Annotated in this window: 46 protein-coding genes and 5 tRNA genes (1 of these 51 running past the window's edge); 24 read left to right on the top strand and 27 right to left on the bottom strand. The window is 70.7% G+C overall.

The features are described 5' to 3' along the window. Both KBX50_RS22970 and KBX50_RS22965 read left to right on the top strand, forming a co-directional pair. A protein-coding gene (locus KBX50_RS22970; protein ID WP_210939686.1) for a polymorphic toxin-type HINT domain-containing protein crosses the window boundary here: on the top strand, positions 1-5,925 show its 3' portion. 249 nt of this gene lie to the left of the window's left edge; only the last 5,925 of its 6,174 coding nucleotides appear in the window; its start codon lies beyond the left edge, outside the window; the stop codon is at positions 5,923-5,925. A gap of 138 nt (positions 5,926-6,063) precedes the next feature. Then, a complete protein-coding gene (locus KBX50_RS22965; protein WP_247674266.1) occupies positions 6,064-6,369 on the top strand; it encodes a hypothetical protein in 306 nt (101 codons plus the stop codon). 369 nt (positions 6,370-6,738) lie between these two features. Here the strand turns inward: KBX50_RS22965 and KBX50_RS22960 are convergent, their stop codons facing one another. Both KBX50_RS22960 and KBX50_RS22955 read right to left on the bottom strand, forming a co-directional pair. Then, positions 6,739-8,322: an alpha/beta hydrolase gene (locus tag KBX50_RS22960; protein ID WP_210939682.1), complete on the bottom strand. Its 1,584-nt coding sequence runs from the start codon at positions 8,320-8,322 to the stop codon at positions 6,739-6,741. Between the two features lie 33 nt (positions 8,323-8,355). After that, positions 8,356-9,456 (bottom strand): ATP-dependent DNA ligase, encoded by a 1,101-nt coding sequence (locus tag KBX50_RS22955; RefSeq protein ID WP_210939680.1) that lies wholly within the window; start codon positions 9,454-9,456, stop codon positions 8,356-8,358. Positions 9,457-9,592: 136 nt separating this feature from the next. On the opposite strand from KBX50_RS22955, the gene KBX50_RS22950 reads away from it, so the two are divergent. Next, entirely contained in the window at positions 9,593-9,805 is a 213-nt protein-coding gene (locus KBX50_RS22950; RefSeq protein ID WP_210939679.1) for a hypothetical protein, read from the top strand. A 9-nt stretch (positions 9,806-9,814) separates the two neighbouring features. On the opposite strand, the gene KBX50_RS22945 is transcribed toward KBX50_RS22950, so the two are convergent. From KBX50_RS22945 to KBX50_RS22895, 11 genes are all read right to left on the bottom strand, one after another. After that, on the bottom strand, positions 9,815-10,732 hold the full coding sequence (locus KBX50_RS22945) for a DNA-3-methyladenine glycosylase (protein ID WP_210939677.1): 918 nt from the start codon (positions 10,730-10,732) through the stop codon (positions 9,815-9,817). Between the two features lie 121 nt (positions 10,733-10,853). Beyond that, on the bottom strand, positions 10,854-11,513 hold the full coding sequence (locus KBX50_RS22940) for a hypothetical protein (RefSeq protein WP_210939723.1): 660 nt from the start codon (positions 11,511-11,513) through the stop codon (positions 10,854-10,856). A 229-nt stretch (positions 11,514-11,742) separates the two neighbouring features. Beyond that, a complete protein-coding gene (locus KBX50_RS22935) occupies positions 11,743-12,519 on the bottom strand; it encodes an anti-sigma factor (protein WP_210939676.1) in 777 nt (258 codons plus the stop codon). Continuing rightward, positions 12,516-13,208 (bottom strand): sigma-70 family RNA polymerase sigma factor, encoded by a 693-nt coding sequence (locus KBX50_RS22930; RefSeq protein WP_093402862.1) that lies wholly within the window; start codon positions 13,206-13,208, stop codon positions 12,516-12,518. The genes KBX50_RS22935 and KBX50_RS22930 overlap by 4 nt, the downstream gene beginning before the upstream one ends. 83 nt (positions 13,209-13,291) lie before the next feature. After that, a complete protein-coding gene (locus KBX50_RS22925) occupies positions 13,292-14,149 on the bottom strand; it encodes a spermidine synthase (protein ID WP_210939674.1) in 858 nt (285 codons plus the stop codon). Further along, positions 14,149-15,117: a hypothetical protein gene (locus KBX50_RS22920; RefSeq protein ID WP_210939672.1), complete on the bottom strand. Its 969-nt coding sequence runs from the start codon at positions 15,115-15,117 to the stop codon at positions 14,149-14,151. The genes KBX50_RS22925 and KBX50_RS22920 overlap by 1 nt, the downstream gene beginning before the upstream one ends. A 7-nt stretch (positions 15,118-15,124) precedes the next feature. Continuing rightward, on the bottom strand, positions 15,125-17,599 hold the full coding sequence (locus KBX50_RS22915; RefSeq protein WP_210939670.1) for an AAA family ATPase: 2,475 nt from the start codon (positions 17,597-17,599) through the stop codon (positions 15,125-15,127). Then, positions 17,599-18,747: an exonuclease SbcCD subunit D gene (locus KBX50_RS22910; RefSeq protein ID WP_210939669.1), complete on the bottom strand. Its 1,149-nt coding sequence runs from the start codon at positions 18,745-18,747 to the stop codon at positions 17,599-17,601. The genes KBX50_RS22915 and KBX50_RS22910 overlap by 1 nt, the downstream gene beginning before the upstream one ends. A gap of 16 nt (positions 18,748-18,763) precedes the next feature. Then, positions 18,764-20,515 carry an ATP-binding protein gene (locus KBX50_RS22905; RefSeq protein WP_210939668.1) on the bottom strand — a complete coding sequence of 584 codons (1,752 nt, stop codon included), beginning with the start codon at positions 20,513-20,515 and terminating at the stop codon, positions 18,764-18,766. Positions 20,516-20,745: 230 nt separating this feature from the next. Further along, complete coding sequence (locus tag KBX50_RS22900) at positions 20,746-23,052, bottom strand: hypothetical protein (RefSeq protein WP_210939667.1); 2,307 nt, start codon at positions 23,050-23,052, stop codon at positions 20,746-20,748. A gap of 82 nt (positions 23,053-23,134) precedes the next feature. Beyond that, the gene (locus KBX50_RS22895) at positions 23,135-23,881 is read right to left on the bottom strand and encodes a pyrimidine reductase family protein (protein ID WP_210939666.1); all 747 of its coding nucleotides are present in this window, start codon (positions 23,879-23,881) and stop codon (positions 23,135-23,137) included. 151 nt (positions 23,882-24,032) lie between these two features. Between KBX50_RS22895 and KBX50_RS22890 the strand changes: the two genes are divergently transcribed. The 6 genes from KBX50_RS22890 (at position 24,033) to KBX50_RS22865 (ending at position 30,704) form a co-directional block, all read left to right on the top strand. After that, positions 24,033-24,578, top strand: a complete 546-nt coding sequence (locus KBX50_RS22890) for a plasmid pRiA4b ORF-3 family protein (RefSeq protein ID WP_210939665.1) — start codon at positions 24,033-24,035, stop codon at positions 24,576-24,578. 266 nt (positions 24,579-24,844) lie between these two features. After that, positions 24,845-26,134 (top strand): ABC transporter substrate-binding protein, encoded by a 1,290-nt coding sequence (locus KBX50_RS22885; protein WP_210939664.1) that lies wholly within the window; start codon positions 24,845-24,847, stop codon positions 26,132-26,134. A gap of 189 nt (positions 26,135-26,323) precedes the next feature. Then, a complete protein-coding gene (locus KBX50_RS22880) occupies positions 26,324-27,292 on the top strand; it encodes a carbohydrate ABC transporter permease (protein WP_210939663.1) in 969 nt (322 codons plus the stop codon). A 10-nt stretch (positions 27,293-27,302) separates the two neighbouring features. Next, complete coding sequence (locus tag KBX50_RS22875; RefSeq protein WP_093402872.1) at positions 27,303-28,145, top strand: carbohydrate ABC transporter permease; 843 nt, start codon at positions 27,303-27,305, stop codon at positions 28,143-28,145. Then, positions 28,142-29,575 carry a GH1 family beta-glucosidase gene (locus KBX50_RS22870; RefSeq protein ID WP_210939662.1) on the top strand — a complete coding sequence of 478 codons (1,434 nt, stop codon included), beginning with the start codon at positions 28,142-28,144 and terminating at the stop codon, positions 29,573-29,575. The genes KBX50_RS22875 and KBX50_RS22870 overlap by 4 nt, the downstream gene beginning before the upstream one ends. 82 nt (positions 29,576-29,657) lie before the next feature. Beyond that, complete coding sequence (locus KBX50_RS22865; protein ID WP_093402874.1) at positions 29,658-30,704, top strand: LacI family DNA-binding transcriptional regulator; 1,047 nt, start codon at positions 29,658-29,660, stop codon at positions 30,702-30,704. A 384-nt stretch (positions 30,705-31,088) separates the two neighbouring features. On the opposite strand, the gene KBX50_RS22860 is transcribed toward KBX50_RS22865, so the two are convergent. Further along, positions 31,089-32,309 (bottom strand): acyl-CoA dehydrogenase family protein, encoded by a 1,221-nt coding sequence (locus tag KBX50_RS22860; protein WP_093402875.1) that lies wholly within the window; start codon positions 32,307-32,309, stop codon positions 31,089-31,091. Next, the gene (locus KBX50_RS22855) at positions 32,309-33,361 is read right to left on the bottom strand and encodes a phosphotransferase family protein (protein WP_210939661.1); all 1,053 of its coding nucleotides are present in this window, start codon (positions 33,359-33,361) and stop codon (positions 32,309-32,311) included. The genes KBX50_RS22860 and KBX50_RS22855 overlap by 1 nt, the downstream gene beginning before the upstream one ends. A gap of 148 nt (positions 33,362-33,509) precedes the next feature. On the opposite strand from KBX50_RS22855, the gene KBX50_RS22850 reads away from it, so the two are divergent. Beyond that, positions 33,510-34,211 carry an amino acid-binding protein gene (locus KBX50_RS22850; protein WP_093403185.1) on the top strand — a complete coding sequence of 234 codons (702 nt, stop codon included), beginning with the start codon at positions 33,510-33,512 and terminating at the stop codon, positions 34,209-34,211. A gap of 101 nt (positions 34,212-34,312) precedes the next feature. Next, positions 34,313-35,374: a GNAT family N-acetyltransferase gene (locus tag KBX50_RS22845; RefSeq protein WP_210939660.1), complete on the top strand. Its 1,062-nt coding sequence runs from the start codon at positions 34,313-34,315 to the stop codon at positions 35,372-35,374. Between the two features lie 98 nt (positions 35,375-35,472). On the opposite strand, the gene KBX50_RS22840 is transcribed toward KBX50_RS22845, so the two are convergent. Then, positions 35,473-37,041 (bottom strand): aldehyde dehydrogenase family protein, encoded by a 1,569-nt coding sequence (locus KBX50_RS22840; protein WP_210939659.1) that lies wholly within the window; start codon positions 37,039-37,041, stop codon positions 35,473-35,475. A gap of 349 nt (positions 37,042-37,390) precedes the next feature. Next, complete coding sequence (locus tag KBX50_RS22835; RefSeq protein WP_210939657.1) at positions 37,391-38,134, bottom strand: LPXTG cell wall anchor domain-containing protein; 744 nt, start codon at positions 38,132-38,134, stop codon at positions 37,391-37,393. Between the two features lie 361 nt (positions 38,135-38,495). On the opposite strand from KBX50_RS22835, the gene KBX50_RS22830 reads away from it, so the two are divergent. Next, complete coding sequence (locus tag KBX50_RS22830) at positions 38,496-41,441, top strand: glycoside hydrolase family 9 protein (RefSeq protein ID WP_374224706.1); 2,946 nt, start codon at positions 38,496-38,498, stop codon at positions 41,439-41,441. Positions 41,442-41,949: 508 nt separating this feature from the next. Here the strand turns inward: KBX50_RS22830 and KBX50_RS22825 are convergent. From KBX50_RS22825 to bioB, 3 genes are read right to left on the bottom strand one after another with little or no spacing between them, the layout of a single operon-like run. After that, on the bottom strand, positions 41,950-42,453 hold the full coding sequence (locus KBX50_RS22825) for a GNAT family N-acetyltransferase (protein WP_210939655.1): 504 nt from the start codon (positions 42,451-42,453) through the stop codon (positions 41,950-41,952). Positions 42,454-42,457: 4 nt separating this feature from the next. Then, positions 42,458-42,658, bottom strand: a complete 201-nt coding sequence (locus tag KBX50_RS32940) for a hypothetical protein (RefSeq protein WP_307871045.1) — start codon at positions 42,656-42,658, stop codon at positions 42,458-42,460. After that, positions 42,655-43,650 (bottom strand): biotin synthase BioB, encoded by a 996-nt coding sequence (bioB, locus tag KBX50_RS22820; RefSeq protein WP_093402884.1) that lies wholly within the window; start codon positions 43,648-43,650, stop codon positions 42,655-42,657. The genes KBX50_RS32940 and bioB overlap by 4 nt, the downstream gene beginning before the upstream one ends. 164 nt (positions 43,651-43,814) lie before the next feature. Here bioB and KBX50_RS22815 point away from each other — a divergent pair, with 164 nt between their 5' ends. Genes KBX50_RS22815 through KBX50_RS22800 form a run of 4 tightly spaced genes read left to right on the top strand, consistent with a single transcriptional unit; the run spans position 43,815 to position 48,032 of the window. Then, positions 43,815-44,951, top strand: a complete 1,137-nt coding sequence (locus tag KBX50_RS22815) for an 8-amino-7-oxononanoate synthase (protein ID WP_210939653.1) — start codon at positions 43,815-43,817, stop codon at positions 44,949-44,951. Then, the gene (gene bioD, locus KBX50_RS22810; protein ID WP_210939650.1) at positions 44,939-45,676 is read left to right on the top strand and encodes a dethiobiotin synthase; all 738 of its coding nucleotides are present in this window, start codon (positions 44,939-44,941) and stop codon (positions 45,674-45,676) included. The genes KBX50_RS22815 and bioD overlap by 13 nt, the downstream gene beginning before the upstream one ends. 59 nt (positions 45,677-45,735) lie before the next feature. After that, positions 45,736-47,358 (top strand): sensor histidine kinase, encoded by a 1,623-nt coding sequence (locus tag KBX50_RS22805; protein ID WP_210939648.1) that lies wholly within the window; start codon positions 45,736-45,738, stop codon positions 47,356-47,358. Further along, positions 47,355-48,032 carry a response regulator transcription factor gene (locus KBX50_RS22800; protein WP_210939646.1) on the top strand — a complete coding sequence of 226 codons (678 nt, stop codon included), beginning with the start codon at positions 47,355-47,357 and terminating at the stop codon, positions 48,030-48,032. The genes KBX50_RS22805 and KBX50_RS22800 overlap by 4 nt, the downstream gene beginning before the upstream one ends. 21 nt (positions 48,033-48,053) lie before the next feature. Here KBX50_RS22800 and KBX50_RS22795 read toward each other — a convergent pair whose 3' ends face one another. The 4 genes from KBX50_RS22795 to KBX50_RS22780 all read right to left on the bottom strand — a co-directional run bounded on the left by KBX50_RS22795 (position 48,054) and on the right by KBX50_RS22780 (position 51,687). Then, on the bottom strand, positions 48,054-48,806 hold the full coding sequence (locus tag KBX50_RS22795; protein WP_210939644.1) for an ABC transporter permease subunit: 753 nt from the start codon (positions 48,804-48,806) through the stop codon (positions 48,054-48,056). Continuing rightward, a complete protein-coding gene (locus KBX50_RS22790; protein ID WP_210939643.1) occupies positions 48,803-49,732 on the bottom strand; it encodes an ATP-binding cassette domain-containing protein in 930 nt (309 codons plus the stop codon). Before KBX50_RS22790 ends, KBX50_RS22795 begins: the two co-directional genes overlap by 4 nt. Before the next feature lie 98 nt (positions 49,733-49,830). Next, positions 49,831-51,009, bottom strand: coding sequence for a cytochrome P450 (locus KBX50_RS22785; protein ID WP_210939640.1), 1,179 nt, complete (start codon positions 51,007-51,009; stop codon positions 49,831-49,833). Positions 51,010-51,018: 9 nt separating this feature from the next. Further along, complete coding sequence (locus KBX50_RS22780) at positions 51,019-51,687, bottom strand: methyltransferase (protein ID WP_210939639.1); 669 nt, start codon at positions 51,685-51,687, stop codon at positions 51,019-51,021. 176 nt (positions 51,688-51,863) lie between these two features. Between KBX50_RS22780 and KBX50_RS22775 the strand changes: the two genes are divergently transcribed. Next, positions 51,864-52,766, top strand: coding sequence for a hypothetical protein (locus KBX50_RS22775; RefSeq protein WP_210939637.1), 903 nt, complete (start codon positions 51,864-51,866; stop codon positions 52,764-52,766). 59 nt (positions 52,767-52,825) lie between these two features. Here the strand turns inward: KBX50_RS22775 and KBX50_RS22770 are convergent, their stop codons facing one another. Continuing rightward, the gene (locus tag KBX50_RS22770; RefSeq protein ID WP_210939635.1) at positions 52,826-53,401 is read right to left on the bottom strand and encodes a TIGR03086 family metal-binding protein; all 576 of its coding nucleotides are present in this window, start codon (positions 53,399-53,401) and stop codon (positions 52,826-52,828) included. 61 nt (positions 53,402-53,462) lie between these two features. After that, positions 53,463-54,065: a TetR/AcrR family transcriptional regulator gene (locus KBX50_RS22765; RefSeq protein ID WP_210939633.1), complete on the bottom strand. Its 603-nt coding sequence runs from the start codon at positions 54,063-54,065 to the stop codon at positions 53,463-53,465. A gap of 175 nt (positions 54,066-54,240) precedes the next feature. Between KBX50_RS22765 and KBX50_RS22760 the strand changes: the two genes are divergently transcribed. The 5 genes from KBX50_RS22760 to KBX50_RS22740 all read left to right on the top strand — a co-directional run bounded on the left by KBX50_RS22760 (position 54,241) and on the right by KBX50_RS22740 (position 56,459). Then, positions 54,241-54,313: transfer RNA gene (locus KBX50_RS22760), tRNA-Gly, on the top strand. Positions 54,314-54,347: 34 nt separating this feature from the next. Next, positions 54,348-54,418 (top strand) — tRNA-Cys (locus tag KBX50_RS22755). A 15-nt stretch (positions 54,419-54,433) separates the two neighbouring features. After that, positions 54,434-54,508, top strand: a tRNA-Val gene (locus KBX50_RS22750). Between the two features lie 137 nt (positions 54,509-54,645). Then, the gene (locus tag KBX50_RS22745; protein ID WP_210939631.1) at positions 54,646-55,242 is read left to right on the top strand and encodes a PadR family transcriptional regulator; all 597 of its coding nucleotides are present in this window, start codon (positions 54,646-54,648) and stop codon (positions 55,240-55,242) included. Next, complete coding sequence (locus tag KBX50_RS22740) at positions 55,239-56,459, top strand: FAD-dependent monooxygenase (protein WP_210939629.1); 1,221 nt, start codon at positions 55,239-55,241, stop codon at positions 56,457-56,459. The genes KBX50_RS22745 and KBX50_RS22740 overlap by 4 nt, the downstream gene beginning before the upstream one ends. A gap of 82 nt (positions 56,460-56,541) precedes the next feature. Here the strand turns inward: KBX50_RS22740 and KBX50_RS22735 are convergent, their stop codons facing one another. Then, on the bottom strand, positions 56,542-56,787 hold the full coding sequence (locus KBX50_RS22735; protein ID WP_093402891.1) for a DUF6458 family protein: 246 nt from the start codon (positions 56,785-56,787) through the stop codon (positions 56,542-56,544). Positions 56,788-56,941: 154 nt separating this feature from the next. Between KBX50_RS22735 and KBX50_RS22730 the strand changes: the two genes are divergently transcribed. Continuing rightward, positions 56,942-57,014, top strand: a tRNA-Gly gene (locus KBX50_RS22730). A gap of 40 nt (positions 57,015-57,054) precedes the next feature. Beyond that, positions 57,055-57,126: transfer RNA gene (locus tag KBX50_RS22725), tRNA-Val, on the top strand. Positions 57,127-57,671 lie beyond the last annotated feature (545 nt).

The following is a 57,671-nucleotide window of genomic DNA, read 5'->3' as shown; positions in this document are numbered from 1 at the left end:
ACTCAGGTCACGCTCTCCGGTGCGGCACCTGTGGTGTTCGCCATCACGGCCGACGAGTCCTCGGATGAGGGCGACTACAAGGCCACCGACCTGAAGGCGTCGGGTTCGTGGACGGCCGGAGACAGCTCCGGCGCGTTCTCGTACTCGAACCCGCTGCGGCTGCCGCCGGCGGAGGGTCCGCTGCCAGAGGTGTCGTTGGACTACTCGTCGCAGGTGGTGGACGGCCGGATGGCCGGTGCCAACAACCAGGCGTCGTGGGTCGGGGACGGGTGGGAGTACGCGCCGGGATTCATCGAGCGCTCCTACGTCACCTGCACCGACGACCGCGACGCGGTCGACAGCACGGACCCGAACAACAAGGACAAGAAGACCTACGATCAGTGCTGGAAGGGTGACTCCCACAACGTCACCGTCTCGCTGAACGGCACCAATGCCTCGCTGATCAGGGACGACACCACCGGCACCTGGCGGGTTCAGAACGACAGCAACTGGCGGATCCGCCTGGAGGGCGCCGCAGCGACGTCGGGCAACGCAACGACCGAGCGGTGGACGATCACCACGCCGGACGGCACCAGGTACTTCTTTGCCAGCGAGGTCACCTCGGCGAACTCCCGATGGACCATCCCCGTCTTCGGCAACCACGCCGGCGAGAAGTGCCACGCCACCGCCTTCAAGGACTCGTCGTGCAAGCAGGCATGGCGGTGGTTGCTGGACAAGGCCGTGGACGTGCACGGCAACACGGTCCGCTACTACTACGAAAGCGAGACCGGTTACTACGGTGCGGCCGATGACAAGGACAACCGGCAGTCGTTTCACCGCGGCGGCCACCTGAGGCGGATCGAGTACGGCCTGCACGCGGATCACGCGAGCGTCGCCGCCACCGGACGAGTGGTGTTCGACGTCGCCGACCGGTGCCTGGCCACCGAGTGCCACAAGGACGGCAAGCCCGTCAAGGCGAACTGGCCGGACGTGCCGTGGGACAAGTACTGCGACGCGGCGCCCTGCACCGACAAGCTGGCTCCGGTCTTCTTCACCACCAAGCGGCTCACGAAGATCACCACTCAGGTACGCAGCGGCAGCAGCTTTTCGGACGTCGAGTCGTGGGCGCTGACCCACGAGTTCAAGGCACCGAAGGTGGCCGGGTCGGCGTCGCTGTGGCTGAAGGAGATCGTGCACGCCGGGCACGTCGGCGGCACCGTCACCGAGCCGGCGGTGCAGTTCACCGGAGTGGAGTTGTCCAACCGGGCCAACGTGCTCGCCGGGGCACCTCTGTTCTCCAGGTGGCGGATCCAGAACATCCGCACCGAGTCTGGCGCCGACATTCACGTCACGTACTCCGAGGCGGACTGCGACTACAACGACGTCCCGGCGTCGCCGGAGAACAACTCCCGGCTCTGCTTCCCGGTGTACTGGACGCCGGACGGCTACGCCTCGCCGAAGTTGGACTGGTTCCGCAAGTACGTGGTCACCGAGATCTCCGAGATCGACCGCACCGCCGACCAGCCTGCCATCACCACCAGCTACGAGTACTCCACCACCGGTGGCGGCACGTCGACGCTGTGGGGTTACGACGACAGCGAGTTCACCAAGAAGAAGCACCGTACGTACGGACAGTGGCGCGGCTACTCCCAGGTGGTCACCAAGGTCGGTGAGCCCGGCCAAGGCGTGCCACTGACCACCCGGAAGCGGTTCTACCGTGGCATGCACGACCAGCCGCTGCCCGGCGGAGGTCGGCGTGACGTGCAGGTCGCCGACTCCGAGGGCAACACCTTCGCCGACCACCCGGCGCTGGCCGGTATGCCTCTGGAGGAGGCGACCCTCGACAACTCGACAGTGGTCGAGGCGTCCACCACGCAGTACTGGACCCGCCAGACCGCCGAGCGTGACCACGACGGGGGTACCGCCCGCGCGTACCTCAGTGGTCCGTCCGTGCAGAAGACCCGCAAGCTTCTCGCGGCGAACACGTGGGCGCGCACCGAGTCCCGGACGACGTACACCTCGGAGGGTCTGCCGGAGACGGTGTCCGACCTGGGAGACACCGCGAGCACCGGCGACGAGACCTGCACCCGTACCACGTATGTCAGCAACGACACCGCATGGATCCGGGCGGCCGTGTCCCGGGTGGAGACCGTCGCCAAGGCGTGCGGCGCGACGATCTCCCGCCCGGACGACGTCGTCTCCGACGTCCGGACTTTCCACGACGGCTCGGACATCCACGGTGCCATCCCGAGCGAAGGGTTGGTCACCCGCGAGGACACCCTCGACACCTGGACCGGTGGACCGGTCTACGCCACCACCTCCCGTACCAGCTACGACGATCTGGGTCGGGTCGAGAGCGTGACGGACGCCCGCGGCGGTGTCACCACCACCGCGTACACCCCGGCGGGACCGGGTCCGGTGACCCAGACGGTCACCCTCAACCCCCTTCAGCACAAGGTCATCACCTATCAGCAGCCGGCCTGGGCCGAGCCGACCGCAGTGGTCGACGCGAACAACAAGCGCACCGACCTGACGCACGACCCGATGGGCCGGCTCACCAAGGTGTGGCTGCCCGGCCGGGCCAAGGCGACCCAGACGCCGAACCTGGAGTTCGGCTACCTGGTACGCGCCGACGGGCCGCTGGCCGTCACCACGAAGCGACTCGGGCCCAACGGCAACTACATCACCGAGATCGGGCTCTTCGACTCCCTCTACCGCCCGGTGCAGACCCAGGAGGACGCCCTCGACGGTCGACGCCTGGTGTCCTCGACCGGCTACAACGACCGAGGTCTGGAGGCGTACCAGGCAGGTCCGGCATACGTCACAGGCCAACCCGGCCCCGGGCTGCTGGAGCTGAACCCGGGCGCCGACCGGGTGCGGACGGTGTTCAGCCACGACGCGGTCGGCCGGGTGATCAACGAAGGGCTGTGGTCGGGGGACAGTCAGCTCTGGGCAACTGTCACCAGTTACGGCGGTAACCCGGATGGCTGGCAGGTGACCGTCACCCCGCCGCTCGGCGGCACCGCGACTGCCACTCTGAGCGATGTCCACGACCGGACGTTCGAGCTGCGTCAGTTCCACGGACGGACCCCCACCGGCGGGTTCGACACCACCACGTACACCTACACTCCGCGCGACGACCTGAAGACCGTGACCGGCCCGACCGGCAAGGTGTGGCAGTACGAGTACGACCTGCGGGGACGGGAGCGACGCACCACCGACCCGGATAAGGGCGTCACCACCCTGACGTACGACAACAGCGACGACGTGACCTCCTCGACCGACGCTCGGGGCGAGGTGGTTTCCACCGAGTACGACCTGCTCGGGCGGCAATACAAGCGTCGGGTCAACGGACAACTCGCCGCCGAGTGGACCTACGACACCGTCGCCAAGGGCCATCTGACCAAACAGCTGTCGATCGTCGACGGCTATCACTTCACCCGTCAGATCTTCGACTACAACGACGCCTACCAGGTCCGCGACGAGGAGTCGGTCGTGCCGGCCATGCCCGGCCTGGCCGGTGCCGCCGGCACCTACGTCTCCACCTTCACGTTCAAGGTCGACGGCTCGCCCGAACGGGTCAATATGCCGAGGGTGGGTGGTCTTGAGCGGGAAATGCTCAACCACACCTACGACGACCTGGGCAACGTCAAACGGCTGGTCGGCACGTCTTCGCCCTCCGGAGCGGCCACCGTCTACGTCGACGACGCCACATACTCGCCCTACGGCGAGCTGCTGCAACGCAAGCTCGGCGTCAACAACAAGCCGCAGGCGTATCAGACCTACGTCTATGACGACGTGACCCGGCGGCTGGCCGAGTTCTACTTCGACCGCGACGCCAGCATCACAAACGTCGCCGCGCTGAACTACGAGTACGACCCGGCGGGCAACGTGCTGTCGATGGCCAACCGGCCGCAGGACAACGACGGCAACGCCCGGCCCGGCGACAGCGACGTCCAGTGCTTCCAGTACGACCAGTTGCGCCGGCTGACCCAGGCATGGTCGCAGAGCACGAGCACGTGTGCCGGTACCCCGCAGTCGAGCGACGTGGGTGGAGTGTCGCCGTACTGGAAGTCGTACGCCTACGACAAGGCCGGCTCCCGCGAGTCGGTGACCGACGAGCGCGCCGGCGTGACCTCGACCTACGGGTACGCCGCCACCGGCGGCCAGCCGCACGCGGTGCGAACGGTCACCACCGGCGAGCGGGTCGACCACTACGACTGGGATGCAATCGGCAACCTGACCTACCGGCGGGTCGGCGGGGTCACCGAAACCCTCGACTGGAACGCCCAGGGCAAGCTCAGCGAGATCACCGGTCCCGGCGGCACCACCCGGATGCACTACGACGTGGACGGCAACCGGATCGCCCGGATCGACCCGAACGGCGACGCCACCGTCTTCGTGGCCGGGCACGAACTGACCGTTTCCGGCCAGAACAAGACGGCGACCCGCTACTACGAGCACGCCGGAGGCGTGATCGCGTCTCGCAGCGGATCCTCGGCTTCAGGCTCGGGTGACGTCTTCTGGCTGGGTTCGGATCATCAAGGGTCGACACGGTGGGTCGTCAATGCTGTTACCCGCGTCGACACAATCAAGTACGCCGACCCCCACGGCAACGTTAGGGGCCCTGCTGGTGGTCCTTGGCCGTCAGGGCAACGTGGCTTCGTGGGCGGCACCGATGATCCGACTGGCCTGACCCTTCTGGGTGCCCGATTCTACGACCCCACTTTGGGTGCGTTTATCTCAGTGGACCCTCTGCAGGATCTCGCCGACCCGCAGCAATGGAACGGATACTCCTACTCAAACAATAACCCGGTCACATGGTCAGACCCATCAGGACTTATTTACTCAGACTTCATCGATGCGGTAAATCAAGACGCAGCGCGAGGTAACGGCAAGGCGAGCCAGCGCGGACTTTGCCTGGACGGAAGTGCCTGGGCATGCTCGCAGAAGTACCAGCAGAACCGCAGCTATGCGAAATCCCGCATTGCTAAGGGCCCTGGCCCCTCTGCAAAAAAGCAGATGGCAGGAGCTCTGCTTTGCACGGCGATCGTGCTTTGTCGTATCGCCGAAACCGCCTACACTGCCACCCGCGCATACAAGTCATGTATTGCCGGAGCCAGTGCCGAGTGTGGCGGATATGCGATGGACCTCGCGTCGATGGGTCATGGGAGGAGCCTCAGGCGTCTCCTGAAGAACACTTGCCGGCACAGCTTTGACCCCGAAACCCTCGTACTTATGTCCGACGGCAGTAAAAAGCCGATCGGACTGATCGAGGAGGGTGACGAGGTCGTCGCTCGCGATCCTGAAACGGGCGTTACGGCAGTCGCTTCGATTGAAGTCATACACGTCAACCAAGACAGCGATCTGACCGATCTCACTATCCGGACTGCTGATGGCCGTTCGATCGTTCTCGAAACCACACAACATCATCCCTTCTGGAGCGAAAGCCGACAGGGGTGGGTAGACGCGGCCTACCTGTGGCCGGGCGAGCAGCTGGGAACCCGGCATGGTCACGCCGAGGTCGTCAAGGTTCTCAACTACTCCGGCAACGAAGCCATGAGAGACCTGACCGTTGCCAACATCCACACGTACTATGTGCTCGCCGGCAACACGCCCGTTTTGGTCCACAATACGGGGCCGGGCGGTTGTATTCCCGGCTATGAGAACCCCGGGCATCATGATCCACGCGGTGGACCGAATCCGTACAATCCCAATAAGGGGGTCTTGCCGGCCGACGCGGAAGCGCAGTTCCAGAATAGCGTTCTTGTTGAAGGAACGCGTTGGACTAAAATCGGTTCCGGCAAGAAGGCCATCTATTATAGATATTCCAACGATGAACATGGAAATTGGCACTGGAGTGGTAGCTCCAATGGTGTAGACAACCGGGGTAATCCAGTACAGATTCCCTTGAATCATATTCCTATTCAGGTCCGGCGGAGGTGAGGGTTGAGATTCCTAGACGATGATGGCCGATTCGGGTTGCTGGTGAGCCCTCTCCCTGGTCGCCGAATGTTTCGCTTTCAAATCATTGTGGATGGCGAGCTGGTGGGCGATAGCGAGGGTTGCATCCTAGGCTCGGTGATGACGCAGCTCAAAAATCGGCCACATATCGACGACAGAAGGCTCGATTTGCTCGACACTGACCCAACCGGATTTATGGAACTGCTGGCTTGGGATGAGTTCCTACATGACTCGACGATGATGTCGGGCGTCGAGTCGCTGGATCGATGGACGGTATATAGCTATGTACGTGCAGGGCGGTTCACCATCGTCGCGCAAGAAGTATCAACGCAGGCGTCTAGTCCCATTCTCGTCGCAAGAATTGATGAAGACACCTTCAACTCCATAGTTGATGCGACCCGAGCCTATTGGTTGAATTATCAATGACGAGGTAAGGGTTTTGTTTAGCCGTGGCGTATCGGGCACCACTTTTTTCGGGCTGCTGGGAGTTAGGACTTCGGATGTCGCAAAGTGCTCGTGCGGCTGAACCACGCGCTGAACGTCGTTGACGTCCGCTGGGGTTGCGGTCAGGGTGGATGTCAGACGCATATTAGGTATGTAGGTACCCCGACCTAATGTACTCGGCCGCGGCCAGCTCCGTGTGGGTCATTTGGAGAGCGTGTTGAGGCACTCGGATCTTGGTCTAGGGCCTTGGTCCGGCTGTCTTACTGCATCGGCTTGCGCTGCCGGCGATGAGTTCTGATCGCCGTAGCTGGCCCGGTGGAGGTGTTCGGGCTGCTGGGCGACCGCCGCCGGTCAACGGGCTGGGCAGCGCTTGCCGTCGGGTGGGACGGTCAGGTCGATCAGGTACGCGTTGACGGCCTCGGTGATGCAGGTGGTCTGCGGGTAGGCGGTGTGGCCTTCGCCCTCCCAGGTGAGCACCCGGCCGACACCCAGCATCTCGGCCAGCGCCGGGGTCTGCTCGTACGGGGTGGCGGGGTCGCCGGTGGTGCCGACGACAAGGATCGGCGGGGCACCCTCCGCGCGGCCGGTGGGGTAGGAGTCGCTGCCGCCGGGCCACTCGGTGCAGGAGACCAGGCCGGCGGCGAGCGGTGCGCCGAAGAGCGGGTACTGCGTGCGCCACTGGGACTGGAGCTGGCGGATCCGCTCCAGGTCGGGGCGTTGCTCCTCGTCGGCGCAGTTGATGGCCAGGTTGGCGTCGAAGAGGTTGCTGTAGTTGCCGTCGGAGTCACGGTCGGTGTAGTTGTCGGCGAGCCGGAACACGTCCGTCGGGTTGCCCTCGTTCAGCCGGTCGATGGCCTGGGCGAGCTGCTCCCAGCCGGGCTCGGAGTACAGCGACGAGACGATGGCGTAGAAGATCCAGCCGGCGGTGGCCTCCCGCCCTTCGGCGGAGCGGACGGGGGAGACCTCGGCCTTGTCGATCGCCGAGGTGACCGCCGCCCGGGCGTCGGGGGCGATGGGACAGCGGGCCGCGTTGGCCGCACACCAGCGGGTGAAGTTGTCGAAGGCGCGTTCGAAGCCCCTCGCCTGGCTCTCCGAACCCTCGATCAGATCTTGCCGGGGGTCGACCGCGCCGTCGAGCACCAGCGCCCGTACCCGCTGCGGGAACAGCTGGGCGTACGTGGCCCCCAGCAGGGTGCCGTAGGAGTAGCCGAGGTAGGTCAACTTCTCGTCGCCGACAGCGGCCCGGATCGCGTCGATGTCGCGGGCCGCCTGCTCGGTGCCGTACAGCGGTAGCTGGTCGCCGTACTTGGCGCCGCAGCCTTGACCGATCTGCTGGTTGAGCGCGACGAAGTCGTCGAACGACGCCTGGCTCTCCGGGTCGGGGTTGTAGCCGAAGACGGCGTCGAGGTCGGCGTCCGGGATGCACTCGACCGGGCTGGACCGGGCCACCCCGCGCGGGTCGAAGCCTATGATGTCGAAGCGTTCGAGGATGGCGTCGGGCAGGCCGCCGTACTGTTCACCGAAGGTGAGGTAGACGGCGGTGTCGACGCCCGAGCCGCCGGGACCGCCCGGATTGACCAGCAGGGAGCCGATCCGGTCGCGCTGGTTTGTGGAACGGGCCCGGAGCAGCGCGATCTCGAAGGTCTCACCGGCGCCGGGACCGGTCGTGGCGGCGCTGCCGCCCGCCCAGTCACGCGGCACCTGGATGCGGGTGCATTCGTACCGGATGTCCGGAGCACGCCGCCCGACCACCTCGTCGGCCACCTCCGGGCAGGACCGCCAGGTCGGCGCGGCCCCCGGTGCCGCGGCCTCGCCGTCGACGTCGGTGCGTGGCGCGAACGCCGGCAGCGTGCAGCCGGCGGTGACCACGACGGCGGCGGTCAGGCCGGCCACGGTGAGCCGGAAACGGCGGGTCCGATCGGGCGTACGGGTCACGAACGAGCCTCCGTGATCAGGTTGCCGGCCAAGCTATGCGGGCCCGGCCGGCACCGCCGGGTCACCCCGCAGCACCTGGTCCACGTCGAACCGGACCGGCCGGTCGAGTTGATCGTATCGGCAGGAGAGCGGGTCGCGGTCTGGTCGCCAGCGAACGAAGCGCGCCGTGTGCCGGAACCGGTCACCCTCCATCGCGTCGTACGCCACCTCGACCACCAGTTGCGGGCGCAGCGGCTCCCATTCCAGGTTCTTCGTGCCGGTCCAGCGGCTGACCCCGCCGGGGATGCGCTGCCCGCGTTCGTGGTCGCCGTGCACCCACGGGTGCTCCGGCCCGGCGTCGCGGTAGGGGGCCAGCTCCTCCAGCAGTTCGGCGCGGCGGGCCATGGTGAACGAGGCGCTCACCCCGACGTGGTGCAGCACCCCGGCGTCGTCGTAGAGGCCGAGCAGCAGCGACCCGACCACCGGACCGGACTTGTGCCAGCGGAACCCGGCGACCACCGCGTCGGCGGTGCGGGCGTGCTTGACCTTGGACATGAGCCGCTTGCCCGGCTCGTACGGCAGGTCGGCGGGCTTGGCGATCAGCCCGTCCAGGCCGGCGCCCTCGAAGACGTCGAACCAGCGGCGCGCCACCTCGGCGTCGGTGGTGATCTGGGTGACGTGCACCGGGGGTCGCACCCCGGCCAGCGCCTGCTCCAGCCGGGCCCGGCGGGTCGGGTAGGGGGCGTCGAGCAGGCTCTCGTCGTCGAGCGCGAGCAGGTCGAAGGCGACGAAGTCGGCGGGAGTCGTCTCGGCGAGCAGTTTCACCCGGGAGGCCGCCGGGTGGATGCGCTGGGCCAGCAGCTCGAAGTCGAGCCGGGGTTTCCCGTCCGGGCCGTCGCGGCGGATCACGATCAGCTCGCCGTCGACCGCGCAGCGCGCCGGCAGTTGCCGGCGGGCCTGCTCGACCACTTCGGGGAAGTAGCGGGTCATCATCTTGCCGCCCCGGCTGGCCAGCTCCACCTCGTCACCGTCCCGGAGGACGATGCAGCGGAAGCCGTCCCACTTGGGCTCGTAGGTCATCCCCGGGGCGGTGGGGATCGAATTGACGCTGCGGGCGAGCATCGGCTCCACCGGCGAATTGATCGGCAGGTCCACGGCGATCAGTCAACCAGACGGCACCGACAGTGGTGAGCCGGATCACGGTCGCCCGGTGGGTGGCCTGTCCGCCTCTGACCCGTCACGTCCCACCCGGGCGAATCGCAAAACAGCAGGTCAGAGCTACTTTCGCGAGGTGGCGGAGTGGGTGTGCGGGTGCTGTGGACGGTGGCGGGTGAGCGTCGAGCTGATCGACGGCCGGTACCTGTACCGGTTGGTGCACACCTATCCCCGGCGCTTCGGCGGCGGCAAGAACGTGCTCGGCGAGGTGGGGTCGGTCGACGAGCTGGCCGAGCTGCTCCGCCGGCGTACCCCGGTCGACCTGGCCGACCTGCGCGAGGCCGCCTGATACTGGCGCTCAGTAGTGGGCGAAGGAACGGATCGGGGCGCGCGGGCCGAACTTCGGTGCCTGCACGGCGGCGGCCTCCAGCAGCCAGCAGACCCGGCCCCGGTGGCCCCGGAACGGCTCCAGCAGCTCCAGCATCCGGGCGTCGTCGCCGCGCGGCTCGCCGGCCAGGGCCCAGGCGACCGTGTTGGGTACGTGGTAGTCACCGACGCTCACCGCGTCCGCGTCGCCGTACGCCACCCGGACCACCTCGGCGGCGGTCCACGGCCCGATGCCCGGGATCGACCGCAGCAACCGGGTGGCCTCGGTCGAGTCGGCGCATCGTTGCAGGCGGTCGGCCACCCGCGCGGCCCGCGTCAACGTCTCGGCCCGTCGCTGTTCCACCCCGAACGGATGGAAGACCCAGTACGGCGCGGCCGCGACAGCCGCCGGGTCGGGTGGCAGCAGCAGCGGTACCGGACCCGGGGCCGGCTCGGCGAAGTGGCGCACGGTCGCCGCGTACCCCCGGTAGGCCTCCTTGCCGGTGACCTTCTGCTCCAACACGGCCCGCAGCACCCGGGGAAAGATCAGTCCGGTGGCCGGCATCCGTAGCCCCGCCTGCTGGCTGGCCAGCCGCGCCACCACGGGATGGCTCGCGGCCAGCTCCGCGAACCCGGTCAGGTCGTCGCGGAGTCCGGCCACCGCGTCGGCCTGCTCGACCATCCAGCCGCCGCCCGGTCCGTGACCCTCGGCGATCAGATCGCCGCCCTCGGGCCGCAGGGCCAGGGCGGCAGGTCCGTCGGGCGTGCGCGCCGCCCACCAGAAGACGCCCGCGATCATCCGAGCGCACGGGTCGTACGGGCTGAAGGTGAGCGGACGCACCGAGGCGGCAAAGCGGTAGCCGGGTGGCACTTGCAACACCCGTTTCGTGGTTGGTGCCGTCCAGTTCACCGGCTCACTCTGCCACGCGAGCCACCCGGGTCAACGAGGCGCACCCGCTGGTTCCGGACAGGAACGTCGGTGGCCGGCGGCGCCATTGCTGGCTGGGGCCGGCCACCGACGTGCTGATGGATCAGTAGTCGTAGTCGGAGTCCGAGTCGTTGGACTCGGACTTCGACGGCGGGGCGACCGCCTTCGGGGTGCCCTTGGGCAGGCACTCCAGGTTCTTGCTGCCGTCCGGGTTGACCACGAACCAGGTGCCGCCGACGCCCTGGCCCTTCCATGCGCCCGGCTTCTTGTCCCCGATGTAGGTGTAGAGCGGCCAGCCGTCGAGGGTGATCTGGCGGGTGCCGTCCTCGCGGGTGATGGTGCCGACCGCGTCGTCGGAGACGCCCTTCAGCTCCGGGGCGCCGTCGGTCAGCGCCGGCGGCCACACCTCGGCGCACTGGCCGTCGCAGTTGGACGAGGGCGGGTCGTTGGTGTCGCGGTCAAAGCGGTACAGGATGAATCCGTCCTGGTTGACCACGGCGCTACCCATCCGGGGGAACTTCTTGCCGGTCAGGCTTTCGGTCAGTTCGACACCGTCGGGCAGGGGAGCGTCGGTCTCGGCCTCCGCGCCCGGTGACGCCGAGGCGCCCGGGTCCGCGCTGGCCTCGGGGTCGGCGGTCACGCTGGGCTCGGCCGCGGCGACGGCGACCGGCTCGGCCGCGCCCGCGTCCGCCCCGTTGTAGCCTGCGGGAGCGCAGGCCGTAAGTGCGAACATGGCGCCCACGGCGATGACGGTTCGCTTCATCTGTGCCACGTGCCCTCCTCATACTTGGCAAGTTCACCGGGAGATACGGGGCGAGCGCTGTCAAGGTTGAATCCGAAAGGGTGGGCAAGTTCACAGGAATCCATTGAACCGTGTGGGTTCTCTGTCCGTGTGAGTCCGTATCCCCAGGTCGCCGCGCCGCGCCTGACCGGGGTGAGGCTGCAACGACGAAGGCCCGCCTCGATCGAGGCGGGCCTTTCGAACACGTGGATCAGGCCGCGGGGACGGTCACCAGAGTGTCCGTGGCGCCCCGCGAGTCGATCTCCTGCACCTCGAAGTGCTTGATGTCATCGAGCTTCGTCGACGTGGCCGCCGACAGGGCCAGCAACTGCGGGTTGGCGTTCGTGCCATAGCCACCGTCCGGCACCGACCAGGTGGAGACGACCTCGGTGGAGCCGTCGTCGCGTACCACCACCAGGCGGCAGGTGCGCGGCCCCGGCAGCTTGCTCAGGCTGAAGTCCATCTTGGTGCCGAAGTCCTTCGAGATCAGGAAGAACGTCGCGCTGACGCCGGTGGTCGAGTCGGTGACGTTCACCTTGTCGCCCTCCTGCTCGTTGCCGCCGAAACCCGGGTCACCGGGGTTGCCAGGGCGGTCGCTCGGTGGGCCCACCGGAGCCGTGGTCGGTCCGGCGAACGGCGGTGCGGTGCTGCTGTCGGTGAGATTGCTGAACACGACACCGGTCAGCCCACCGAAGACCACCACGGCCGCCGCGGTCGCGAGGACCTGCCGGAACCGGGCCCGCCGACGATGCGTACGCAGCGCCACGAGCGTCCGGTCCAACAGGACCGGATCCGAGTGGGTCTGCTCCAGCGCCGTGATCGACTCCTCGTCGATGTCGGAGAGCAGCCCGACCACCGGCACCATCGTCTCCAGTTCGGCGGCACAGGCCCAGCAGGTCGCGAGGTGTTCCTCGAACCGCTCCATGTCCTGTTCGTCAAGCACGCCGAGCGCGTACGCGGCGACGTCCATGTGGTCAACCCGGCTCATTCCGTCACCCCCCTCTCCTGCAGAGCTGTGCGCAGCGCGCGCAGCGCGTAGTAGACCCGCGACTTCGCGGTGCCCAGTGGCAGACCGAGCTCCTCGGCCGCCTCCGGCACCGTCCGGCCCCGGAAGTACGTCGCCACCAGGATCTCCCGGTGCGACTGACTCAACGTTCGCAGCGCGTCCGCCACCGTCATCGACCGGAGCACCCGGTCGGTGCTGTCGGCCTCGGCGAACGCGGTCAGGTCCCGGTCGTACGTCTCGGCCGGGCGGGCCTGCTCGCTGCGGTGCTCGTCGATGGCGATCCGTCGCGCCACCGTCACCAGCCACGGCCGTAGCGACCCCTGTCCCTGCGTGCCCAGCCGATGCGCGTTGCGCCAGGCCCGCAGCAGGGTCTCCTGGACGATGTCCTCGGCCCGCTGCCGGTCACCGCCGGTCAACCGCATCACGAACATCAGCAGCGGTCCGGCGTGTTCCGCGTAGAGCGTGCGGACCAACTGGTCGGAGTGGGCGGCTTCGGTGGTGGAAGCCTGGTGGCGGCCAGGGGTGGGTCGCGGCGTCACCGGGCTATTCTGGCGAGCCGCCGCACGAGAGTCGACCCCACGGGTGGACGTGGTCGGCCGCGACTGGGACCGGGCGGACATCCAGTCCACCCGCACCCGGTCGCCCTGCCAACCGACCGCCAGTGCGTGCATGCAGACCTCCGACGTCCATGGACAGAAAGCCGTCCCCCCACGGGCATGGCTGCTGACTGGTACGGGAGGCAGCACCGAACGGATCAACGTTCGACGGAAAAAATCCCCGGCGGAGGTGGCGTCGAGTCGACGGCATCGGCGTCGTGCACCACCGTGGCGCCTCCGGTGAAGCGATCGAGTTCCGCCCCGACCAGCACCCGGCCGGGAAACCAGTCACCGGCGGCCCGGCGGGTCAGCGCGGCCACCGGCGGGTCCTGACGGCCGGCGAGGAGCACCAGATTGCCGTAGCGCCGGCCCCGCAGCACAGCGGCGTCGGCGACCAGACACGCCCGGGGCAGCACCTCCCGCACGGTGGCCACCTGCCCCCGGACGTGGCGCAGCGGCGGCCCGTCGGCGACGTTGGCCAGATACCAGCCCGCCGGGTGCAGCACCCGGGCCGCCTCGGCCGCGTACTCCACCGAGGTCAGCCGGGCCGGTGTCCGGGCACCCGCGAAGACGTCGGCGACCACCACGTCGTAACTGGCCTCCCGACACGAGGCGAGTACCGCCCGCGCGTCACCCACGCGTACCTTCAGGCGCGGATCGGCCCGCCACGGCAACACCCGCCGCACCAGGTCGACGAGCGCCCCGTCCACCTCGACCACCCGCTGCGTCGAGCCCGGGCGGGTGGCGGCGACGTACCGGGGCAGGGTCAGCGCACCACCGCCCAGATGCAGCACCCGCAGCGGGGCACCCGCCGGTGCCACCAGGTCGATCGCGGCGGCCAGTCGACGGACGTACTCGAACTCCAGGTGCGTGGGATCGGTCAGGTCCACATGCGACTGCGGTGCGCCATCGAGCAGCAGCGTCCACGAGCCGGACCGGTCCCGGTCCGGCACCAGCTCGGCGAGCCCCGTGCCGACCGGCTCGGTGATCCGGTCGGCGGCGCGACGCCGACCCATCAGCGGCCGGTCCGGGCGGCGGCGGTGCGGGCGGCGACGGCCAGCGCGCGGTGCAGCAGGCGCGCGTCGCCCAGCCGGGAGCGCAGCAGCCGCTCCAGCCCGGCGATCGGCACGAGGTTCTGCGGGGCCCGGGGATCCTTGTACGGGCTGGACGCGAACCGGGGCAGGGTGACCGCCGACAGGTCGGCCAACCACACCGCCTCGGCGATCTCCAGGTCGGCGGAGCACTCCAGCCGGACGATTCCCGCCCACGGCGCGCCCGCGGCCACCGGCAGCCGCAGATACCACGACCAGCCGCCCCAGGCGGTGCCGAGCCGGAACACCGGCGAGCGGTGGCCCGGTGGCAGACCGGTGACCACGGCGGTGAGCCGGGCGTCGAGGTACTGGCTGTGTTGGGTCTTGATGTAGCCGAGCGTGCGGGGTAGCTGCCGCCGGTTGCGCAACGGCCCGTCCACCACCAGCAGGTCGTCGTCGGTACGCGCGGCGGCCGAGACCTGCACCTCAAGAGCGGTCAACGGCCCCTGCACCGCCGCCGGCAGCTTGGCCAGCTCACCGCTGCCGCTGACCCGGTGCACCGGGTAGCGGACGTTGCCGGCCACCACGTCGGTCGCCGACGGGCTGGCGGTGAACAGGCCACGTTCCACCGTGGCACCGGCCAGTTGCGCGGCACCGCGATCCAGGTCGCACCGCACCACCCCGGCCGCGTACGAGGCGGCCAGCCCGGGAAACGAGCCGCCGTCATCCTCGGCCGTCCAGATGCTGGCGTCGATCCGGCGTACCCCGTCGACCAGCAGCACCACGTCCGGTGCCCGGACCTCCGGACGGGGGCCGATCGCCCGCCAGTCCACCGCCGGCAGCTCGTGCTCCGCCTCGACCTGGGCGCTGCTCGGCGCGGCCGGACCGGCCGGCGCGGCCTCGAACGACGCCCCGTAGCCCGGATCCCAGGCATCGACGAAGAAGCGGTTCACGTCCGCATCACCGGCCGGTCCGTTCCACCCGGGCCGAGCGGGCGTCCTTGTGCACCTCGAAGCGGACCGGGATCCGCTCGGCCAGCGCCGGCACGTGGGTGACCACCCCGACCATCCGGTCACCCCGGGCGGCGAGATTTTCCAACGTGGCGGCGACCGTGTCGAGGGTGGCCGCGTCGAGGGTGCCGAAACCCTCGTCCAACACGATCGACTCCAGGCTGGCCGCGGTGGTGGACATCCCGGCCAGCTGCTCGGACAACGCCAGCGCCAGCGCCAGCGACGCCTGGAACGTCTCACCGCCGGAGAGTGTCCGCACCCCGCGACGCAGCCCGGCGTCGTGGTGGTCGACCACGAAGAACTCGCCCTTGTCGTGGACCAGGTCGTACTGACCGCCGGAGAGTTCCCGCAGGATCCCCGACGCACCGTCGACCAGCAGATCCAGCGCCTCGGCCAGCAACCACCGCTCGAAGTTGTTCGCCCGCAGGTGCCCCGCCAACGCCCGAGCCACCTGCGCCGCGCGCTCGTGCCCGGCCCGCTGCTCCCGCAGCGCCCCGGCCTGCTCGCGCCGCTCGGTCAGCCGGCGTAGCTCGGCCTCGGCCCGCTCCACCGCGACGGTGGCGGCGCGCACCGGGTCGTCCGGGGCGGGCAGCCCGGCGTCGGCGAAGATGCCGGCGATGCGGTCCGCCGCCACGCCGGCCGCCGTCTCGGCCTCGACCACGGCTCTGGCCAGCCCGTCCCGCTCCGACCGGCGGTGCTGCGCCTGGTCCCGCGCCCACTCGGCCAACGTGGTCCAGGCAGCGGCGACATCGTCGCGGTCGGTGGCCGGTGGCCCGAAGCGGGCCACCGCGTCACGGGCGCCGTCGAAGCGGCGCCACGCCGTCCGCAGCCGATCCTGCGCCGCCTCCACCGCCGCCCGAGCCCGCCTGGCGGCGTCCCGGCCGGCACGGACCGCCGTGGTCGCCTCGTCCAGCCCCTGCCGCAGCCGGGCCAGCTCCGTCAACCGCGCCCGCAGCGCCTCGGCGGTGGCCGCCCCGGCCAGCCGCTCATCCAGCTCGGCGAGTCGGGCCCGCAGCCCGTCATGTTCGGTACGGGCGCGCAGCAGCACCCGCTCCAGGTCACGCGCGGCAGGGTCCCGCTCGGCGACGACCTTCCTGGCCGCCTCGCTCGCCGCCCGGGCCGCCTTGCCGGCCGCCACCGCCCTGGCCACCGCCGAGCCGGCCGGAATCGCCGGCACCCGGGCCACCGTCTGCTCGCAGACCGGGCAGGCGTCCCCGTCGGTCAGGTGGGCCCGCAACGCCGTCGCCTGATCGGCGGTCTTCGCCTCCTCGTGCGCCTGGAACGCCGCCGCCAGTTCCGCCTCGGCACGCTCCGCCGCCGCCTGCGCCCCGGTGAGTGCCCGCACCGCCGCGTCGTGCTCGACGCCGGCCGCCTCCAGCCCGGCTTGCACCTGCTCCGCCTGAGCGGACAACTGCTCCCGGTCCGCGTACGCCCGCAGCAGCATCCGCAGGGCGCTCTCGTCGCCGGCGGCGGCCAACTCGCCGCGCAGCTTCTCCTCGCGCTCCTCGGCCAGGGACACCGCGGTCGCCGCCGCGTCGGACTCGGCCCGCGTCGCGGTCACCGCCCGGGCCACCTCGGCCACCCCGTCCGGCGCTCGGACCTCGTCCAGCGCGGCCAGTTCGGCGTCGAGCGTGGCCAGCGCCGCGTTGGCCTCCCGCACCGTCGTGCGGGCCGCTTCCAGCTCCGGTACGGCGGCGGTCACCGACCCGGCCAGCTCCCGCATCCGGTCGACCTGACCGGTGGCCCGTTCCAGCGCGTCGTCGTCGACGTCGGCCAGCCCGGCGAGCAGCTGATCGACCGCCTCCAGCTTCGCCTCCGCCTGCCCGGCCCGGGTGGTGGCCCGCTGTTGCACCTGCTCGTACACGCCGAGACCGAGCAGGTTGACCAGGATCTGCTGCCGGGTGGCCGGGCGGGCGTGCAGGAAGTCGGCGAACTGGCCCTGCGGCAGCACCACGCAGCTGGTGAACTGCTCGTACGGCAGACCGACCGCCGCCAGCACGGCGGCGTCCATCTCCGCCGGGGTGCCGGCGACCACCTCGCCGAGGTCCTCCGGACTGAGCCCGGTGTCCAGCTTGGTGACGTCGAACCCCTCCGGCATCAGCTGCAAGCCGGCACCGGCGGTCTTGACGTTGCCCCGGCTGTCCCGACGCACCACCCGGGTGGCGACGTAGCGGGCACCGCCGGACTCGAAGACCAGTCGGACCCGTGCCTCGGTGGCCGACGGCGCGAGCGCGTTGCCCAGCCCGCGGGTACCACCCCACCGGGGCACCGTGCCGTACAGCGCGAAGCAGATCGCGTCGAGCACCGTCGACTTGCCCGAACCGGTCGGCCCGACCAGGGCGAAGAAGTCCGCGTCGGTGAAGTCGATTGTGGTGTCGTCGCGGAAGACGGTGAAACCGGCCAGGTCCAGCCGCATCGGCCGCATCAGTGATCGACCTCCTCGAGCAGCTCGTCGAAGAGTTCCCGGACGCCCTCGTCGGCATGCCCCCGGCTGTCCAGGTAGTCGGCGAACAACTGCCGGGGCGAGCGGCCGGACCGTTGGGCCACCCGGGTGCCGGTGCCGGGTGCCGGCACCAGCTCCGGGTCGATCCGGATCTCCAGGGCCCGGGGCAGCAACTGCTGTACCTCCTCGCGCAGGCCGGCGCGGGGCTGTTCGCGCACGTACACCCGCAGCCAACCCTCCGGCGCAGTGATCTCGGCGAGTTGGGCGAGGGTGCCGCGTACGGTGCGCAGCGCGGTCGCCGCGGTCACCGGTTCCTCCCGGATCCGCGCCGCCGTGGTCGCGGTGACCTCGACCAGGGTCACCGCCGGGACGTTCTCCTGCTCGCCGAAGTCGACCGCGAGCGGGGCACCGCTGTAGCGGATCGGGCACGGCCCCTGCACCCGCTGGGCGCGGTGCAGGTGCCCGAGCGCCACGTAGTGGGCGGTACCGGGAAAGACCGAGGCGGGCACCGCGTAACCCATGATGGTGTGCGCGTCCCGTTCGCCGCCGCCGGTGGCCGCGCCGACCACCGTCAGGTGGGCGGTCACCAGGTGCACCCGGTCCGGCTCGTCGAAACCCTCGGTCAGCCGGGCCAGGATGCGGCCCAGATGGTCGGCGTACGTCTGGGTGGTCTCGGCGGCGGTCAGCTCGTACATCTCCACCGCGCGGACCGCGTACCGCTGGGACAGGAACGGCAGGGCGGCCAGCCGCCAGCGTTCCCCGCCGGCGGTGGTGCCGTCGATGACGTGTTCGGCCGGGTCCTCCCGTACGCCGCCGCGCAGGGTGATGCCGGCAGCCTCGGCCCACGGGCGCAGCGCGTCCAGGGCCGGACCGTTGTCGTGGTTGCCGCCGATCGCCACCACGTCCGCGCCGGTGCGGCGCAGCGCGGTCAACGCCCGGGTGACCAGGCGGGTCGCCTCCGGGGTCGGTGCCGCCGTGTCGTAGAGGTCACCGGCGATGACGACCAGGTCGGGCCGCTCCCGGCGGGCGATCTCGACGACTCCGGCCAGCACCTGCTTGTGCTCCTCGGCCCGCGACTGCCCCTTGAGGACCTTGCCCACGTGCCAGTCGGAGGTGTGCAGGATCTTCATTGACCAAGCCTCTGCGCTAGAACGGGATGTCGTCGTCGGCGCCGCCGCCGGAGCCGACGACCGCGAACGGATCGGCGGACTGGGTGATCGACCGCAGGGTCTGTGACGGCGCGGCCCCCGCCTCGGAGACCCGGGTCGCCCAGGCGGGGAACGGGAACTCCAGACAGAGCGGCACCGGGATGTCCGGCTGGTTGACGAACATCGTGCCCGGCTTGGCCAGCAGCGCGCGTTGCCGCTGGGCGGGTGGGAGGAAACCGTACTCCGGGCGGGACGCCTCGGCCGGATCCAGCCGGCCCACCACCCGGATGGCCGAGTTGGTGACGATGCGTCGTTCCACCTCACTGGCGGTCTGCTGCGCGCCGATCAGGATCACCCCGAGCGAACGGCCCCGCTCGGCGATGTCGAGCAGCACCTCCTTGATCGGGGAGGAACCCTCCCGGGGGGCGTACTTGTTCAGCTCGTCGAGCACCACGAACAGCAACGGCTTGGCGGTGCCGGCCTTCTCCTTACGCTCGAACTCGCTCTTGAGCGTCACACCGACCACGAAACGTTGCGCCCGGTCCGGCAGGTTGTGCAGGTCCACGACGGTGACCTGGGCGCTCTCGGCGGTGTTGATGCTGTGCGGGCGGCGGGTGGCCAGATCGCCGCGGATCAGCCGGGACAGGTCCTTCTTGCTGCCGATCAACCGGCGGGCGAACGCGTTCACCGTGCCCAGCCCCACCGCGCTGCCCGCCCAGTCGCCGCGCGTCTCGTCGTCGCTGAGCTGCTCGACGACGTGGTCGACCAGGTCGCCGTAGCTGCCCAACCGGACACCGTCGATGCTGACGCCGCCGTCAGCGGGCTGGGCGTACCGGGCCAGGTGGGCGGCCACGGAGTGGACCACCATCGTGTACTGCTGGCGTTCGTCGTCGGCGTCGGCGAAGACGTACGGCAGCAGGCGGTCCGCGCAGAACTCGGTGAGCGTCCAGTAGAAGCTGTCCACGCCGGTGAGCCGACTGCTCACGTCCGGTGTGCCGGACGAGTCACCGACCCGGGGCGGCGCGTAGACCCGTACGTCGGGGAAGGCGTCCGCGGCCAGGCCGAGCCGGGCGTACGCGGCCCGGGTCGGGTCGTCGAGCCGGGCGTTCGGGTGGTCGAGGAAGAGCAGGTCCTCGCCCTTCACGTTGAAGATCAGCGCCTTGGCGTTGACCGCGTCACCGCCGAGCTGCCCGGAGCGGAACACCGAGTAGAGCAGGAAGGTGGCGAAGCTGGTCTTGGTGGCCACCCCGGAGATGCCGGAGATCGACACGTGCGCCCCCCGACTGCCGTCGAGGAAGTCGGCGTTCAGATAGACCGGGACGCCGTCCCGGCCGGTGCCCATCGGGATGCGCCGCTCCATCCGGTCGAAGTGCAGCGCCCGGGCTCGGGCATCGCCTTCGGCCCGGTGCACCACGGCACCCGGCTGCGGCGGCACGTAGAACTCGGGATCGACCCGGGTGGTGGTGATCTCGGCGGCCTCCTGCACCATCGCCGGCAGTGTGCCGTCGGCGATGGCGAAGACGTCGGAGTCGAACTGCGCGCCCTCGTGCCGCGCCCGGACCTGGGTGACCACCCCGGCGATGGTCACCGGCTCCCGGTCGGGCAACTCCCGCCGAGTGACCACCACGTCGTCGAGCTGGAGATAGCTGCCCGGGGCGACCGCCGTCCAGAACTGCAGGGGAGTGGCGTCGGCGGTGCCCAGCACCCGGCCCACCCCCTCGCCCGGGCCGTCGAACCCCTGGTCGGTCATCGGGCAACTCCGCTCGGTTGGTCGTCGCGGTCGGCACACACGCCCTGCATCCTGCCGGAGGAGTACGACAGGCCGCCACGCGACGCGGCGCAGGCCACGTAACGACATCGCGCCGAACGCGCACGGCGATCGGGTTCTGACCGCGAGTGTCCGGGCTTCGTGCGTCAAGCCGCCAAGCCCGCCGGGGCACTCAAGCCGCCATGCCGCGAGGTCGCGGAGCCGCTGGACCGTCAGGGCGTCGGGTGCGGGCTGGTACCGGTGGCGGGCCGTAACCGACCGGCCAGGTCCCGCACGGCCGCCTCGTACGCCTCGTCGGTGTGGTACGGCCAGTGTCGGTTGACCGGCGGCGGGACGGTGTCGTCGGGCGGCACGGTGAGGCCACGTGGGTCGCGGAGCCGACGGTCGACCGTGCCGGCGGGCACGGTGACGTGTCGCCGCTGCCCCGGGCGGTGGGCGGAGAAGATCGGCCCACCGACCGAGTCGGTGTCCCGCCACAGGTTCACCCACCGCCACCCGATCCGGTCGCCGAGTTCCGTCAGGATCGGGTCGCCGAAGAAGGCCGGGCACAGGCGCGCGTACACCCGGTGCAGGGGGCTGCCATGGGTCAGCAGCGCCACCCGGGGCAGCGCCCGGGACGGCAACTGGAGCAGGGTCGCGGCAGCCAGTACCGAGCCGTGGCTGTGCCCGGAGAGGATCACACCACCGTGGTCGGTCAGCGCGGCGACCCGCTTGGCCAGTTCCGGCACCGCCCGCTCCGCATAGCAGGGCGGCGCGAACGGGTGCACCGTACGCGGCCAGAAGGTGCCGAGGTCCCAGATCGCCGCCACCGTGCGCCGGGTCTCCTCGGAGCGGTAGGAGAACAGCCCGAGCACCACGATGCCGAGCCCGACCAGGCCGATGACGTAGATCCCCACATCGGTCACGAGTGCCAGGTCAGTGGCGGCCTGATCACTGGTACCGGCCAGTTGCTTACTGAGTTCCGCAGGCCCGATGCCGATCAGGTCCAGGCCGACGACGGCGACGCCGACCACCGACAGCACCAGGAAAACGGTGAGCACCGGCCCCAGATGCTCGGCGATCGCGGACCGGGCGACGATCTCCCGTACGTCGGCGCGTCGAGGCAGCGCCTCCGGCGGCGGATCGGGGAAGTCCCGCCGGACGATCTCCTCGGCCATCCGGCGTCGCTGCCGCCGGGTAGCCGCGATCCGCCAGAGCGCCGTCGCGGCGACGACCACGACCGTGATCAGGCCGGCCAGGGCCGCCCAGCGGTAGGAGACCGGTGGTTCCAGCGGTGGCGCGCCGGACCGGTCCAACCGGGCCGGATTCGGAATGTCGCCTCGGTCGAGCAGGTCGGCGACCCGGTAGACGAGCGCGGCGGCGAATCCGTACGAGACAGCGACCGCCATGGCGGCGAAGACCGGGGTGGCGAGCCCACCCAGCCACGACGAGCCGGCCGCCGGACTGCGTCGGCGCTGGTGCAGCGTCGCCGCGACGAGCGCGCCGAGCAGGACGGCCTGGACTGCCACCAGACCAGCCACCGCTGCCTCGTGGCCGGGCAACTGTCCGTGCGGCGTCTCCGGCTCCACCGCCACCGCGCTGTAGGTGAGCGTCAGCACGGTGAGGGCGAGGGCACCGATCCGCAGCGGCCGGACGCCGCGCAGGTTCACCGGCCCCCGACCCTGGCCGGCCGGCACGGTGCGCGCCGGCCGGAGAAGCAGGACCACACAGGTGGCCAGCAGCATCAGGGTCACACCGAAGAGCAGGTGGACGGCGGGCGTGGGATGGAGGTGGACCAGCGCGGCGAGCAGGCTCGCGTCGAGCACGCCCAGCCCGACCGCGACGTGGACCGCGCGCAACCGGTGCACCACGAGCGCGTCGTTCCAGAAGCCCGGGCTGTCGATGCGGTCCTCGCCACCGCTGGTGCGATCCTGCCCCCGGGCGGCCGGGAACGCCTCGAACACCCGGGCCGACCGTTCGCCGAGCCACCAGAGCAGCCGCAGGGCACCGATCGGCACCAGGGCGAGCAGCGCCAGGCGAGGCCCGAGCGGCAGGTGGCCCAGCCAGGACAGGTATCCGCGTCCGCGCAGGCAGGGCTGATAGGGAACACACTGCCAGCCGACGAGGTCGACGGTCACGCCCAACACGGAGAGCGTGAACGCGGCGGTCAGGGTGGCGGCGAGCAGCCGGCACAGCGGACCGATCACACCGCCGGCCCCACCGGTCGCCGGCCGCGTCCACACGGCGAGATTGACCAGCATGAACGGCAACAGGAACAGCAGCGACGCGGTACGCACGGCGCCGCCGGCGGTCAGCGCCCCCCAGCGGTACGCCTCAACCCGTAGCGCCTGCGGCCGGTCGCTGACGCCGAAGCCGGGCCGGGGGCGGTAGAAGCCGGCGTTGTCGTCGCCGGCGACCCTGGTCACGACCGGATGGTCCAGCAGTGTTTCGGCGGCGGCTCCGGAGACCCCGTGGACCCGAAGCTCGACAACCTCGTACGCCACGTCTCCGCCCTCCGGCAGCCGCCGATACCGGTTCACGGTAGTGAGCTGACCTGTGCTTTCGTGGCCTTTCGGGCAACTCCTGGGACGGCGGCCGGAGCGGTGGTGGCGGACCAGCCGGTCAGTGCCGGGCGTGGCGGAGCAGCAGGGTGCCGTCGTCGGCGCGAAGGACGTGTCGCAGCGGCAGGCGCCGGGCGGGACTCGGGTCGCCGGCGGTGATCCGGCCGGGCCCGGCTCCGGCGAGCAGCGGCGCGATCGAGAGGCACACCTCGTCGACCAGGTCGGCGGCGGTGAGAGCGCCGAACAGGTGCGGACCGCCCTCGCAGAGCAGTTGACCGAGCCCGCGACGGCGCAGGTCGGCCAACCCCGCGACCAGGTCGACCCGGTCCTCGCCGTGGCGTACCACATCGGCGACCGCGGTCAGGCCGGGCGGTGCCGCCGCGTCCCGGCGGGTCAGCACCACGGGGCGCACGGGGGCATCGGCGAAGGCGGCCTGGGCCGGATCGAGGTCGAGCGAGCCGGAGACCACGACCAGGGTCGGATACTCGGTCAGCCCGTGCGCACGCCGCCAGGCCCGGCGTCGCTCGTCGAGCCGGATGGCCCGGTAACCCTCGTGGCGCAGTGTGCCGGCGGCCACCAGCAGCGCGTCGCAGAGCATCCGGAGCAGTCCGAAGACCCGTTTGTCGGGCGCGCCGGACAGCCCGGCCGAGTAGCCGTCGAGACTGACCGCGCCGTCGACGCTGGTCACGAAGTTCATCCGCAGGTGCGGCTGCTCGGCGCGGCCGTACCGGGCGATCAGCGTGTCGTCGTCCACGGGCTCGGGTGACGGGTCCGGCCAGAGGACGGAAATCGGTGCTCTGTCGCTCATTCGCCGGCCGGACCGGTGACGGGAGGGGTGGGTCGGGGGGTACGGTGCTGGCAGTCGCACCAGTTCCGGCCCGGGCAGTCGTCGTGCCGCCGCGCCCGGCACGCTCGGCAGATCATGCTCGCAGCCTATGCCGAGGGAGGATGGGACACCCATGCCGCGTCAGATCTTCCAGCTGAGGATGTCCCTGTCCGGGGTTCGTCCGGCGATCTGGCGCCGGGTGCTGGTACCCGGCGGTTACACCCTGGACCGGCTGCACCGGGTGGTGCAGCACGCGATGGGCTGGCGGGACTGTCACCTGCACTCGTTCGAGATCGACGGCGTGCAGTACGGCGAGCCCGACCCCGACGGCGAGTTGGCCCTGCACGACGAGTTGGACGTCCGGCTGGACGCGGTGGTCGGCAAGGGCAGCCGGTTCCACTACACGTACGACTTCGGCGACTGGTGGGAGCACGACCTGCTGGTGGAGGACGCCCTGACCGCCGAGGCGGACGAGCGCTATCCGCGCTGCCTCGACGGGGAGCGGGCCTGCCCACCGGAGGACGTCGGCGGGCCACAGGGCTACCTGGTGCTGCTCGCCGCGTTGGCCGAGCCGGGCCGTCCGGAGCATCGGACGATGCGGGACTGGGTGGGTGCCGACTTCGACCCGGCGGCTTTCGACGCCGGCCGGGTGGACACGCTGCTGCGCCGTCTCTGCTGAACCCCGCTTCCGGATCCCAACCAAACTGCCTTTCCCGATTGTTTGCCGGGTCAAACGAGCTGCGTGGTAACGATCTGGGATCGCTCCCACTGGACTATTGACACTCCCGACACCTGCCGGCAATCTCATGGGAGCGTTCCCAAGAGGCGTGGATCACATGGCGCGCGCTTGGGCGCTGACCCCGGCTGACGCAGTCGGGGCCGGCAGGCGCTGCGGCACCCCCCACCACAGACAAAAGCAGCCTCACCATCGAAAGAGGGGTCAGGATGAGCCTCACCACGCGGCGTTCCCGCATGGCGGCAGCCACCCTGGCCGCGATCACCGCCATCGGCGGCCTCGCGGCCTGCGGCAATGACGACGACACGCCGGCTGAGGGCGAGAAGCCCGCGAAGCTGGTCGTCGACACCTTCGGCGAGTTCGGCTACGACGAGCTCGTCAAGCAGTACGAGCAGCAGACCGGCATCAAGATCGAGCTGCGCAAGACCGCGCAGCTCGGCGAGTACCGGCCGAAGCTGGTCCGTTACCTCGCCACCGGCAAGGGCGCGGCCGACGTGACCGCCCTGGAAGAGGGCATCCTCAACGAGTTCAAGGCCAACCCGCGCAACTGGGCCGACCTGACTCCGCTGGTGTCGTCCGAGATCACCGACGACTACCTGCCCTGGAAGTGGGAGCTGGGCAAGGCGCCGGACGGTCGGCTGATCGGCCTGCCGACCGACGTCGGCAGCCTCGCGGTCTGCTACCGCAAGGACCTGTTCGAGGCCGCCGGCCTGCCCACCGATCGGGAGGCGGTCTCGGCGCTCTGGCCGGACTGGAACGGCTTCCACCAGGCTGGCCAGAAGTACAAGCAGGCCACCGGCAAGGCGTTCGTCGACTCGATCACCGCCGTCTCCAACGGCGTGCTGTTCCAGCAGGGCAGCGACCTGTTCTACGACAAGGAGAACAACATCATCGCGGACTCCAGCCCCGCGGTGAAGTCTGCCTGGGACACCGCCACCTCGATGGTGGACATCTCCGCCAAGGCGTCCACCTGGTCGCCCGAGTGGTCCGGTGGCTTCAAGCAGGGCACCTTCGCGGCCACCTTCTGCCCGTCCTGGATGCTCGGCATCGTCGCGGACAACTCCGGTGAGGAGAACAAGGGCAAGTGGGACGTGGCGGCCGTGCCGGGCGGCGGCGGTAACTGGGGCGGCTCGTGGCTGGCCGTGCCGGAGCAGAGCAAGTACCCGGAGGAGGCGGCGAAGCTCGCCGAGTTCCTGACCAACGCCACCAGCCAGGTGGAGGCCTTCAAGGCCAAGGGCCCGCTGCCCACCAACCTGGAGGCGCTGAAGAACGAGGCCTTCCTCAGCTACACCAACGAGTACTTCAGCAACGCGCCGACCGGCAAGATCTTCGGCGAGAGCGTCGCCCAGATCCAGCCGATCCACCTGGGCCCGAAGCACCAGGCGGTCAAGGAGAACGCGTTCGAGCCGGCGATGCGGGCGTTCGAGAACGGGCAGGCCAGCAAGGATGCGGCCTGGGAGCAGTTCACCAAGGACGCGCAGACCCAGGGCGTCTTCTGAGTGATTCCCTTCCGGTGGCGTTCGGGACTACCCGGACGCCACCGGTCGGTCCCCACCGCGCAGCATCCTGCGCGAGGGCCCCCGGGCCTCGCTGGAAAAGGAAACTCGAATGAGCGAGCGTAAGCGAGCGAATCATCACCTCAGTGCCGTGGTGTCTCGTGGCGGCACGGAGCGCAGCGGAGTGTCGTCATGAGCCTGTCGGCCACGACGGCGCCGCCGTCGCCAGCAGCACCACCCCCCGATGTCCCCGCCCGGCGCCGCCGGGGCTATCTCTTCAACCGCCTGGATCTCAAGTACTCCCCGTACCTCTACATCGCGCCGTTCTTCCTGATCTTCGGAGCCTTCGGGCTGTACCCGATGCTGCGCACCGCCTGGATGTCGCTGCACGACTGGGACATGGTCGGCGAGCACACGTTCATCGGGCTCGACAACTACACCGAGTTGATCTCGGACGAATACTTCTGGAACGCGCTGGTCAACACGTTCGGCATCTTCGCCCTGTCGACCATCCCGCAGCTGCTGATGGCACTGTTCCTGGCGAACCTGCTCAACCAGACCCTGCTGCGCGCCAAGACCTTCTTCCGGATGGCCATCTTCGTGCCGAACGTGGTTTCGGTGGCCGCCGTCGCGATCGTCTTCGGCATGCTGTTCCAGCGCGACTTCGGCCTGTTCAACTGGCTGCTCGGCCTCGTCGGGGTGGACCAGATCGACTGGCGTGCGCAGGAGTGGAGTTCCTGGACCGCGATCGCCACGATGGTCAACTGGCGGTGGACCGGCTACAACACCCTGATCCTGCTCGCCGGCATGCAGGCCATCCCGAAGGATCTGTACGAGGCGGCCGCGATCGACGGGGCCAGCCCGTGGCGGCAGTTCTGGCAGATCACCCTGCCGATGCTCAAGCCCACCTTCATCTTCGTGGTCATCCTCTCCACGATCGGCGGCATGCAGCTGTTCACCGAGCCGCTGCTCTTCGGCAACGGCAGCATCATCGGCGGCAACCAGCGGGAGTACCAGACGCTGGCGATGTACATGTACGAGAAGGGCATCTACAACCTGAGTACCGCAGGTTACGGAGCCGCGGTCGCCTGGGCGATCTTCATGATCATCGTCCTCGTGTCGCTGATCAATTTCATCCTCGTCCGCCGCGCGGCCAAGTGAGGAGAGATCGATGATCTCGGCTTCAAAGCGCCTGTGGCGCACCAGTCCACTGACCTACATGGCGCTCGTCCTGGCGGCGCTGCTGTCGATCTACCCCTTCTACTACATGATCGTGATCGGCACCCGGAGCCTGGAGTCGATCAACGACGTGCCACCGCCGATGACCCCGGCCGGCGCGTTCGGTGACAACTTCGGGCGGGTGCTCGACAACGACGCGGCCAACTTCCTCAAGGGCCTGATGAACTCGATCATCGTCTCGTCGGTGGTCACCGTGTCGGTGGTGCTCACCGGCTCCCTGGCCGGCTTCGCCTTCGCGAAGCTGCGCTTCCGCGGTCGCAACGTACTGCTGCTGGCGATCATCGTCACCATGATGATCCCGACCCAGATGGGCCTCATCCCGCTCTGGAGCATGATGCAGTCGCTGGGGTGGTACGACACCCTCTACGCGGTGACCGTGCCGTTCCTGGTCAGCGCCTTCGGTGTCTTCATGATGCGGCAGTACGCGAGCCAGGCGATCTCCGACGAGCTGATCGAGGCCGGGCGCGTCGACGGTGCCAGTACCTTCCGGATCTACTGGAACATCGTGCTGCCCGCGCTGCGCCCAGCGGCCGGCGTGCTCGGTCTGCTCACCTTCATGGAGACCTGGAACTCCTTCCTCTGGCCGTACGCGATCCTCACCCCGGAGAACCCGACCCTGCAGGTCTCGCTCTCCTTCCTCTCGTACGCCTACTACACGGACTATTCCCAGGTCTTCGCCGCCACGGCGGTCGGCACCATCCCGCTGGTGCTCGTCTTTCTTCTCTTCGGCCGCCAGATCATCGGCGGGATCATGGAAGGTGCAGTCAAGTCGTGAGCAACCCCGCCACCCCGCCCGCCGTCGGCGTCCTCGACGAGCGTCCGCCACTGACCTTCCCGCCCGGCTTCCTCTGGGGCGCGGCGACCGCCGCGTACCAGATCGAGGGCGCGGCGAACGAGGGCGGTCGGACCGCGTCGATCTGGGACACCTTCAGCCACACCGAGGGTCGGACGGTCGCCGGGCACACCGGCGACGTCGCCTGCGACCACTACCACCGACTCAGCGACGACGTCCGGCTGATGGCCGAGCTGGGGCTGAAGTCGTACCGGTTCTCGGTGTCCTGGCCCCGGGTGCAGCCGGGCGGGTCGGGTCCGGCGAACGCCGAAGGGCTCGACTTCTACCAGCGGCTGGTCGACGAGTTGCTGGCCAACGGAATCGAGCCCTGGCTCACCCTCTACCACTGGGACCTCCCGCAGGAGTTGGAGGACGCCGGTGGCTGGCCGGCCCGGGACACCGCCGCCCGGTTCGCCGACTACTCCCTGTTGGTGGCCGACGCGCTGGGCGACCGGGTGAAGTACTGGACGACGCTCAACGAGCCCTGGTGCTCGGCCTTCCTCGGGTACGGCTCCGGGGTGCACGCCCCGGGCCGCTCCGACGGGGCCGACGCGGTCCGTGCCGGACATCACCTGATGCTCGGCCACGGGCTCGCCGTGCAGGCGCTGCGTACGGCGGTGCCGCAGGCGCAGCTCGGGGTGACCCTCAACCTGTACCCGGTCACCCCGGCCAGCGACACGCCGGGCGACGTTGACGCGGCCCGGCGGATCGACGCGCTGGCCAACCGGTTCTTCCTCGATCCGATCCTGCGCGGCGCCTACCCGGACGACCTGGTGGCCGATCTGGTGAAGGTGACCGACTTCAGCCACGTTCACGACGGTGATCTGGCCACCATCTCCACTCCGTTGGACGTGGTGGGCGTCAACTACTACAGCCGGCACGTGGTGGCCGCGCCGATCCCCGGCGAGCAGCCGGAGGCCTACTGGCGGGACCAGGCCTGCTGGCCGGGCAGCGAGGACGTCCGGTTCGTCACCCGGGGGGTCCCGGTGACCGACATGAACTGGGAGATCGACGCTCCCGGGCTGGTGGAGACGCTGCGTCGGGTTCACGAGGAGTACACGGACCTTCCGCTCTACGTGACCGAAAACGGCTCGGCCTTCGTCGACGAGGTCGTCGAGGGCCAGGTCGACGATGTCGACCGGCTGGCCTATTTCGACGCCCACCTGCGCGCCTCCCACGAGGCGATCAGCGCGGGCGTCCCCCTGCGGGGATACTTCGCCTGGTCGCTGATGGATAATTTCGAGTGGGCCTGGGGCTACACGAAGCGGTTCGGCATGATCTACGTCGACTACGACAAGCAGACCCGCATCCCCAAGTCCAGTGCCAGGTGGTACGCGGAGGTGATCCGACGCAACGGTCTGGCCGCACAATAGGGCGATGGCCAGCCAGTAACGGGCGGCCCGGCACCAGCGCTGGTGAAGGTGCCGGGGCCGCCTGACGTCGGAGGAGCAGACGATGACAACGCAGCGCACCCGGTCGCTCGGGCGGCCGACGCTCGACGCGGTTGCCGCCCGCGCCGGAGTGGGCCGCGGCACGGTCTCCCGCGTGGTCAACGGCTCCCCGCAGGTGAGTCCGGAGGCCCGGGCCGCCGTGCAACAGGCCATTGCCGAACTGGGGTACGTACCCAACCGCGCGGCTCGGGCGCTGGTCACCCAGCGGACCGACTCGGTGGCCCTGGTGGTCAGCGAGTCCGGCGAGCGGATCTTCGCCGAGCCGTTCTTCGCCGGCATCGTCCGGGGGATCAGCTCCGCTCTGCTGGAGACGCCGTTGCAGCTCTGGCTGGCCATGGCCCAGTCGCCGCTGGAGCGGGAACGGGTCGAGCACCACCTGACCAACCAGCACATCGACGGCGTACTGCTGCTGTCGCTGCACGACGACGATCCGCTGCCCACCCTGCTGGAGGAGCGTGGCCTGCCCACCGTGCTCGGCGGGCGGCCCGCGCGGATGCTGCACCCCGAGGCGCAGCCCGCCTCGTTCGTCGACGTCAACAACGCCGGTGGGGCACGGCAGGCCGTCGAGTACCTCGCCGGTCGGGGGCGGCGGCGCATCGCCACCATCGCCGGCCCCCAGGACATGGGCGCCGGGCTGGCCCGGCTGTCCGGCTATCGGGATGCGGTCCGCACCGCCGGGTTCGGCGTCAACCCCGACCTGATCGCGTACGGCGACTTCAGCGAGGAGAGCGGGGCGACGGCGATGCGGGGGCTGCTGGAGCGCTGCCCTGACCTGGACGCCGTCTTCGTGGCCGCCGATCTGATGGCCTTCGGCGCGATGCGGACGCTGCGGGAGGCCGGCCGTCGGGTGCCGCAGGACGTGGCCGTGGTCGGCTTCGGCGACGAGCCGATCGCCCGGCAGGCCAACCCGCCACTGACGTCGGTGTTCCAGCCGGTGGAGGAGATGGGCCGGCAGATGGCGAGGCTGCTGGTCGACCGGATCCGCGGCGACGAGCTTGCCACTCCACACGTCGTCCTGGACACCCAGTTCGTCGAGCGCGCCTCCGCCTGAACCACGCGGCAGCCGGCGGACCTTGCTTCGGCGGACGGGTCGGCGCGGGCGGGTGTTGGCGGCGGGCCCGTACGCGGGCCGGCGCGTGCTCAGCTACCGATAACTCTCCGCACATCTGACGCTGTGTCACTGATCCCCGGTAGCCCTCATTGCCACCTCGCACGCTTTGCTCTGCTTCAACCCACGCACTACTGCCTGACCAGCGGTAACGCTGAGGCGGGATTCGGCCATCGGCTCGGCGTGGCTGCTGAGCGTGACTGTTGCGTCGGTTGAAGCAGAGCAAGGGGGTGGCACAGCGGGGTCTGGGGGAGCGGTGAAGGCCACGGAAAGTCACGTCGGAGGGCTTGCCGGACGCGGGTCTGATCATCGGGCGGGCGGCGGTGCTCAGGCGGGGGCGGTCCAGCGGCGAAGCTCGCGCTTGGCGAGGCTGTTGCGGTGCACCTCGTCGGGACCGTCGGCGAGGCGCAGCGTGCGGGCCTGGGCCCAGAGCGCGGCGAGAGGAGTGTCCTGGCTGACCCCGGCCGCGCCGTACGCCTGGATGGCCTTGTCGATGACCCACTCGGCCATCGCCGGTGTGGCGATCTTGATGGCCTGGATCTCGGTGTGTGCGCCCTTGTTGCCGACGGTGTCCATCAGCCAGGCCGTCTTGAGCACCAGCAGCCGGGCCTGTTCGATGCGGACCCGGGCCTCGGCGATCCACTCGCGTACCACGCCCTGCTCGGCGAGCGGGCGGCCGAAGGCGACCCGCTCGACGGCCCGACGGCAGAGCAGTTCCAACGCCCGCTCGGCCATCCCGATGAGGCGCATGCAGTGGTGGATCCGGCCGGGGCCGAGCCGGGCCTGGGCGATGGCGAAGCCGGTGCCCTCGGCACCGACCAGGTTCTCCGCTGGCACCCGTACGCTGTCGAAGTCGATCTCGGCGTGCCCGCCGTGCGAGGCGTCGCTGTAGCCGAAGACCCGCATGCCCCGACGGACGGTGACCCCGGGAGTGTCGCGGGGGACGAGGATCATGCTCTGCTGGCGGTGCCGGTCGGCGTCCGGGTCGGTCTTGCCCATCACGATGAGGATCTCGCAGGCCGGGTCCATCGCGCCGGAGGACCACCACTTGCGGCCGTCGACGACGTAGTGGTCACCGTCGCGGCGGATCGACGTGGCGATGTTCGTCGCGTCGGAGGAGGCCACGTCGGGCTCGGTCATGCAGAACGCGGAGCGGATCTCGCCGGCCAGCAGGGGTGTGAGCCAGCGTTCCTGCTGGGCGGGGGAGCCGAACTCGGCGAGCAGTTCCATGTTGCCGGTGTCCGGCGCGGCGCAGTTGAGCGCCTCCGCGGCGAGGTGCGGGCTGCGGCCGGTCAGTTCGGCCAGCGGGGCGTACTGGAGATTGGTCAGCCCGGCACCGTGGCGCGGATCGGGCAGGAAGAGGTTCCACAGGCCGCGTCGGCGCGCCTCGGCCTTCAGCTCGGCCAGCACCGGCGGGCGGGCCCACGGGTCACCGGCCGCGGCCACCTGGGCGGCGTGCACCGGCTCGGCCGGGTACACGTGCCGCTCCAGGAAATCGGTCAGCTCCGTGCGCAGCTGCTCGGTCCGGGCGTCGTACGCGAAGTCCATCAGGTCTCCCTCACCGCGGTCAGTCCGTGTGCGACCAGCGGGGCGACGAGGCCACCGATGGTGTCGAAGCCCTCGCCGAGGGTCTGGCCGAGGGTGTGCCGGTAGTGGATGCCCTCGCAGATGACGGCGAGTTTGAAGCAGCCCAGTGCGATGTGCCAGTGCAGGGGACCGACGTCGACGTCGCTGCGCCCGGCGTACCGGGCTATCAGCTCGGCACCGCTGGGGAAGCCGGCGCGCGGGCCGAGACCGTCGGCGACGGGGTTTCCGTCGGAGGCCGCACTGCCGCCGAGCACGTCCCAGTACGTCAGCAACAGACCCAGGTCGGCCAGCGGGTCGCCGAGGGTGGCCATCTCCCAGTCCAGCACCGCCGTCACCGTCACCGGGTCGACGGTGGCGAGCAGATTGTCCAGCCGGAAGTCCCCGTGCACGATCCGACCGGCGTTGGCCCCCTCGGGCGCGGTGGCGGCGAGCCGGTCGCGCAGCTCGTCGATGCCGGGCAGCGGTCGGCTGCGGGAGCGGTCGAGCTGCCCGGACCAGCGGCGGACCTGCCGGGCCAGGAACCCTTCCGGGCGGCCGAAGTCAGCCAGGCCGACCGCTGCCGGCTCGACCGTGTGCAGCGCTGCCAGGGTGTCCATCATTGTCATGGCCAGCCCGTGTCGCTGCTCGCCGGTGAGTTGGTCGGTGCGGGAGCGGCTGCGGAACACCTCGCCCGGCACCCGCTCCATCAGGTAGAACGGCGCCCCCAGCACCTCCGGCTCGGGACAGAGCAGCAGGGCGCCGGGCACCGGGACGTCGGTCGGGGCGAGCGCCGAGATGACCCGGAATTCCCGGGTCATGTCGTGCGCGGTGGCCAGCACGTGCCCGAGCGGGGGACGACGCAGCACCATCTCCCGATCGCCGGCGTGCACCAGGTAGGTCAGGTTCGACCGGCCACCGGCGATCAGCTCGGCCCGTAACGGGCCGGCGGCCAGATCGGGGCGGTGCGCTGCCAGGTAGCCGCCGAGCCGGTCCAGATCCAGACCGGCGGGCGAGCCGGCGGTCGGTTCGGTCATCCGGACAGTTCATGGCAGCTCCGGCGGCTTGTCAAGGTCAGGTTTGACCCTCGGGACATGCCGCCGCAACAGGGACGAAATGGTCAACTGCCAGGCTGACACCAGCCTGCCGACCACTGTGTCGGCCCGCCGAGCGGAGGGGTTTGAGATGTTGCTGCGCGTTCGGGTCACCCTGCCGGACCGTCCTGGCACGCTCGGTCAGGTCGCGCGCACTCTCGGCGTGTCCGGGGCGGACATCGTCCAGGTGGTCGTGCTGGAACGCCTCGGCGGGCGGGCGGTCGACGACTTCACGGTGGTATGGCCGGGCGTCGCGCGGGTGGAGCGCCTGCTGGCCGGCCTGGCGGCGATCCCCGGCGTACGGGTGGACGGGGTCTGGCGGGCGATCGGCGCGCCCACCACCACCGGCCAGGACGCCGAGCTGCTGGCCCAGGTCGCCGCCAACCCGGCCGACGGACTGGCGACCCTTGTCGACGCGGTACCCGGGCTGCTCGCCGCCGACTGGTCCGTCGCCGCGATGGTGCCGGTGGACTGGGCATCGCGTACCGGAGGGGGCGGTGCGACGGTCGGGCACGCCAGTTGGCGTACCCCGGTGCCGCCCATGCTGCCGGAGGTCACCCCGTTGCGCGCCCGGTCGATGACCGCGCCCGACGGCGGCCATTTCGCGGTCGCACCGTTCGGTCGGGCCGGGCTGGTGCTGGTGGTGTCCCGCGAGCACAGCGAGACCCTCACGCCGGCCGCCTTCCACTCCACCGAGGTGGACCGGCTCGCCCAGCTGGTCCGGGCCTGCGCCGTGATCCTCGGTGACCGGCTCGACCTGGTCGGCGCTCCGCCGGTCAGCGCCAAACCGTGAGCCGTTGTGACGCAGACCGCAGGGCCGATCGCGGCTGGACATGGTGAGGCAACCGACCGGCAACAGCCGCGGACGAGGGTGGCAGGCGAAGGGAGGCAACGATGACGCTGTGGCGGATCCGAGCCACCGTGGACGACCGACCGGGTTACCTGTCGGTGCTCACGGCGAGCCTCGCGTTGCGTGGAGTCAACATCCTCACCGTGCAGGTGCACACCACCGAGCAGGGTGCCGTCGATGATTTCCTCGTCGACGCGCCGGACACCCTCGACGAGGCGGGACTGCTCGCCGCGGTCGAGCGGGGCCGGGGGCGGGACTGCTGGGTGGCGCGCAGCGAGGCGCGTGGCCTGGCCGACCAGCCGACCCGGGTGCTCGGGCTGGCGACGCGGCTGGTGCACGACCCGGACGCGACCGGTGAGGTGCTACGGGCCCTGCTCGGCGCCGACGAAGTGACCTGGCGGGCCGCGCCGGCCCTGGCCCGGCCCGGGATCGACGGGATGACGATGCTGCTGGCCGACCCGAACGGCGGGTCGTACACCCTGCGCCGGGTCGCGCCGAGCTTCACTCCGGCCGAGTACGCCCGGGCCCAGGCGCTGCTCGAACTGGGTGCCACCGCCGCCCGGCGCAGCACCGAACAGGTCACCGTGGTCCTGCCCGACGGGGCCGAGCTGACCGTACGCCCCGCCGTCGCGGAGGACCTGACGGCCGTGGTCGAGTTGCACCAGGCCTGCTCGGTGCGCAGCCGGCAGCGCCGTTACCTCGGCGGTGCGGTTATTCCCTCCCCGGCCCGACTGCGTCGGCTCCTGGAGCCGGCCCGAGGGCTGACCCTGGTCGCCGCGACGACCGGCTCCGGCGGGGCGGCGGAGTCGGTCGTCGCGATGGCGAACCTGCTCGCCGAGGGCGACGAGGCCGAGGTGGCGCTGTTGGTACGCGACGACTGGCAGCGCCGTGGGCTGGGCTCGACGCTGCTGCGTCGGTTGACCCGGCAGGCCGAGTCGGCCGGTTACGCGGCGATGGTGCTGCACGTCCAGGCGGACAACGCGCCGATGCTGCGTACCCTGCGCCGGTTGTCCCGGCCGACGACCGTCCAGCGGGACGGCGCTCTGCTGACCATGACCGTGCCGTTGGCCGCCGAGGCGCCGGCGCCGGCGAAGAGCGCCGGCTGACGGCTCAGACGACCGACCTCCGGTGCGGAGGCCGGTGAGGTGGGCAGGATTCCCGGTGCGGGGGTCCTGCCCACCGCGTGCCTCCTGACCGGATGCGGTCAGATGTTCGGAGGTAGGGCGGTGCGGTCCTGGAAGTTGCCGTAGAGGTGGTCGTCCTCGCTCACGGTGACGGCCTGGACCAGCAGATCCCCACCGACGAAGGCACCCTTCCAGGAAGCGCCCCGGCCGCCGAACGGCTCCTGCCGGTCGCCCCGGGAGCGGGGTCGGTTGATGCCCACCTTGAAGGCTTGCAGGTCGCCTGCCAGCTTCGCCGCCTCGTCGGTGTCGTCGCAGGCGAGGGAGGCCACCAGTGCGCCGTTGGAGGCGTTCATCTGGGCCAGCAACTCGTCGGTGGTGTCCACCACGACGATGGTGTCGACCGGGCCGAACGGCTCGGCGTGCATCAGCCGGGACCGGCCGGGCGGGGCGAGCAGCACCGACGGCGCGACGTACGCCGAGGTGTCCTGCCCGGGCAGGAACGGCGCGCCGTCGAGTCTGCCCCGGTACAACGGGACGGCGCCGCCCCGTACCGCCTCGTCGACCTTGCGGTGCAGCTCGTCGGCCTTGGCGGCGCTGATCAGCGGGCCGAAGTCCAGTTCCGGCAACGGGTCTCCGGCCTGCCAGGTCTCGCCGACCGCGAGCGGGTGCCCGAACCGGACCGAGCGGACCACCGGCAGGTACATGTCGAGGAACTCGTCGACCAGGTCCCGCTGGACCACGAACCGGGGGTACGCGGTGCAGCGCTGCTTGCCGTACTCGAAGCCCTTCTTGAGGTGGGCCGCGAGCAGGTCCCACTGGGAGAAGTTCCAGACTCCCCAGGCGTTGAGGCCCTCCTGCTCGATGAAGTGGCGCTTGTTCGAGTCGAGCAGCGCGGCGGCCACCTTGCCCCCGTTGGAGCGGCCACCGACGAACGCCACCGCGCCGATCTCCGGTGCCCGTACCAGCACCTCGGACAGCGCCTCACCGCTGCCGGAGAGCAGGGTGGCGGGCAGTCCGGCGCGATGCAGCAGCGCGTGCGCCACGGTGAGACAGACCGCGCCGCCCTGCGACGGCGTCTTGGCGATGACCGCGTTGCCGGCGAGCAGTTGCACCAGTTCGGCGTGCACCAGCACGCTCATCGGGTAGTTCCAGGAGGCGATGTTGCTGACCGGGCCGGGCAGCGGGGCGCGGCCGTCGGCGAGCATCCGATCGATCTCGTCGACGTACCAGCGCACCCCGTCGAGCGCGCGGTCCACGTCGGCGCAGGCCAGTCGCCACGGCTTGCCGATCTCCCAGACCAGCAGCAGGGCCAGCAGATCGCGGTGGGCGGTGAGGGCGTCCAGGGCGTCGGTGACCCGCGACCTGCGTTCGTCCAGCGGGGTCTCGGCCCAGCTGGCGTGGGCCGCGGCGGCGTGGGTGACCGCCTCGCGGGCGGTGGTCGCGTCAAGTCGCGGCAGGTTGACCAGCGCACTGTTGTCGACCGGGGTACGCGTCGGCGTGGGCGTGCCGCCGGTGCGCCACTCGCCGCCGACCAGGTTCCGCAAGGTGGTGGTGCCGTCGGCCGGGCGGTCGAACGCCTCACCGGTGGCGGCCACCGCCCGGGCGAGGGTGTCTGGCCAGGAGGTTCCGTCGGCGAGTCGTAGAGCCATCGCGATCTCCTCAGGTGGGCGGGGAGCGGCCATCGAGGGGTGCCGCCAGGTGCCGCGTACTGTCGCGTGCCGCCCAGCGCGACGGCAACAGTACGGTCCGTATCGCAGGACACCCGGGGCCAGCCGCTCCTCAATGGAGGGTTTGTCTCACCCTGACTCGATGCCCTTCACCTGCTGATTCCCGGTCTTGATATCTATCGATATCGATAGTGTGAACAATCCCCCTTTGTTACTGGCGAGTACGATCGCGGCTACCCGCCGGTAGCATCGCCCAGCGGGCGTCCACCCGCGCCCCCACGACGAGAACGGCCGCCGGAGCGATGCCGGCGGCCGTTCTCGAATGGTGCTGTCAGCTGGTGAAGGTGATTCCGTCACGTCGACGTCGCAGCGCGATCAGGGCGACACCGCCACCGATCAGGCCGACGCCGACCAGGGCCATGGTCGTCACCGCCGCGCCGGTGACCGGCAGGTTGCCGTCGCCGCCGCCGGTGCCGTCCGACGGGGTGTCCGACGACTCGGGGACCGTGGGCGTCGGCGTCGGCGACTCCGGGGTCGGCGATTCCGGAGTGGTGGGCGTCGGGGTCGGCGACGCCGAACTGGTTGGCGTGGGGGTCGGCGACTGCGGGGTCGGCTGGTCGGCGCAGGTGTGGCTGACATTGAAGCGGTCAGCCTGGCCGCTGATCGTGGCGCTACCGTTGACCAGCGTCCACCCGGCCGGGGTGAACAGATAGGCGTGGATAAGTCGGGACTCGTTCTGCCCAGCGGGGTAGAGCGCGTCCGGGTAGGCATCGCCGGCATCGGGCACGGTGACGTTGACCGTGCCGGAGCCGTTGTCGAAGGTCAGCGTCAGACTCTCGAAGCCGCCCGCGGACGGACCGCCGGGCAGGACGAAGTGCCAGCCGTCGTGGTCGGCAGGGCGGTCGGTGAACCTGGTGTCCGCGCACTGCTGTTGGAAGTCGGCCGCAGTGGAATCTTGGTGGGCCGAGTGGAGCGGAATGGTGCTGCTCGCCCAGGCCGGGGCGGCGAGGGCGAGGAGGGCCGTGGCGGCGACGCCGGAAACGGCCGCACGCGCCACGTGCCGACGCTGTGGCATGAGAATTCCTCCGGATCTCAGCGGGATGACGGCACATGCTCGCATCCGGCCGGCCGGTCCTGATCTCGGGCGAACGGTCTGACCTGGGCAGACGTGAAGCCGCGATCTGCCCGCGACGGTGTTTCCGGTGCTGTCCTCGCGCGTGTCGGTGTAACACCGCACGGCTTTCCGACGCCCGATGTCGCCGCCGAGCGGGCTTCCCAACCGTCGGTGCCCGGATTACATTGTCAACTATCCATGGGAGCGCTCCCGGTCCTGTTGGAGCCACCTCGCCGCCACCACCACCGCCGGCAGCCGTCCACTCCGACGCGGGCACGCGTCCGGTCGATGCCGTCGGGCACGCATCGACAGGAGTAGTCGCATGCCTCTATCCCCACGGTCGGGCCGCGTCCACGCCGACCGACCTGTGCCGGATCAGCCCTGGCCGCGCCACCGTCCCGACCAGCCCTGGCCCCGCCGGATGCTGGCCGCCGTCACCGCACTCGCCGCCGGCCTCGCGCTCGCGCTCAGCGTACCCGCTACCGGTGCCGCCGCCGCACCGACCGACGGTGCCGGTGCCGCCGCCGCAGCCCCGGCCTTCAACTACGCCGAGGCGTTACAGAAGTCCCTGCTGTTCTACGAGGCGCAGCAGTCCGGGGAACTGCCGGACTGGAACCGCGTCTCGTGGCGCGGCGATTCGGCGCTGCGCGACGGCTCGGACGTCGGGCTCGACCTCACCGGCGGTTGGTACGACGCCGGTGACCATGTGAAGTTCGGCTTCCCGATGGCGTTCAGCGCCACCATGCTGGCCTGGGGTGCGGTCGAGTACCGCGCGGGGTACGCCGCGTCCGGCCAGCTCACCCATCTGCTGAACAACCTGCGCTACGTCAACGACTACTTCGTCAAGGCGCACCCGTCACCGAACGTCCTCTACGGACAGGTGGGCAACGGCGACGACGACCACAAGTGGTGGGGGCCGGCCGAGGTGATGCCGATGGCGCGGCCCGCGTACAAGATCGACGCGAGCTGTGGCGGCGCGGACCTGGCGGGGGAGACGGCCGCCGCGATGGCCGCCTCGTCCATGGTGTTCCGGCCCACCGACGCCGCGTACGCCGACAAGCTGCTGACCCACGCCCGGCAGCTCTACACCTTCGCCGACACGGTGCGGAAGAACTACCACGAGTGCATCACCGACGCGACCAGCTTCTACCGCTCCTGGAGCGGCTACCAGGACGAGCTGGTCTGGGGCGCGATCTGGCTGTACCGGGCCACCGGCGACGCCGCGTACCTGACCAAGGCGGAGAGCGAGTACGACAAGCTCGGCACCGAGCCGCAGACCACCACCCGCTCGTACAAGTGGACCGTCGCCTGGGACAACAAGCAGTTCGGGGCGTACGTGCTGCTGGCCAACCTGACCGGCAAGCAGAAGTACATCGACGACGCCAACCGGTGGCTGGACTTCTGGACCGTCGGCGTCAACGGCGAGCGGGTCCGGTACTCGCCCGGCGGGATGGCGGTGCTCGACTCGTGGGGTGCGCTGCGGTACGCCGCCAACACCGCGTTCGCCGCGCTGGTCTACAGCGACAAGACCACCGACGCGACCCGCAAGGCGCGCTACCACGACTTCGCCGTTCGGCAGATCAACTACGCGCTCGGCGACAACCCGCGCAACTCCAGCTACGTGATCGGCTTCGGCGCCAACCCGCCGAAGAACCCCCACCACCGCACCGCACACGGCTCCTGGTGGGACAGCCAGACGGTGCCCACCGAGACCCGGCACACCCTCTACGGCGCGCTTGTCGGCGGGCCGTCCTCGCCGAACGACGCGTACACCGACAACCGGTCGGACTATGTGATGAACGAGGTCGCCACCGACTACAACGCCGGCTTCACCTCCGCGCTGGCCCGGCTGTCCCAGGAGTACGGCGGCACTCCGCTGGCCAACTTCCCGGTCCCCGAGCAGCCCGACATCGACGAGCTGACCGTGGAGACCACGGTCATGCAGAACGAGACCCGGGCCACCGGCATCAAGGCCATCGTCTACAACAAGTCGGCCTTCCCGGCCCGGGCACTCACCGACGCGAAGTTCCGCTACTACTTCCGGCCCGACGGCACCGGCCCGGTGCAGGTGACCTCCAGCTACACCCAGGGCTGTCCGGCACCGACCACCGCCCGTCAGGCCAGCGGTGACCTCTGGTACGTCGAGGTCGACTGCACCGGGCACACCATCGCGCCGGCCGGCCAGTCACAGCACCGGATGGAGGTGCAGTTCAAGGTCGGCGTGCCCGAGGGCGGCACCTGGAACCCGGCGAACGACCCGTCGTACCAGGCCACCGCCGGGCCGAACCGCAACCTGCCGCTCTACTCCGGCGGCGAGGTGGTGTGGGGCTCGGAGCCCGCGCCGGACGCCCCCGACACCACCCGGCCGACCACCCCTGGCGCCCCGGTGGCCACCTCGGTCAGCTCCCGAGCGGTGAGTTTGACCTGGGAGCCGTCCACCGACTCCGGCAGCGGGATCGACGTCTACCTTGTCAGCACCCGCCAGATCGGCAGCGACGCGATCACATTGAGCAACGCCAGCACCAACTCGCTGACGATCGACGTGCTGCCGGCCCGGACGTACGAGTTCAGCGTGGTGGCCCGGGACAGGGCCGGCAACACGTCCTTCTCGTCACCGTCGCTGAGCGTGACGACTCCCGCCGTGGACACGGGGGACACCGTCCCACCGACCACGCCGGGCACGCCCACGGTCTCCGCCGTCACCTCGACCGCTGCGACGCTGAGCTGGGCTCCGTCGACCGACAACGTGGGCGTCGTCGGGTACCGGATCTACCGTTCGTACCTGGTCGACACCCTGATCGACACGGTCACCGAGCCGACCTATCGGCTGACCGGCTTGACTCCGGACAGCACGACCCCGTTCTACGTGGTCGCGATCGACGCCGCAGGCAACGCCTCGCCGCCCTCGCAGACGGTGATGGTGACCACCTCGGCGCCGCTGCCCACGTCGCCCTGCCGGGTCACCTACGGCACCAACGATTGGAGCTCCGGCTTCACCGCGAACATCACCATCACCAACACCGGCACGACCGCGATCAACGGCTGGACGCTGGCGTTCAGCTTCCCGAACGCCGGGCAGCGGGTCGGCCAGGGCTGGTCGGCCACGTACGCCCAGACCGGTGCGGCGGTGACCGCCACCAACATGTCGTACAACGGCAACCTGGCACCGGGTGCGTCGGTCGGCATCGGCTTCAACGGTACGCACACCGGCAGCAACCCGAAGCCCACCACGTTCACGCTCAACGGCGCCACCTGCACCATCGGCTGACGCGACGACTGGATCACCCGGTCGGAGCCTAGCCGTTGTACAGCTCTCCACGCTGGCATGTCACACAGGACGATCGTTCCTGTGTGACATGCCAGCGCAGAGGCGTCCGCTCGGGAGCGCTGCTGCGTCCGGACCCACTGCGCGGCGGCCGATCTGTGGCTGGCAGTGCGGTGGGTGCAGGCCGACCTGTGGCTGAGGACGACTCCGGCAGGTCGGACACAGCGAGCGATGCTCACTCTGTGTGGCATGGGCGGCGTCGGACCTCTGCCACACTCGCACGCTTTGCTCTGCTTCAACCCACGCAACAGTGCCTGAGCAGGGGCTCCATATCGACTGAAGAGCAAGCAGGCGACGGTCGCCGTCACCGTCGGTGAGCGTTGCGTCGATTGAAGCAGAGCAAAGGGAGCAGAGTGGGGTGACGGGCGGGGGTGGAATGTCACCGTCTGTCAGGAGCAGCGCGTCGGGAAGGAGCAGGCTCCGCCCGGACGAGTCCGGCCGGGGCGTGGCGTCAGCGCAGGTCGTCGGCGAGGAGGTCCATCAGCAGGCCGTCGTGCCAGCGGCCGTCCTCGCCACGTTCGTAGCGGCGCAGCACCCCGACCGTCCGGAAACCCACCTTCGCGTACGCGCGGATGGCGGCGGTGTTCGCCGCCGCCGGGTCGATGGTGAAGCGATGGTGGCCGTGCACGTCGATCAGGTGACGGATCAGCACGCGGATGGCGTCCCCGGCCAGCCCGGCGCCGCGTACCGAGGGGTCGAGGAAGATGTCCAGTCCGGCGTGCCGGTAATCCGGGTCGTCCTCGGCGTGCCACTGGATCGCGCCGACCACCCGGTCGCCGTGCTCGATGGCGTACACCGAGAGGCCCTCCTCGGCGAGATCCGCCTCGACGGCGGCGACCAGGTCGTCGCCGCCGCGCCACCAGCGGCGTACCTCCGGTTCGGCGCGTATCCGCGCCAGGGCGGGCACGTCGGCGGCCGTCGCCGGTCGTAGGGTCACCGCCTTGCCGCGCAGCATCCGCTCAGCTCCGAATCTCGCCGTGTTCCACGCAGATCGCTGACCAGCCGACCGGCAGCACCTGTACCTTCATCCGGCGTCGGCACCGCGCGCAGTATCGGGGCGGCTCCAGTGCTCGGGCCGCCGCACACTGCTCGTGGGCGCCGGCCGCTGCCACTTCCCCGCACCTGTCGCACCAGGTCTGACCAGCCACGGCCGACGTCACAGGGTCGCCGACAGCGCCTTGACCGGCATCTTCAGCTCGTCCAGCAGCTTGAGGTCGTCGGTGGCCGGTCGGCCGAGGGTGGTCAGGTAGTTGCCGACGATCACGGCGTTGATGCCGCCGAGCAGCCCGTCGCGGGTGCCGAGATCACCCAGGGTGATCTCGCGGCCGCCCGCGTACCGCAGGATGGTGCGCGGCATGGCCAGCCGGAACGCGGCGATGGCCCGCAGCGCGTCCCTGCCCTCCACCACCGGGCGATCACCCAGCGGCGTGCCGGGCCGAGGGTTGAGGAAGTTCAGTGGCACCTCGTGCGGATCCAGCTCGGCGAGCTGCGCGGCGAACTCGGCCCGCTGCTCGACGGTCTCACCGAGGCCGAGGATGCCGCCGCAGCAGACCTCCATGCCGGATTCGCGGACCATCCGCAGGGTCTCCCACCGCTCCTCCCAGGAGTGGGTGGTGACCACGTTCGGAAAGTACGACCGGCAGGTTTCCAGGTTGTGGTTGTAGCGGTGCACACCCATGTCGACCAGTTCGTCGACCTGCTCCTGAGTGAGCATGCCGAGCGAGGCGGCGACCTGGATGTCGACCTCCGCCTTGATCGCGGCGACGCCCTCACGCATCTGCTTCATCAGCCGGTCGTCCGGGCCGCGGACGGCGGCCACGATGCAGAACTCGGTCGCCCCGGTCGCGGCGGTCTGCTTCGCCGCCTGCACCAGCGAGGGAATGTCCAGCCACACCGACCGCACCGGCGAGGTGAACAGGCCGGACTGGGAACAGAAGTGGCAGTCCTCCGGGCAGCCGCCGGTCTTCAGCGACACGATGCCTTCGACTTCGACCTCCGGGCCGCACCAGCGCATCCGCACCTCGTGGGCGAGCTGAAGGGTGGCGGACAGGTGCTCGTCGGGCAGATTCAGCACGGCGAGGACACCGGCCTCGTCGAGACCGACGCCGTTGTGCAGCACCTGGTCCCGGGCCTGGTCGAGGATCTCTGGCATGGCACGTACCCTACAAGGCCGCCGCGCCGCCCGGTCCGACCCGGCCGCCCGGTGGCTCAGCGCGGCGAGCCGTACGCCGCCACGCCGGTGCGGGCATCCCGGGTGGTAACTTCGCCCGGCGGAAGCGCCTGACGGGCGGGAACCGGCGGGGAAGGGACGTGGCGGTGGCGGACTGGCTGGCGGCACTGGACCGCCGCGCCGAGCTGCGGGCCAAGGCGGGACTGACCCGCCGGCTGCATCCGCGCGCCGCCGCCGACGGCGTGGTCGACCTGGCCGGCAACGACTACCTGGGCCTGGCCGGGCACCCCGAGGTGGTTGCCGCCGCAGCGCAGGCCCTTGCCGCGTACGGGCTGGGTGCGACCGGTTCACGGCTGGTCCGCGGCTCCACCGACGCCCACCACACGCTGGAGGAGACGCTCGCCGACTGGCTCGGCACCGACCGGTCGCTGGTCTTCTCCTCCGGGTACCTGGCCAACCTCGGTGCGGTCCGCGCGCTGGTGCGTCCCCGTACGCTGCTGATCTCCGATGCGCACAACCACGCCTCACTGATCGACGGCTGCCGGATCTCCGGTGCGGAGACGGTGGTGACCCCGCACGCCGACGTGGCGGCGGTCGCCGCCGCCCTTGCCGCCGCCCCGGGCCGACCGGCCGTGGTGGTCACCGAGTCGGTCTTCTCCGTCGATGGTGATCTCGCCCCGTTGGTGCGGCTGCACGCCACCGCCCGCGAACATGGCGCGTTGCTGCTGGTCGACGACGCGCACGCGGTGGGCGTGGTCGGCCCGGACGGCGCCGGCGCGGTGGCCGAGGCCGGACTGACCGGCGAACCCGACGTGGTGGTCACCGCGACCCTGTCCAAGGCGCTCGGTGGGGCCGGTGGCGTGGTGGCCGGCCCGGCCGAGTTCGTCCGGCACCTGGTGGAGACCGCGCGGACCTTCATCTACGACACCGCCCTGCCGCCCGTGGTGGCGGCCGGGGTGCAGGCCGCCGTCGGGCTGGCGCGCTCCGGCGCCGGCCTGCGCGCCGAGCTGGCCGAGCGGGCCGCCCACGCGGTCGGCCGGCTGCGCGCCGCCGGCTTGGACGTCTCCGCTGCCGACGCCGCCGTCGTCTCGATCACCGCGCCCAGCCCGGAGGCGGCGACGGCGTGGGCCACCGCCTGCCGGGACCGGGGGGTGGCGGTCGGCTGTTTTCGCCCGCCCTCCACCCCCGACAGCCGGTCGAGGCTGCGCCTGACTGTCAGCGCCGGGGTGCCGCGGGCGGACTTCGAACACGCCCTGGAGGTCATCGTGGAATGTGCGCCATGACGGATCAGTGGCGCGGACCGGTGCTGGTCACCGGGACCGACACCGAGGTCGGCAAGACGGTGGTGACCGCGGCGATCACGGCCGCGGCACAGGCGGCCGGGCTGCGGGTGGCGGTGGTCAAACCCGGCCAGACCGGTACGGCCACCGGCGATCCCGGTGACGTCGAGACGGTCGCCCGGCTGGCTGCCCCGATGACCGGTCGTACGCTGGCCAGCTTCCCGGACCCGCTCGCGCCGTTGGCGGCTGCCCGGGTGGCCGAACTGCCGCCGCTGGAGCTGTACAACGCGGTCGACGCGGTGCGGGAAGAGGCCGACAAGCACGATCTGGTGCTGGTCGAGGGGGCCGGCGGACTGCTCGTACCGATGGGCCTGCGGCCGTCGGGGGAGCCGTGGACGGTCGCCGACCTGGCCGTGTCGCTGGGCGCTCCGGCGGTGGTGGTGGCCCGGGCCGGCCTGGGCACCCTCAATCACACCGCGCTCACCCTGGAGGCCCTGGACCGCCGGGCTGTGCCGGCGGGCGTGGTCATCGGCGCCTGGCCGGCCGAGCCTGAGCTGGTGCACTGGGCGAACCTCAGCGACCTGCTGCCGAATCTGCTCGGCGCGCTGCCGGCCGGGGCCGGGGCGATGGACCCGGGAGTGTTCCGGCGCTCCGCGCCGGGCTGGCTCACCCCGGCCCTGTACGGCGTGCTCGACGACTGGCGCGCCTGGGCCGACGAGACCATCTGAACGAGCCGGGCCGACCTGCTGACTTTCGTCAGTGTCGACCTCGAACCGGGGTGGGTAGCGTGACCGCCGTGCAGAGCAGGTGGCGGAGCCGTCCGAATCCGGGCGGAAGCTTCAAGAGGTGGCGCGACCTGCTGCTCTGGGCGTTGTTGGCCGCGCCGTTCGGGTACGTCGGTGCCACTCCGCCGTACTCCCGCGACGCCGTGGTGTCGCTGCTCATCGGCCTGGGCGGGATCGGTGTCGCGGTCGCGGTCAGTCGGCGGCTGCCGCTGGTCGCCCTGATCGTGGTGGTGCTCGGTACCCTGCTCAACGGAAACTTCGTCTTCGCCATCCCGGTGTTCAGCTACCTGGCCGGACGACGCAGTCCGCGTACGCTGCCGGTGGCCGTGGTGTTCGCGCTGATCGCGGCCGGTGGCACAGTGTTCAACCTCGGGCTGCTCGGCACCGGCATGGCCACCTGGTTCATGCTCGCCACGGTACTGCTCTTCGCGGGCGTGTTTCCCTGGCTGATCGGCAGGTACCGGCGGCAACAGGCCGCGCTGGCCGACGCCGGTCGCCGTTACGAGCAGGCCCGCGCGCACGAGCGGCAGGGCGAGGCGGAACGGATCCGGTTGCGTGAACGGGCCCGCATCGCCCGCGAGATGCACGACTCGCTCGGGCACTCGCTGAGTCTGATCGCGCTGCGTGCCGCCGCACTGGAACTTGCCGACGGCCTCGATCTCCGGCACCGCGTCGCCGCCGGCGAACTGCGGGCCAGTGTGGCCGAGGCGACCGAGCGGCTGCACGGAATCATCGGGGTGCTTCGTGAGGAGACCGCTCCGGTCACCACCCGTCCCGCCGGGGAAGACCTCGCCGACCTGGTCGACGGCGCCCGGGAGGCCGGCATGGCGGTGCGGCTGAACCTACGAGACATGTCGTCGAATCCGCATGACGTGCTGCCGGGCCTGCCGGAGTTGACGTGGCATGCCGCATACGGGCTGGTCCGTGAGGCGTTGACCAACGCCGCTCGGTACGCACCCGGTGCCGAGGTGACGGTCAGCCTGGTCCGGCGGGTGGACGGTGTGGTGGTCGAGGTGGTGAACGAGTCGCCGCCGGCCGGTCCGCTGCCGGGACCGCCCGCCACCGGCTCCGGCCTGCTCGCCCTGGCCGAGCGGGTTCGGCTCGCCGGTGGCTCGCTCAGTGCCGGTGCCTGCCCGCAGGGCGGCTTCGCCGTCCGAGCCCGGCTACCCGTGTCAGCCCCCGCCACCAACGCTGATGCCGCGATTGCATCCCGGCCCGACGGGACCGACCTGCCTGATGTGGCTGACCAGCCCGACGTGGCTTCGACCGGCGCGGGTGCTGCCGTCGCCGGTCATCCGGTGGGGGCGGCAGCTCGCCGGCAGGTCCGGCGCAGCCTGCTGGTGGCGCTCGGCGCCCCGGTCGGCCTCGCGCTGGCACTGTCCCTGATCTACTACCCGGTCGCCTCTGTCGGTGCGGTGCTGGACCGGAGCACCTTCGAGGACCTGCGGGTGGGTGCGGCCCGGGGCGACCTGGTTGGCCTGCCGCCCCGGCAGGTCGATCGGCCCGCCGGGGCCCGGCCGGACTGCGAGTACTACACCGACGGCAACTTCCCGTTCGCCCATCCGACCTGGCGGTTGTGCTTCGCCGACGGGCGGCTGGTCAGCAAGGAGCAGACGACCGAATGACGAGTGTCCCGTGGGAGCCGGTGCGGGTGCTGCTGGCCGACGACGAGGCGATGATCCGGGCCGGGGTCCGGGCGATCCTGGCCACCGACCCCGGAATCGAGGTCGTCGCCGAAGCCGGCGACGGCCGGACGGCCGTGGAACTGGCCCGTGCCCACCGACCTCGGCTCGCCCTGCTGGACATCCGGATGCCGAAGCTGGACGGGCTCGCGGCTGCCGCCGAGATTCGCCGGTCGGTGCCGCAGACCGCCACGATCATGCTCACCACCTTCGGCGAGGACGACCATGTGGCCCGGGCACTGGGGCATGGGGCGAGTGGCTTCCTGCTCAAATCCGGCGACCCGCGGGAACTGATCGCCGGGGTGCACGCGGTCGCCGGTGGCGGTGCCTACCTGTCCCCGACGGTGGCCCGCCGGGTGATCGAGTTGGGCGGCGACCGGGTGGCCCGCCGGCCGCTGGCCCAGGATCGGCTGGCCGGGCTTACCACCCGGGAGCGGGAGGTGCTGGCGCTGGTCGGGGCGGGACTGTCCAACGCCGAGATCGCCCGCCGGCTGTTTCTGGTCGAGGGCACCGTGAAGACCTACCTGACAAGCATCTTCACCCGGCTTGAGGTGCGTAACCGGGTGCAGGCGGCGATTCTCGCGTACGAGGCGGGGCTGGTCGAACCAGTCGAGTAGGAACCAGCCCCGCCTGACGTCTCACGCGTCGCGTCTGCGCAACGCCGCTCGCCCGGCGAGCAGTGCCACGGCGGCCCAGCCGGCGAGCAGCAGCAGCCCGACCGCCGCTGGGTACGGTTGCCCGTCGCCGACCAGGAAGTGCCGACCGGCCTCGCCCGGAAATGCGTCGGCGATCCGGTTCAGTGCCGTGATGTCCGGCTCGCGCAACGACAGGGGCACGATCATCAGCACCGCGAGGAGAACCGTCAGGGTGAGCACCGCGCTGCGCAGCACGGCACCGAGCCCGAGCGCCAGGACACCGATCAGTGCCAGGTAGCCGGCCAGGGCGACGACGTCGCGAAGGGTGCCGGCCGTGGGTGTCGTGCCCCACTCGCCGAGCACCGGCGCCGCCACCAGCGCGCCGACCGCGCCCAGCAGCAACCCGAGCCCGAAGGTCACGGTCGCGGCAACCGCCGCCTTGGCCAGCAGTACCCGACCCCGCGACGGTGTGCACTGCAAAGTGGTGCGGATCGTTCCGGTGGTGAACTCGCTGGTGATCATGAGTAGGCCAAGGGCCAGCACGGCGTACTGGACCAGCTCCAGCGAATCGATGAGCACACCGCCCAGCGGGACCACCCCGGTGTCGTCGGTCGGATCGTCGTTGGTGTTGTGGTTGGCGACGTAGATCGCCAGCTGCCCGGCGGTGGCGGCCATGAGCACCACCGCGGCGAGCACCGTCCACCAGGTGCTGCGTACCGTCCGGAGCTTGATCCACTCCGCGCGGATCGTGGTCATGCCGCTGCACCTCCCGCGCCGGCTGCGTACTCGACGTGGTCGGCGGTCAGAGCCATGAAGGCCCGCTCCAGGGATGCCTCGTGCGAGGCCAGTTCGTGCAGCGGCACCCCGAGTTCGTGCGCCAGCTCTCCCACGCGCTCGACGGTGCTGCCGGTGACGGACAGCTCGTCGGTTCCGCAGGACTCGACCAGCACACCGGCGGCGGTCAGCCGGTCGGCGAGGGCAGCCAGGCCGGCCGGTCGCGGGCTGCGGACCCGTACGGCGACTCCGCTCCCGGCGACCACCTGAGCGGTCGGCGCGTCAGCGATCAGCCGGCCCCGGCCGAGTACCACCAACCAGTCCGCGGTCTGCTGCATCTCGCTCATCAGGTGACTGGAGATCAGCACGGTCCGGCCCTCGGCGGCCAGGGACCGGCTGAGCTGCCGGATCCAGCGCACGCCGTCCGGGTCGAGGCCGTTCACCGGTTCGTCGAACATCAGCACCGCCGGGTCGCCGAGCAGGGCACCGGCGATGCCGAGCCGCTGCCCCATGCCGAGGGAGAGCGCGCGAGCCGGCTTCGCCGCCGCCCGATCGTCAAGCCCGACGGTGGCGAGCACCTCGTCCACCCGGCGTTCGGGTATGCCGTTGCTGGCGGCTATCGCGGACAGGTGGGCCCGGCCGGAGCGGGCGGGATGCAGAGCCCGCGCGTCCAGCAGCGCACCGATCTCGTGCAGCGGCCGGCGCAGCTCGCGGTACGACTGCCCGCCGATCAGCGCCTGCCCGGCGGTGGGCCGGTCCAGTCCCAGGATCAGTCGCATGGTGGTCGACTTGCCGGCGCCGTTCGGCCCGAGGAAGCCGGTGACCCGGCCGGGAGCGATGTCGACGGTCAGCTCGTCGACCGCGGTGGTCTCCCCGAACCGCTTGGTCAACGCACGTAACGTAATCATGTCCGGACGGTAGGTCCGCGACGGCTCGACCTGCCGTGCCCGAAAGGCACCACCCGGCACTGACTTTCGTCAACTCACGCTTCGTCAGTTCACACCGGTCAGCGGCGGACGACGAAGGCGTCGGGCATCCGGAAGGTGAGGTTGTCGGGATAGTGGGGCGGACGCAGCACGCGTACCCCGGACAGCAGCGGTGCGGCCTCGGTCACCAGCGTGGTGGCTTCCATCCGGGCGAGTTGGTCACCGACGCAACGGTGCACGCCCGCCCCGAAGGCCAGATGCCGGCGTGACCCGCGCTGCCCCGGACGGAACTCGTCCGGCGACTGCACGATCTCCGGGTCCCGTCCGGCGCGGGCCAGCCACAACACCACGCTGGTACCCGCCCGCACCGCCGTCCCGCCCAGCGTGGTGTCCACGGCGGCGATCCGCCGCCAGGTGACGATCGGTGGTTCCAGCCGCAGCCCCTCCTCCACCACGTCGGCGACCGGCACCGATCCGTCGCGCAGCCCGGCGAGCACCGCCGGCTCAGCGGTGAGCCGGTGCAGCAGCAGGGTGAGGAACTGCGAGGTGGTCTCCTGCCCGGCGACCAGCAGGAAGAACAGCGCGCCGACGACCACGTCGGGCGGGTGCCCGGCGGCGCGCAGGGACGCGGCCAGGCCGTCGCCGGTGGCCGCGAGCTCCCGCAGCAACCGGTGGAAACGACCCACCTCGACGGCGAGCAGGTGCTGTCGGTCGGTGTCCAGCGGCGCCCAGAAGAGTTCCAGCGCCGCGCGGGCGAACTCCTTCACCGCCGCGACGGGTGTGTCGGGCAGGTCGACCAGCCGGGCCAGGACCAGCAGCGGCAGGTCGGCGGCGAGGCTCGCGTGCAGGTCGACAGGTGCGCCGGTGTCCAGGGTGGCGGTCAGCTCGGCGACCCGTTGCCGGACCAGCGCGGACAGCCAGTCCCGTTGGGCGGCCACCCGGGTCGGGTGCAGGGCGTCGGCGACCAGGGCACGGATCTCCGGGTGGCTGACGCCGGCGTTGTTGGCCAGCGTCGGCGGCAGCCGGAACCGGTGGGTGGCGAGCACCCGCAGCGCCGCCACCGGCATCGGGGTGACCGCGTCCAGCGCGTTGTCGGGTCGGAACGTCGTGGGGTCGGTGAGCACCTGGCGGACCAGGGCGTGCCGGGTCACCAGCAGGTGCTCGACGCCCACGTGATCGGCGACGCGGGCCACGTCGGGCCAGTGGGCGACGCCGGCCCCGGATTCTGCCGGGACCTGCTCCCAGCTGCGGAACAGCACGGCGTCACGCTAGTCGCCCGCCTCCGGCCGCCCGGCGCGCAACCGCCACACCGTGGTGCGCTTCACCCGTACGCTCTCCAGCGCCTCGCTGACCGGCACGTCGTAGGTGGCGAGTTCGTTGAAGCGTTCCCGGGGCAGGAAGGCCCGTCCCGGGTCGCCGACCAGCACCGACGCCCCGGCCCGGGTGGCGCGCAACAGGAACCGCAGCACCCGGTTGGCCATCGCCTCGCTGTAGAACACGTCGCCGGCCAGGATCACCTCGGCGTCACCCGCGTCGCCGTCGAGGATGTCGCCGAGTTCGGCGTCGACGCGTACCCCGTTGGCCTCGGCGTTGAGCGCGACGGCCGCGACGGCAAGTTCGTCGACCTCCACGGCGCGGACGGCGGTCGCGCCGGCCCGGGCGGCGGCGATGGCCACCAGGCCGGAGCCGGAGGCCAGGTCGAGTACCCGGCGGCCGGCGACGGTCTCCGGGTGGTCGGCGACGTAGCGTGCCAGGCCCTGGCCGCCGGCCCAGGCGAAGGCCCAGAACGGTGGCGGCCGGTCGCTGCGGAACTCGCCCTCGGTCAGCTCCCACAACCCGATCGGCTCGTCCGCCTGGTGCAGCCGCACCTCGGGTACGAAGGCGACGGGGGCGAGCCGGGCGTGCAGCCGGACGAAGGCGGCGGAGAGGGCGGACATCCGGTGATTGTCCACCGTCACCGCGCCCGGCGTGTCGCGGGTGATCCGTGAGCGGTTCAATACCGTACGTGAAATCGGGCATCTCGCTTCACGGTACGTGCGAACACGCCCGTCTACCGGGTGGCCTCCCGCGCTCCTAGCGTTGCCAATGGAGGCGACCAACGGGAGGACGGATCGTGAAGAGGCTGTGGCGTTACACGCTACGGATCGGGGTGGCGCTGGCATGTCTCACCGGGGTGGACTTCGCCATGGCCGCGCCGGCGCATGCGGCGTTCGCCACCGAACTCGGCGGCCTGCCGGACCAGTTCACCGCCGGTGGGCGGGTGGCGACGGTCTCCGCTGTGGTGTCCCGCGACGACCAGGGCGACTGCATCAAGGTGCGCTGGTCCCTGGTGCTGGGGGTGCAGGGGCTGCGACTGGACCAGGTGCGGGTGGATCGGATCGAGGAGACCGGCTCGTTCCCGGTGGAGGTGCGCGCCGAGGGTGACGCGGCACGGCTGACCGACCGTCAGCTCGACCCGGGCACGCTCTGCCCGGGGCGTACGGTCACCGCGCAGTACCGGATCGCGTTCGACCGGGACGCCGACGGGGGACGGGTGAGCCTCGCCGCTGAGGCGTACGACCGGAACCTGCGGTTGCTGTCCCGTCAGACGGCGACCCGCGAGGTGGTGGGTCGGGGCGCGGAAGCCCGCCCCACGACTGCGTCACCCACCCCGTCCCAGGTACCGACGGTGGACCCGACGGAGGAGCCGGTCGAGGTGCCGACGGTGGATCCGACCGAGGAGGAGAGCGATCCCGCCGACGACGCGGGGTACGCGGGTGGGGTGGCCGACCCGCCGGACGCCGACGCGGCCGGTAGCCAGACCGGCAGCGGGCTGGGTCTGACCGAGGTGGCCTTCCTCCTCGGCGGTCTGCTGCTCTTCCTCGGGGTGGGCCTGCTGCTGCGGTTGCGGCAGCTGACTCGTGAGCCCGAGGCCGCGGTCGACGCCGGCGGTCCGGCGCCCGGGCGTTGGGAACGGCGGTCGGACCCGCGCAGCCGGTGGCGGACGGTGCCCCGCGACGGCGGTTACCTGAGCTGATTCAAACCACGGTGGGGGCGGGCGGCTGACGTCCGTCCCCACCGTGGCGTCCGGTCACGTCACGGGGCCCAGTCGGGGTCGCGGCCGAAGGCAGCCAGGAGGCGGTCCTGTTCACCGGCCCCGGCGGGCAGTTCGACCTCGGGCTGGACGAGTCCGTTGCTCCGGTAGTCCTCGACGTGGCGGGAGTACCAGCGGGCCGCCTCGGCGACCGCGTCGGCGTCCATCGTCGGATCCGCGCCGATCGCCACCGCCAGGTCCCAGCCGTGTACGAGGTGTTCGGCCAGCAGTTGGTGCAGGTACTCCTCGGCGGAGGTGGCGCCGGCCGACAGATGCACCGTCCGGTCCAGGGTGCCCGGGCTGGTCGCGGCGACCTCGGCCTGCGCCGCGGCCTCACGGGCGGTCTGGATCGGGTCGGCACCCAGTTGGTCGCCGTCGTAGCGGTCACCGACCTCGTCGATGGTGCGTCCGGCGAGCAGCGGCACGCTCCAGCGCTCCTCGTTGACCACGTGATTGACAAGTGTCCGGACGTCCCAGCCGGGGCAGGGGGTGGCGGCCGACCATTGTCCGGGGTGCACCTGTTCCACCCGGTCGGTGAACTCGGCCAGGCTGCGCCGGTACGTCTTCAGCAGCTCCATGCCGCCTTTGTTCCCGCCGGTGGCTCGGGTAACCCGCCGGATTCGGTGGCGCAGGTCGCGGCTAGTCCAGCTGCTCGGGATCCAGTCCCAGTTCGCGGGCGGTCACCAGGCGTACCCATTCGGCGAACTGGCGGCGGGAGATCACCCGGTCGTGCACCGCGAGCTGCACCGCCAGGCCGTCCATGACGGCGCTGATCCGCCAGGCGGCCCCGGCCGGGTCGGCGCAGACGAAGCTGCCCTCCCGGACCCCGTCGGCGATCACCGTGGCCAGGTCCTGCCGCCACCGTAGGTCCAGCTTGCGGGAGACCTTCTCCAGTTCGGGGGTACGCAGCGACTCCGCCCAGCCGTCGATCCACATGGACCAGGAGGTGGCGCGCCCGGCCGGGGTGTAGAGGCGCAGGATGCGACGGAGCTTGGTCAGCGGCGGGGCGCTGGAGCGGGTGACCGCGTCGAGCCGGGCCAGATCCTGCTCGACCGCGTACGCGAAGGCCTGGGCGAGCAGTCGTTCCTTCGTGGCAAAGTGATAGAAGACAAGTGCCTGGCTCACCCCGGCGGCCTGCGCCACATCGGCCGTGCGGGTGTTCGCCAACCCGCGCTGCCCGATCACGTCACATGCGGTGCGCAGCAGGGCATCCAGGCGGATTTCCGCCGCACGTCTCGTCACGTCCGTCACCGTATCCGATCGAAACGGATACGGCCGGTCACCAAACCCCTGTTGATCCGCCTTACGACAGTCGGAAGCCGGACAGTTCCGGACTCGCCGGGACGGGAGACCGATTTGGCATCCGATCCACCGCTCGGCTAGAGTTCTCATCCGTCACCGGGTACACCCGGGGCGTGCGGACGTAGCGCAGTTGGTAGCGCATCACCTTGCCAAGGTGAGGGTCGCGGGTTCGAGTCCCGTCGTCCGCTCGGAGCTGCCGCCACGCGTGACGGGGGCAACCTCGGTGGGGTGGCCGAGAGGCGAGGCAACGGCCTGCAAAGCCGTGTACGCGGGTTCAAATCCCGTCCCCACCTCGGTAAGAACAGCAAGGGCGATTGGCGCAGTGGGAGCGCGCTTCCTTGACACGGAAGAGGTCACTGGTTCAAACCCAGTATCGCCCACCAGCAGATCCCGCAGATGAAGGCCCGTTACCGGAGATCCGGTAGCGGGCCTTTCGCATGTCTCCGTCGTACCCCCGCGTGAGCGGGTTGACGCTCTATTGGTCAGTCCTGCATAGTCAGCATTGACTAAGGGAGTGGTGGTGGAGCGACGTCGGAGAGTGCCCAACCCGCTGGCCCTGGCCGTGCTGGCCTGGCTGATGTGGGAGCCGATGCACCCCTACGAGCTGGGTCGACGGCTCAAGCAGACCGGTCAGGACAAGCTCATCCGGTACACCCGCAGCTCCCTTTACATGGTCATCGAGCAGCTCGCCCGGGCCGGGTTCGTCACCGCGCAGGAGACGGTCCGGGACAGCGCCCGCCCCGAGCGCACGGTGTACGCGATCACCGAAGAGGGCCGGCACGAGGTGCACGACTGGCTGCGCTCCCTGCTCGCCCAGCCCCGCGACGAATATCCGCACTTCGCCGTCGCGCTGTCGCTGCTCAGCCTGCTGCCGCCCGACGAGGCGGTCGAGGTGCTGCGCCGCCGGTCGGCGGCGCTGGCCGGCCGGATCGAGGAGACCCGCACGACCATGGACGAGGCCCGCGCCGACGGCGTCGCCTGGATCTTCCTGATCGAGGAGCAGTACGCGCTCGCGCTGCTGGAGGCCGAGCGCCGGTTCGTCACCGAGCTGATCGAGTCACTCAAGCAGCCGGACTATGCGAAGTCCTGGCAGGAGACCATGGGGGGTCGCGCATGACATCCGTCCGAACCGCGTTGGTGATCGGCGGCGGGATAGCCGGTCCGGTGACCGCGATGGCGCTACGTCGCGCCGGAATCGAGGCCACCGTCCACGAGGCGTACCCGTCGGCGACCGAGGGAAGCGGGGTCACCCTGACCCTCGCGCCCAACGGACTGGCCGCGCTGCGCCTGGTCGATGCCGAGCTACCCGTCGAGAGTGTCGGCCTGCCCATGCGACGGACCGTGGTCACCGACGGTCGCGGAGGCCGCATCGGTGCCTTCCCGCACCTGGCGGTGGAACCGGTCACGCTGGGGCTGTGGCGCGACGACCTGGCCCGGGTGCTGCGCGAACGGGCTGAGGCGCAGGGCGTGCGGATCGTGTACGACAAGCGACTGGTCGACGCCGAACAGCGCGACGACGGCGTGCTCGCCCGGTTCGCCGACGGCTCCACGGCCAGCGCCGACGTGCTGATCGGCGCGGACGGCATCCGCTCCCGGGTGCGTACGCTCATCGACCCGCAGGCACCCGGGCCGCAGGTGCTGCCCCTGCTGAACCTCGGTGGCGCGGCCCGGTACGCGGTGCCCGACGCCGATCCAGAGGCGATGTACTTCGTCTTCGGATCCCGTGCCTTCTTCGGCTACTGGGTGCAGCCCGACGGTCGCACCGCCTGGTTCGCCAACGTGCCGGATCGCCGACCGACAAGCTACGCCGAGGCGAGCCGGACTCCACGATCGCAGTGGTTGCACCGGCTCCGTGAGGTGTTCGCAGACGACGTGCCGGCCCGGCAGGTGCTCGCCCACACCGGGCCGGACGACCTGGTTGCCATCGGATCGATCGAGAGCATGCCGTCGGTGCCGCGCTGGCACGACGGTCGGATGGCGCTGGTGGGTGACGCGGTGCACGCGCCGTCACCGAGTTCCGGCCAGGGCGCGTCGCTGGCCGTGGAGAGCGCCGTGCAGTTGGCCCGCTGCCTGCGGGACCACCCCGACGTGCCGGCCGCGTTCGACGCGTACGAGCGGCTGCGCCGTGGGCGGGTCGAGAAGGTGCTCCGGCGGGGCCGGCAGACGACCTCCACCAAGACGGTCGGCCCGATCGCGAAGCGGATGATGCGGCTGATGATGCCGCTGGCGTTGCGGACCTTCCTCGACCCGGAGCGGACGCTCGGCCCGGAGCAGCGCTACCGGATCGACTGGGACGCTCCGGTCACCACGGAACTGGCCGCCGGCCGCTCCTGAGTCATCGAGCCGCGCGCGCCGCGCCGGGTAGACGCGCGGCGGTGGCGGCCACCGTCCGGTGACCGCCACCGCCCGCAGCCGGTCACATCGGCGGCGCGACGTCCCGCCGCTCCTCGACCCGGCGGTACTCCACCGGCTCCTCCGTGGTGGTGGCGACCGTCTGGCGACGGCGGCCCCAGACGAGCGTCGTCAGGATCAGGCCGAGCACGCCGGCGGCCATCAGGATCCAGCCGACCACGTCCAAATCGAGCCCGCCGATGCTGGCGTTGACCGCGAAGGTGAGGATGGCGCCGAGCGCCAACAGAAAGATGCTGGTGCCGATACCCATGACAGCCTCCTTTGTCCGGGGGGTGCGGTGTGCTGTCGGGGAAGGTCTGTACCCGGGGGACGAGCGGCGCAATCACGGTGGGCCCGGGGGCGGCGCCCCCGGCGATCTTGCCATCGGGTACAGTTGGCCCGTTCCCGGCGCTTGACGGGAGCAGGCGGACGTAGCGCAGCTGGTAGCGCATCACCTTGCCAAGGTGAGGGTCGCGGGTTCGAATCCCGTCGTCCGCTCGCGGTCCGGTAACACCTGCGGGTGTCGCCGGTGCACCACGGGCGATTGGCGCAGTGGGAGCGCGCTTCCTTGACACGGAAGAGGTCACTGGTTCAAACCCAGTATCGCCCACTCGAAACGCGTACCCAAGCGCGGCCTGTCATGGCGGTGAATCCGCTGGTCAGGCCGCGTTTTTTTGGTGAGTGCGCACCGCCGGGGGCTTCGGGAGCCGTTGCGGGGCCGGCACTGGTCACCACTGGTGTCAGCGTAGGAGCTGGGGCCTTCCGGGCCCGATGAGCAGTGAGCTCGGCGACACGAAGGAATCTCCCTACGGATCGCGACGGCGCCACCGCTCGTCGTTGTGCATCTCTTCCAGTCCTCAAGCAATCCCACGAGTCCCGGGCACGCGTGTGGTGGTACGGGTGGTGGGTTGAGCCCGCGGTGCTCGTCCTACTCCGAGAAGCCGCGGCGGGCTTTGGCGCATACGTCGTGCGCCCACTGGAAGGTGCGCCAGTCGATGGGCCGGGTCGGCTCATACTGCATAACCGAGTTGATGTTCCCCGGGTTTCTCGGAGCCGTGTTGGTTGGCGTCAGGCTGCGGATAGGGCGATCGGGTGGAGCTTCTCATACTCGATCGGGGTGAGCATGCCCAGTGAGCTATGGCGGCGTTGTCGGTT

The sequence above is a fragment of the Micromonospora sp. C51 genome, assembly GCF_018070435.1.
Lineage (GTDB): Bacteria > Actinomycetota > Actinomycetes > Mycobacteriales > Micromonosporaceae > Micromonospora > Micromonospora sediminimaris.
Note: the sequence above shows the minus strand (reverse complement) of the source record. Positions and strands in the feature narration are given on the sequence as shown.

Coding starts and splice junctions, on each gene's coding strand:
- KBX50_RS22965 (WP_247674266.1), top strand. CDS start 6,064: ATGACGCAGCTCAAAAATCGGCCACATATCGACGACAGAAGGCTCGAT.
- KBX50_RS22940 (WP_210939723.1), bottom strand. CDS start 11,513: ATGAAGCGAACCGTCATCGCCGTGGGCGCCATGTTCGCACTTACGGCC.
- KBX50_RS22935 (WP_210939676.1), bottom strand. CDS start 12,519: ATGAGCCGGGTTGACCACATGGACGTCGCCGCGTACGCGCTCGGCGTG.
- KBX50_RS22930 (WP_093402862.1), bottom strand. CDS start 13,208: ATGCACGCACTGGCGGTCGGTTGGCAGGGCGACCGGGTGCGGGTGGAC.
- KBX50_RS22925 (WP_210939674.1), bottom strand. CDS start 14,149: ATGGGTCGGCGTCGCGCCGCCGACCGGATCACCGAGCCGGTCGGCACG.
- KBX50_RS22915 (WP_210939670.1), bottom strand. CDS start 17,599: ATGCGGCCGATGCGGCTGGACCTGGCCGGTTTCACCGTCTTCCGCGAC.
- KBX50_RS22910 (WP_210939669.1), bottom strand. CDS start 18,747: ATGAAGATCCTGCACACCTCCGACTGGCACGTGGGCAAGGTCCTCAAG.
- KBX50_RS22905 (WP_210939668.1), bottom strand. CDS start 20,515: ATGACCGACCAGGGGTTCGACGGCCCGGGCGAGGGGGTGGGCCGGGTG.
- KBX50_RS22895 (WP_210939666.1), bottom strand. CDS start 23,881: ATGAGCGACAGAGCACCGATTTCCGTCCTCTGGCCGGACCCGTCACCC.
- KBX50_RS22890 (WP_210939665.1), top strand. CDS start 24,033: ATGCCGCGTCAGATCTTCCAGCTGAGGATGTCCCTGTCCGGGGTTCGT.
- KBX50_RS22885 (WP_210939664.1), top strand. CDS start 24,845: ATGAGCCTCACCACGCGGCGTTCCCGCATGGCGGCAGCCACCCTGGCC.
- KBX50_RS22880 (WP_210939663.1), top strand. CDS start 26,324: ATGAGCCTGTCGGCCACGACGGCGCCGCCGTCGCCAGCAGCACCACCC.
- KBX50_RS22875 (WP_093402872.1), top strand. CDS start 27,303: ATGATCTCGGCTTCAAAGCGCCTGTGGCGCACCAGTCCACTGACCTAC.
- KBX50_RS22865 (WP_093402874.1), top strand. CDS start 29,658: ATGACAACGCAGCGCACCCGGTCGCTCGGGCGGCCGACGCTCGACGCG.
- KBX50_RS22860 (WP_093402875.1), bottom strand. CDS start 32,309: ATGGACTTCGCGTACGACGCCCGGACCGAGCAGCTGCGCACGGAGCTG.
- KBX50_RS22855 (WP_210939661.1), bottom strand. CDS start 33,361: ATGACCGAACCGACCGCCGGCTCGCCCGCCGGTCTGGATCTGGACCGG.
- KBX50_RS22850 (WP_093403185.1), top strand. CDS start 33,510: ATGTTGCTGCGCGTTCGGGTCACCCTGCCGGACCGTCCTGGCACGCTC.
- KBX50_RS22845 (WP_210939660.1), top strand. CDS start 34,313: ATGACGCTGTGGCGGATCCGAGCCACCGTGGACGACCGACCGGGTTAC.
- KBX50_RS22840 (WP_210939659.1), bottom strand. CDS start 37,041: ATGGCTCTACGACTCGCCGACGGAACCTCCTGGCCAGACACCCTCGCC.
- KBX50_RS22835 (WP_210939657.1), bottom strand. CDS start 38,134: ATGCCACAGCGTCGGCACGTGGCGCGTGCGGCCGTTTCCGGCGTCGCC.
- KBX50_RS22830 (WP_374224706.1), top strand. CDS start 38,496: ATGCCTCTATCCCCACGGTCGGGCCGCGTCCACGCCGACCGACCTGTG.
- KBX50_RS22825 (WP_210939655.1), bottom strand. CDS start 42,453: ATGCTGCGCGGCAAGGCGGTGACCCTACGACCGGCGACGGCCGCCGAC.
- bioB (WP_093402884.1), bottom strand. CDS start 43,650: ATGCCAGAGATCCTCGACCAGGCCCGGGACCAGGTGCTGCACAACGGC.
- bioD (WP_210939650.1), top strand. CDS start 44,939: ATGTGCGCCATGACGGATCAGTGGCGCGGACCGGTGCTGGTCACCGGG.
- KBX50_RS22800 (WP_210939646.1), top strand. CDS start 47,355: ATGACGAGTGTCCCGTGGGAGCCGGTGCGGGTGCTGCTGGCCGACGAC.
- KBX50_RS22795 (WP_210939644.1), bottom strand. CDS start 48,806: ATGACCACGATCCGCGCGGAGTGGATCAAGCTCCGGACGGTACGCAGC.
- KBX50_RS22790 (WP_210939643.1), bottom strand. CDS start 49,732: ATGATTACGTTACGTGCGTTGACCAAGCGGTTCGGGGAGACCACCGCG.
- KBX50_RS22780 (WP_210939639.1), bottom strand. CDS start 51,687: ATGTCCGCCCTCTCCGCCGCCTTCGTCCGGCTGCACGCCCGGCTCGCC.
- KBX50_RS22770 (WP_210939635.1), bottom strand. CDS start 53,401: ATGGAGCTGCTGAAGACGTACCGGCGCAGCCTGGCCGAGTTCACCGAC.
- KBX50_RS22740 (WP_210939629.1), top strand. CDS start 55,239: ATGACATCCGTCCGAACCGCGTTGGTGATCGGCGGCGGGATAGCCGGT.
- KBX50_RS22735 (WP_093402891.1), bottom strand. CDS start 56,787: ATGGGTATCGGCACCAGCATCTTTCTGTTGGCGCTCGGCGCCATCCTC.